The organism is Cupriavidus sp. FW306-01-F10A (genome assembly GCF_058782785.1).
Map to the genome: position 1 here is coordinate 1 of NZ_JBYSYA010000011.1, position 55,366 is coordinate 55,366.

Genomic DNA, 55,366 nt, shown 5'->3' on the forward strand with positions numbered 1-55,366 from the left:
CAGCGCGCCCGCACCGGCACCGGCCCCCGCAGCCGCCGCCCCGGCACCGGCCGCAGCACCTGCTGCCGCGCCGGCCGCCGCTGGCGTAACCGGCAAGGCCGCCCACGCCAGCCCCTCGGTGCGCAAGTTCGCACGCGAGCTGGGCGTGGACGTGTCGCGCGTGCCGGGCACCGGCCCCAAGGGCCGTATCACCCAGGAAGACGTGCAGGGCTACGTCAAGGGCGTGATGAGCGGCCAGGCCGCCGCGCCCGCACAGGCCGCCGCGGCTGGCGCCGGTGGTGGCGAGCTCGGCCTGCTGCCGTGGCCGAAGGTCGATTTCACCCGCTTCGGCGAGGTCGAAAGCAAGGCCCTGTCGCGCATCAAGAAGATCTCGGGTGCCAACCTGCACCGCAACTGGGTCATGATCCCGCACGTCACCAACCATGACGAAGCGGACATCACCGAGCTGGAAGCCTTCCGCCTGCAGCTGAACAAGGAAAACGAGAAGTCCGGCATCAAGGTGACGATGCTGGCGTTCATGATCAAGGCCACGGTGGCGGCGCTGAAGAAGTTCCCGAACTTCAACGCGTCGCTCGATGGTGACAACCTGGTGCTGAAGAAGTACTTCAACATCGGTTTTGCCGCCGACACCCCGAACGGCCTGGTCGTGCCGGTGATCAAGGACGCCGACAAGAAGGGCGTGCTGGAGATCAGCCAGGAAATGAGCGAGCTCGCCAAGCTGGCCCGCGACGGCAAGCTCAAGCCGGACCAGATGCAGGGCGGCTGCTTCTCGATCTCTTCGCTGGGCGGCCTCGGCGGCACATATTTCACGCCGATCATCAACGCGCCGGAAGTGGCCATCATGGGCGTGTGCAAGTCGTACCAGAAGCCGGTGTGGGACGGCAAGCAGTTCGCGCCGCGCCTGACGCTGCCGCTGTCGCTGTCGTGGGACCACCGCGTCATCGACGGTGCCGAAGCGGCGCGCTTCAACACGTACTTCGGGCAACTGCTGGCGGATTTCCGCCGGATCCTGCTGTAAGCGGGGTTGCGCCGGGCAGGCCAGGCCGTCGGCCTGCCCGCCCCGGCGCACCACGCGCAACCGGGAGCGAGCCATGACTACCTGCGTGGTCGTGAGGAAGGGCGCCGAGGTGGCCATCGCGGCAGACGCGCTGGTGACCTTTGGCGACACGCGCCTGTCGCGCGCCTATGAGCGCAACCAGAAGGTGTTCCCGGTGGGCGATGGCTTTATCGCGCTGGCCGGGACCACCGCGCACTTCCCGGTCATGCGCACGCTGCTGGCGGGGCTTGGCGAAGAGTGCCGGCTGGGCTCGCGCGATGACGTGTTCCGCACCTTCCTGAAGGTGCATGAGAAGCTGAAGTCGGACTATTACGTCAACACCAAGGAAGACGAGGACGATCCCTACGAGTCGTCGCAGATCGTATGCCTGATCGCCAATCCGGCGGGCATCTTCGGCGTCTACTCGTACCGCGAGGTGTTTTCGTTCGACCGCTTCTGGGGTATCGGCTCGGGCCGCAACTACGCGCTGGGCGCGATGCATGCGGTCTATGACCGGCCGGACCTGGATGCGGGCGAGATCGCGCGCATCGGCGTCGATGCAGGCGTGGAGTTCGACAAGAGTTCGGCGGGGCCGATCGAGGTGCACACCGTGCGGCTGCACGAGGGTGACGCCGCACCGGCGCCGGCGCCTGGCGGTGCCTCGGGCGGCAATCCGGCAACCGGCAGTACGGCACCCGACAGCGTGGCAACCAACAACGACGGCGCGCCCTGAAGCCGAGAGGCGGGCGCGCATAGAGGAGCAAACATGAGTGTGATCGAAGTCAAGGTGCCGGATATCGGCGATTTCGACGCGGTGGAAGTGATCGAGGTGCTGGTCAAGGCCGGCGACACGGTCGAGGTGGAACAGTCCCTGATCGTGCTGGAATCCGACAAGGCCAGCATGGACGTGCCGTCGTCGGCCGCCGGCAAGGTGGTCGAGGTCAAGGTCAAGGTCGGCGACAAGGTCGGCCAGGGCGCGGTGATCTGCACCATCGAGGCCCAGCAGGCCGCGGCCGCCCCGGCGCCCGCGCAAGCTCCGGCACCGGCGCAGGCTCCCGCACCCGCGGCGGCGGCCCCGGCTCCTGCTGCCGCCAGCCACAGCGGTGGCGCCGATATCCAGTGCGAGATGCTGGTGCTGGGCGCCGGCCCCGGCGGCTACTCGGCCGCCTTCCGCGCCGCAGACCTGGGCATGAATACCGTGCTGGTGGAGCGCTACAGCACGCTTGGCGGCGTCTGCCTGAACGTGGGCTGCATCCCGTCCAAGGCGCTGCTGCACAATGCCGCGGTGATCGACGAAGCCAAGGCGCTGGCCGCCCACGGCATCCTCTTCGGCGAAGCCAAGATCGACCTGGACGGCCTGCGCCACTACAAGAACCAGGTGGTCGGCAAGCTCACCGGCGGCCTGGCCGGCATGGCCAAGGCGCGCAAGGTGCAGGTGGTGCGCGGCATCGGCAACTTCCTCGACCCGCATCACATGGAGGTCGAGCTGACCGAAGGCGAGGGCAAGCGCAGCACCGGCAAGAAGACCGTGATCCGCTTCGAGAAGGCCATCATCGCTGCCGGCAGCCAGGCGGTGAAACTGCCGTTCATTCCGGAAGATCCGCGCATCGTCGACTCGACCGGCGCGCTGGAGCTGCCCGAAGTGCCTAACAAGATGCTGGTCATCGGCGGCGGCATCATCGGCCTGGAAATGGCCACGGTGTACAGCACGCTGGGTGCCGACATCGACGTCGTGGAAATGCTCGACGGCCTGATGAACGGCGCTGACCGCGACCTGGTCAAGGTCTGGGAAAAGAAGAACAAGGACCGCTTCGGCAAGGTCATGCTGAAGACCAAGACCGTCGGCGTGGAAGCCAAACCGGACGGCATCTACGTCAAGTTCGAAGGCGAGGCCGCGCCGGCCGAGCCGCAGCGCTACGACCTGGTGCTGGTGTCGGTGGGCCGCTCGCCCAACGGCAAGCGCATCAGCGCAGAGAAGGCCGGCGTGGCCGTGAGCGAGCGCGGCTTTCTCAACGTCGACAAGCAGATGCGCACCAATGTGCCGCATATCTTTGCGATCGGCGATATCGTCGGCCAGCCGATGCTGGCGCACAAGGCGGTGCATGAAGCCCACGTTGCCGCTGAGGCCGCGCATGGCGAGAAGGCTTACTTCGATGCCAAGCAGATCCCGTCGGTGGCCTTCACCGATCCGGAAGTGGCCTGGGCCGGCCTGACCGAAGACGAGTGCAAGGAGAAGGGGATCAAGTACAGCAAGGGCGTGTTCCCCTGGGCGGCTTCGGGCCGCGCCATCGCCAACGGCCGCGACGAAGGCTTCACCAAGCTGATCTTCGACGAGGAAACCCATCGCGTGATCGGCGGCGGCATCGTCGGCACGCATGCGGGCGACCTGATCAGCGAGGTCTGCCTGGCGATCGAGATGGGCGCCGATGCGGTGGATATCGGCAAGACCATCCATCCGCACCCGACGCTGGGTGAATCGATCGGCATGGCGGCGGAGATCTATGAAGGTACGTGTACTGACGTGCCGCCGCCGCGCAAGCGCTGAGCGCCGTTCGCTGCAAGCGAGAAAGCCCGCCTGGCCAGGCGGGCTTTCTCATCGCCAATTATGCAATTAACCGCCAGCATTTGCCGGCGTCCGCGAGGTCTGCCTGCCAGCACCGCTCGCGTCGGCGGCCAAGGTGCAGATTGCGACAGGAGATGCAAGACCTTCGCTGCCTATACTGAATTCAGCCGCCATGCACCCCAAGGCGACCGAGGCCGGCGCTGCATATTCGGGCGCGGCCGATCGCTGCCGGATGCCTGCTGGCGGGATCCGGTGGCCCCCGGTGGCTACCGTTCAGCTGACAAGGAGGCACGACGTGTTCAGGCATCTTCTTGTTGCGGTAGACGGCTCCGCTCTGGCCGAAGCGGCCTTTCGCAAGGCACTGGCGTTCGCGCAGGAGACGCAGGCCAGCATTACGGCGCTGCGCGCCTGCCCGGATTTTCACATCACGACTTACCACACCGAAATGCTCACCGACACGCGAGAGCAGTTCGAAGAGGCTGTCCTCGAGGACGCATCGAAATACCTCGACGGCATCGCGCGAGAGGCCGCCGCGGCAGGCGTGCCCTGCGACACCAGCAGCGTGGTCGACGATCATCCCTACGATGCCATCATCAAGGCTGCAGAAGAAAACGATTGTGACCTGATTGTCATGGCGTCTCATGGGCGCCGGGGTGTGAAGGGGCTGTTGATTGGCAGCGAAACCCTGAAGGTACTGACCCACAGCAAGATTCCGGTGCTGGTCTATCGCTAGATGTCGCGTGAATGGGCCGCCGGCATTGATGACGCCGGATACGTTCGTGATGCCACCATGGTTGCCTGTCATGGGCGCCATAAAGGATCTGCCATGAGCACTCGCCGCTATGTCGTGATGATCGACCAGCCCAGGGACGTTGCCGACGAGCAGATGGCAGAGTACATCAAGCATGCCATCGCCGGATGGGGTGCCGGATTGCCCCCGCCTCCGGCGGACAGCCCGTTCTTCGACCTGGATGTCTTGTCGGTAACCGTGATCAGCAAGCCGCACAAGGACCATTTATGAAGGATGTGCCCGGTTCAGGGAGCTATGCCGGCCGCTACTGGCATTTCCTGGATGACGGCCGCATGCAATGCGACCTGTGCCCGCGCCACTGCCGCCTGCATGGCGAGCAGCGCGGCGCTTGCTTCGTGCGCCAGCGGGTCGGCGATCGGATGGTGCTGACCGCCTATGGCCGCTCGTCGGGCTTCTGCATCGACCCCATCGAAAAGAAGCCGCTCAACCACTTCTACCCGGGCTCCGCCGTCCTGTCGTTCGGCACGGCCGGCTGCAACATGGCCTGCAAGTTCTGCCAGAACTGGGATATCAGTAAATCGCGCGAGATGGAGACCCTGGCCGATGCGGCCATGCCCGAAGCGATCGCCGCATCGGCGGCGGCGCACGGTTGCAAGAGCGTGGCCTTCACCTACAACGACCCGGTGATCTTCGCCGAGTACGCCATGGACATAGCCGATGCCTGCCACGAACTGGGCATCAAGGCGGTGGCGGTGACCGCAGGATATATGGGCGCCGAGGCGCGGCGTGATTTCTACGCCAGGATGGATGCGGCAAACGTCGACCTGAAAGGCTTCAGCGACGCGTTCTATGTTGCCTTCACCGGGGCGCACCTGCAGCCGGTACTGGAGACGCTCCAGTACCTGAAGCACGAAACCGATGTCTGGCTCGAGATCACGACGCTGCTCATTCCCGGCAAGAACGACAGCGATGACGAGATTCGCGCCGAGGCCCGGTGGATTGCCAGGGAGCTTGGTCCCGACGTGCCGCTGCACTTCACCGCATTCCATCCGGACTACAAGATGCGCGACGTGCCGCCGACACCATGTTCCACCCTTGCGCGCGCCCGCAAGCACGCGCTGGCGGAGGGACTGCATTACGTCTACACCGGCAACGTCCACGACACCGCCGGTGCCACCACCCATTGCCCCGCTTGCCGCGCGCAGCTCATCGTGCGCGACTGGCACGCGATCGAAAGCTATCGCCTGACTCCCACGGGAACTTGCCCGGACTGCCTTGCGCAGATTGCGGGACGTTTCGGGAATTTTGAGCGTCAGTTCGGGCGGCGGCGGATTCCTGTGCGCATCGGGGAATAGGGCGCAAGCTGGTGGAAAGGTGAAGAACAAAAAAAAGCCCGACCTGTAGAGGTCGGGTTTAACGATACCTTTGGACAAGGAGACCGCGGTACCGAGGAGACATCGGCAGACAAGGCAGCGCCGATGCAGCTCAGTCAGGGCACTACCTTCATCGTTGGCAAAGCACACCGCAAACGCCAGGCGTCGATATGCTTTGCCAACGGACCGGCCGCAGCCGGTCCATCTTCAACGCAGGCAGCTATCAGGCAGCCGTCGTCTTCTTCGCCGTGGCCGTACGGGCCGTGGCGCTGGCTTGCTGGGCAGCCTTGGTGGCAGCCGTTGCCGCAGCCTGGAAGTTGGTTTCAGCGATTTCGACCGCTTGCTTGGTCGCCTTCTGCACCGACTCGTAGGCGTTGTTGGCAGCGGAGATCGCCGACTTCACGATGGCCACGGTCGATTCCGAACCGGCCGGGGCGTTCTTGGCGAGGTTCTCGACCAGCGCTTGCACGTTCTTCGAGCCTTCGGCCAGCTGGGCCTCGGCTACCTTGGTGAACTCGCTCTGGGTTTCCGAAGCGATTTCATACAGGTGGCGGGTGTAGGCCAGGGTCTTTTCGGCAACCGGCTGCACGGCTGCGGCCTGGATGGCCAGCAGTTCCTGCGCGTCCTTGGCCGACAGCGCCTTCTTGGCGTTGTCAACGCCTTCTGCGAACGAAGTCTTGACGACCTGCAGGTTCAGCTCGACGAGCTTTTCGACGCCTTCAAACGCCTTGGTGGTCAGGCCGAACAGCGTTTCGAGGTTGGCCTTTTGCGCTGCTGCAACTTGTTCCGGGGTGAGGATCATTGCTGGTCTCCAGTGGTGAACTTCAAGGTCTAGCAAATTAAGCCGCCTAGATGTCAGGGCCGTGACGGTGTTGTGCCCGATTCGGCCAGCCCAGGCGTGTGGGTGGGTCAAGGCGCATTTTTTATTTGGTGCGCCGCAACAATTCCTATTTTAGAGCTGCGCGATTCAATGTCAAGCGGATTTTGTGCAATGCACAAACAACGTTGCTGGCGATACACGGGTGCGGCTGTGACGCCACTCCGGGGGGGCTCCGGCGATGGCCGGGCAGGGGTGCTAACATCGCAGATTGCCCGCGCCCGCACGGCTGGCCGCGCCGGGAACCAACAAAGACGTGAACAGAACCGCCCAGGCCACTTCCATGCTCGCTTTCTACGCCGACCATTTTGTGCTGCCACTGCCACCCGGGCACCGTTTCCCGATGCGCAAGTACAGCATGCTGCGCGATGCCGTCGCGGCGCAGGTGCCGGGGCTGCGCCTGGTGGAGGCGCCGCGCGCGGGCGACGATGCCTTGTTGCTGGCGCACACGCCCGGGTACGTGCAGGCCGCGTCAGCCGGCACGCTCGACGCGGCGCGCCAGCGCGAGATCGGCTTCCCGTGGTCCGAGGCCATGGTGGAACGCTCGCGGCGCTCCGCAGGCGCCACCATCGAGGCCTGCCGGACGGCGCTGCGCGAAGGCATTGCCGTGAACCTGGCGGGCGGCACCCACCATGCGTATGCCGACAAGGGCGGCGGCTTCTGCGTGTTCAACGATGCCGCGATTGCGGCGCGCGTGCTGCAGCGCGATGGCGCCGTGCGCCGCGTGGCCGTGGTCGACCTGGACGTGCACCAGGGCAACGGCACCGCGTCGATCCTGCAAGGCGATCCGTCCGTGTTCACGCTGTCGCTGCATGGCGAGAAGAACTATCCGTTCCGCAAGGAGGCCAGCGACCTGGACGTCGGCCTGCCGGACGGCTGCGACGACGACACCTATGCGCAGGCGCTGCAGGCGGCGCTGGACACGCTGTTCAGCCGCTTCGATCCCGAGCTGATCATCTACCTGGCCGGCGCCGATCCGCATGAGGGCGATCGCCTCGGGCGGCTCAGGCTGACCCTGGCGGGCCTGGCACGGCGCGACCGGCTGGTGTTCGATGCCGCGCATGCACGCCAGTTGCCGGTGGCGGTGGCGATGGCGGGCGGCTACGGCAACCAGATCGAGGACACGGTTGCGGTCCACGCGCAGACCGTAAGCCTGGCCGCGCAATATCACGCGCGCCATGCACAGGCGCTGCTGGCCACATGAGCGGCGTGATGGAGCAAGGCGGCGCAGCAGCGTCAAGCGCCCGCACCACGCTGTGGGTGGCGTCGATGCCGTGGCTGTTCGTGCTGATCTGGAGCACCGGCTTTATCGTCGCCAAATACGGCATGCCGTATGCGGAGCCGATGACCTTCCTGTTCCTGCGCTTTGCCGGCGTGGTGGTGCTGATGGTGCCATTCGTGCTGCTGGCGCGCGTGCCGCTGCCGCGCCTGCCAGGCAAGGCGCAAACGGACTGGCGCGCGGTCGGGCATATCGCCGTAGCGGGGCTGCTGCTGCAGACGGGCTACCTCGGTGGCGTCTGGGCTGCGATCAAGCTTGGCATGCCTGCCGGCGTATCGGCGCTGATCGTCGGCATGCAGCCGATCCTGACCGCGCTGATCGCCACGCGCATGGGTGAGCGCATCGGCGCGCGCCAGTGGCTGGGCCTGCTGCTCGGCATCGCCGGCGTGGCGCTGGTGGTGGCCAACAAGCTCGGTGCCAGCGGACTCACACCGGCAAGCCTGGCACTGGCGGGTGGCGCCTTGGTCAGCATCACCGTCGGCACGGTCTACCAGAAGCACTTCTGCCCGGTGTTCGACCTGCGCATGGGCTCGGTGATCCAGTTCGCCGCTGCGGCACTTGCGTGCGTGCCGTTCATGTTCCTCTTTGAAACCCGCGCGGTGCAGTGGCGTGCCGCGATGCTTGGTGCCATGGCGTGGTCGGTGGTGGCGCTGTCGATCGGCGCGATCTCGCTGCTGTTCCTGCTGATCCGGCGGGGCGCGGCCACCAAGGTGTCGAGCCTGATGTACCTGACGCCGCCCACTACCGCGGTGATGGCCTGGCTGCTCTTCGGTGAGCGCTTTCCGCCGCTGGCCGCTGCCGGGATGGTGCTCGCGGCGCTTGGTGTCGCACTTGTCATCCGCCGGTAGTGTCGCGTATGCGGCTACTTCAGTATTCCTATCCCATCCTGTCCCGTCCACGTCTCATGAAACCGCAAGCCGAGTCGCGCAGTGCCTATCCGTACTTCCAGCCGATCACCACGCGTTGGATGGATAACGATGTCTATGGCCACGTTAACAACGTTGTCTACTACAGTTACTTTGATACCGTGGTGAATACCTACCTGATCCGGCAGGGCGTGCTCGATGTCACGTCGGGCGACACGATCGGGCTGGTGATCGAGACGCAGTGCAACTACTTCTCGTCGCTGAGCTTTCCCGAGACCGTGGTGGCCGGCCTGCGCGTGGCAAGGCTGGGTACGTCGAGCGTGCGCTATGAGGTCGGGCTGTTCAGCGGCGACAACGAGACCGCCGCCGCGCAGGGGCATTTCATCCACGTCTATGTCGATCGCGCCACGCGCCGGCCGGTGCCGTTGCCGGAGCCGCTGCGCGAGGCGCTGCTGCCGTTGGTGATGACCGACGCGGTGACGGGCGGGCAAGGGGAAGAACGGGGCAACAGGAGATGAACAAGATGTCCCACGAGGTGCAATTCGGTTCGCAGGATGCCGTGGACTGCGTGGATCGCGCGATCCTGACGCGGCGTTCGGTGCGGGCCTTTCTCGATACGCAGGTGTCGCGCCGGACCGTCGAAGAAATCCTGGCCGTAGCCAGCCGTGCGCCGTCGGGCACCAATACGCAGCCGTGGCGCGTCTATGTGCTGTCGGCGAGGCCAAGGCCAAGCTGTGCGCCGATGTACTGGGCGCTTACGAAGACCCCGAGCGCGACAGCAAGTACCTGGAAGAGTATCCGTACTACCCACGCGAGTGGGCTGATCCCTACTTGTCGCGGCGGCGCAAGGTGGGCTGGGACCTGTACGGGCTGCTTGAGATCAGCCGCGAAGACAAGGCGCGCATGCATGAGCAGCACGCGCGCAATTTCCGTTTCTTCGATGCGCCGGTGGGGATGATCTTCACCATCGACCGCATCATGGAGCAGGGCAGCTGGCTGGACTACGGCATGTTCCTGCAAAGCATCATGGTCGCCGCCCGGGCGCGCGGACTTGATACCTGTCCGCAGGCGGCGTTCACGCAGTTCCACAAGATCATTGGCAGCCACCTGCGGCTGCCACCGGAGGAAATGGTGGTATGCGGCATGTCACTGGGTTTTGCCGACCCGGAAGCGATCGAGAACCAACTGATGACGGAACGTGAGCCGGTCAGCGGGTTCGCGCGTTTCCTCTCATAGCAAAGTTTGAGAAAAGTTTGTATCAATGTGTAACGATGAGTGCCGATATACAAGACGACGTCCGTGTATTGGCTGGGAGTGTTCCAAGGGGCAGCAAGGTGAACCCGGGTACGCCTGGGGCAAGCCAGAGGCGGTTCGCATGCAAACGTGACCTTTTGGTTGCTTTTTCCACAATGTGGAAATGTTTGCAAATCGAACTTTAAGGAGCGTCTGTAAGTCTTTAATCTTGCTAACAATTTCTTTCTTTCCTACACTAGCGCCATTCCTATGCGCTGAACGAATCATGTTCCGGTCTGATTCCATTTTTTCCAGATTCTTCGGCTCCGCACCCCTGTCCGCTGTTGCCACTGCGGTCCTGGTATCGGTGTCGATGGTCGCGGCACCTGTGGCCGAAGCGGCCACCAAGTCCGCAACTACCCAAAAAACGTCCAAAAAGCAGGCAAAATCGGTTAACGCCGAGAAAAAGAGTGCTTCGAAGGCTGTTGCCAAGAGCTCGCGTAGCGGCAAGGTTGCCAAGCGCGAAGCAAGCAGCACACGCAAAGTGGTGGTGCTGAAAAATGGCAAGCGCCATACCGTCGTGGCCCAGCGCGCCGCACCCGTGCGCGCCGCCTTCACCCCGGCCAAGCCGTCGCTGGGCGAAGCCATGGGCTTGCGCGACACCGACGACGCGCTGGCACTGCGTTCCAGCGTGGCACTGGTGATGGACCAGAACTCCAACGAGGTGCTGTTCCAGAAGAACGCCAGTGCGGTGCTGCCGATCGCTTCGATCACCAAGCTGATGACCGCGCTGGTGGTGATGGACGCCCGCCTGCCGATGGACGAAGTGCTGACCATCTCCGAGGAAGACCGCGACACCGAAAAGCACAGCGGCTCGCGCCTGCGCTTTGGTACGCAGCTGACGCGCCAGGAGCTGCTGCTGCTGGCGCTGATGTCGTCTGAGAACCGCGCTGCGTCGGCGCTGGGCCGCAACTACCCGGGCGGCCTGCCGGCCTTTGTCCAGGCGATGAACCGCAAGGCCCGCGAGCTGGGCATGAACGACAGCCACTTCGTCGATTCCAGCGGGCTGTCGAGCAGCAATGTGTCGAGCGCGACGGACCTGGTGCGCATGGTCAACGCGGCGTACCGCAACCCGACCATCCGCGAGTTCTCGACGCAGACCGAGCATGAGGTCAACGTGCTGGGCCGCACCCAGCACTACGTCAGCACCAACCGCCTGGTGCGCGGTGGCAACTGGGAGATCGGCCTGCAGAAGACCGGCTTTATCTCCGAAGCCGGCCAGTGCCTGGTGATGCAGGCCAAGGTCCAGGGCCGCAACGTGGTGATGGTGTTCCTGGACTCGGCCGGCAAGCTGTCGCGCTTTGCCGATGCCAACCGCGTCAAGGACTGGCTGGAGCATGCGCCGTCGCCATCGTCGCCGCAGCGTGGTTTCCCGTCGTCGCCGAACCTGACACAGGCTCCGGGCGGCGCGCACGCGATCCTGGCTTCGCAGCAGTCGCGCGGCATCTGATACGGAATGCCTGACCGGAAAAAAACGCGCCGTGCCACGGCGCGTTTTTCTTTCTGGCGGCCGCGGCCGTCAGAGCAGCTTGCCTGGGTTCATGATCCCGGCCGGGTCGAACACGGCCTTGATCTCGCGCATCAGCCGCAGTTCCAGCGGGTCCTTCATGGCCAGGAAGGCATGGCGCTTGAGCTGGCCGATGCCATGCTCGGCGCTGATGCTGCCGCCGTAGCGCATCACTTCGTCCAGCACCGCGTCGGTCACCGCATCGCCTTGCGTGGCCGCCCAGTCCTTGGGCGCGCCGGCCGGGCGCGACAGGTTGTAGTGCAGGTTGCCGTCGCCGAAGTGCCCGAAGATAAAGGGCCGGATGGCGGGATCGAGCCCACGCAGCCGCGTTTCCATCGAGGTCATGAAGGCCGGGATCTGCTCGATCGGCAGCGAGATGTCGTGCTTCAGGTGCGGGCCGTCGGCGCGCTGCGCCTCGGAGATTTCCTCGCGCAGTTTCCACAGCGCCTGCAATTGTGCGAGTGAGGCAGACACGGCTGCATCGAGGCACAGCTCGCGCTCCAGCGCTTCGCCGATAACGCGTTCGAGCAACGCGTTCAGCGCATCTTCGTCCGTGGTGTCGGCCAGTTCCACCAGTACGTAGGCGGGGTAGCGTTGCGCGAACGGCTCCTGCACGCCCTCTGCGTGCGTGAGCACCAGGTCCAGGCAATCGCCGGTAAAGAATTCGAACGCCTGCAGGCGCGCGCCGCATTGCTCAAACAGCAGTTCATAGAGTGCCAGCGACTGCGCCGGCGAGGCCACCGCCGCCAGCACCACACTGCGCGTGTCGGTGCGCGGGAACAGCCGCAGCGCGGCCGCGGTGATTACGCCAAGCGTACCTTCGGAGCCGACCAGCAGCTGCTTCAGGTCATAGCCGGTATTGTCCTTGCGCAGCGTGCGCAGGCCATGGAAGACCTCGCCGTTGGGCAGCACCGCTTCCACGCCCAGCACCAGTTCGCGCGCCATGCCATAGCGCACCACGTTCACGCCGCCGGCATTGGTCGCAAGGTTGCCGCCGATCTGGCACGAGTCTTCGGCGGCCAGCGACAGCGGCAGCAGCCGGTTGGCGTCTTGCGCCGCGCGGCGCAGGTTGCCGAGGATGCAGCCGGCCTCGGCAACCATGGTGTTGGCGATGGTGTCGAGCGAGCGCACCGCGTTCATGCGGTCCAGGCTCAGCACCACGTTCCGCGCTTGTGCATCGGGCGTGGCGCCGCCGCACAGGCCGGTATTGCCGCCGCGCGGCACCACCGGCACCGCGGCCTGCTGGCACAGCGCCAGCGCGCGCGAGACTTCGTCCACGGTGCGCGGCCGCAGCACGGCCTGGGCCTGGCCGCGATAGATGCCGCGCCAGTCGGACAGCCACGGGGCGATGTCGTCGGGGTTGGTCAGGACGGTGTCGGCGCCGAGGGCCTCGGTGAGCCGCTGGGCGAATTGGCCGGTTTGCATGATGGCGGTGTCGTCTCAGGAAGGGGAAGGGGAGCTGGCTGCGTGCGCTGGCGACGCTTCATCGGCGCGCGCGCGCAGCGCCAGGCCAAGCCGGCGCGCCGCGCATTGCAGGTGCATCACCGCGGCCGCGCGGGCGGCCGCGGCATCGCCACGGCGGATGGCATCGACGATCGCTTCATGCTCGGCATGCACGGTCTCGGCCAGGCCTGCCTGGCGCAGCGTATTGGCGCGCGCGGTGGCCACGGCCTGATGCAGCTGCAGGTTCAGGTACTGCAGCAGCTGGCGGTAGTAGGGGTTGTGCGTGGCGGCGGCAATGCCGATATGGAAGGCGGCGTCGATATCGGCCGCCGGCTGCGGGTCATAGAGATGAGCGCGCAGCCGCTGCAGCAGTGCACTCAGTGCGGCCACGTCCACATCGGTGCGGCGCACGGCGGCCAGCGCCGCGGCGGCGCCTTCCAGGTCGATGCGCAGGTCGTACAGGTCGGCCAGCCCGCTGGCGTCGATATCGGGTTCGCGTGGCAGCTGGAATCCCGCCGCGCCGGTACGCGAGCGCACCGTGCAGCCGACGCCCTGGCGTGACTCGACGAAGCCCTGCGAACGCAGGTGCTCGGTGACTTCGCGGATCACCGCGGCGCTGACGCCGTACTGCTCGGCCAGCTGCCTGCCGGTCGGCAACCGGCTGCCGACCGGGTAAGCGCCGCTTTCGATATCGGCGCGCAGCTGGCGGGTGACCTGTTCGGTGAGGGTGACGGCACGGGTTCGCATGGGAGCCGATTATAAGGTTTGCTGGTTATCTGAAAACTAAGGGTAAACCATTGAATTGAGATGGCCGCAGCCCCAAAGCAAAACGCGCGGACTGCCATGATGGCAGCCCGCGCGTTGGCGGTGGCCGGCGATTCGGTCTTCAGGCGGCGGCTTCGGTCACGTAGCCCATGCCGCGCGAGATTTGCAGCGCCGTGTCCTTCAGGTTTTGCAGCCAGCTGTCCTGCAGCCGGTCGGCCGGCGCCGACAGCGACAGCCCGGCAACCAGCCGGCGCGAGTCGTCATAGATGCCGGCGGCAATGCAGCGCACGCCCAGTTCCAGCTCTTCGTTGTCGCGCGCATAGCCGTTGGAGCGCACCCAGCTGAGCTCCCGCTCGAGCTTGGTCAGGTCGGTGATCGAGGTGCGCGTATGCCCGGCCAGCCCGGTGCGGGTGGCGTAGTTGCGCACGCGCGCGGCTTCGTCCGCGGCCAGGAACAGCTTGCCGACTGAGGTCAGGTGCAGCGGCGCGCGGCCGCCGATGGCGCGCACCACCTGCATGCCCGAGCGCTCGCTGTAGGCGCGCTCGATGTAGACGATTTCATCGCCCTGGCGCACCGACAGGTTCACGGTCTGGCCGGTGACGCGGTGCAGCGCGCGCATCGGCGCCAGCGCCGCGTCGCGCACCGACAGGCGTGCCTTGACCAGGTTGCCCAGTTCCAGCAGCCGCATGCCGAGCCGGTAGCTGCCGGGATCGGAACGGTCGACAAAGCGGCAGGCCACCATGTCGTTGAGGATGCGGTGGGCGGTGGAGGGATGCAGCCCCGTGGCCAGGGACAGCTCTTTCAGGCTGACCGGGTCGGCGTGCTGCGCGAGCGCGTCCAGCAGGGTCATCATGCGCTCGATGACCTGGATGGACGTCTTGCCGGGTGACTTGTCTGCGTCGGACATAGATGGAAAAAAGAGAAATGTTGCCTTGCGGCATTTTTAAGCGTCTGCCTGATTCTATCTCGCATTGTGAAAATTTCAATAGGTGAAATGACATTACCGTAAGAATCGCCCGGTGATGTTGATCCCGGAAGTGATGTGCATTGCACCGGATTCACGCCCTTGCTGAACGGTTTGTGCGCCACGTGCGACGCAAACGCGCATAATTGCGGGGTTTCGGGGTCTGGAGAAGTCGACAATGCGAGTTGGTCTGTTCGCCACCTGCCTGGTGGACCTGATGCGTCCGGAAATCGGGTTTTCGGTGCTCAAGCTGCTGGAAGCCGCCGGCTACGAGGTCATGGTGCCCGAGGCGCAGACCTGCTGCGGCCAGCCGGCCTACAACTCGGGCGAGCGCGCGGTGTCGCGCGACCTCGCGGAGAAATTCCTGCGCGAGTTCGAGATGTTCGACTACATCGTGGTGCCGTCAGGCAGCTGCGGCGGCATGATCCGGCAGCATTACGGCGACCTGCTGCACAACGATCCCGAACTCAACGGCCGCTACGAGCGCCTGCGCGGACGCGTGTTCGAGCTGACGGATTTCCTGGTCAACGTGGCCAGGGTGCAGACGCTGCCGTCGTCGTTCTCGGGCCATGTCACCTACCACGATTCCTGTTCCGGCCTGCGCGAGCTGGGCGTCAAGCAGCAGCCGCGCGAGCTGCTGTCGCGGCTGCCGGGCGTGCAGCTGACCGAAATGAAGGATTGCGAAGCCTGCTGCGGTTTTGGCGGCACCTTCTCGGTCAAGTACGGCAATATCTCGACTGCGATCGTCGACGAGAAGTGCGCCAACATCAAGGCCAGCGGCGCCGATACGGTGGTGCTGGGCGACCTGGGCTGCATCCTCAATATCGAAGGCCGCCTGCGCCGCACCGGCGACAGCAGCACGCGCGTGCTGCATATCGCCCAGGTGCTGGCGGGCGACGCCTGACATCCGCTGAAATCCGGGGAATCGCCACGATGCAAGTCCACAGCATGGAATTCAAGGCGCGCGCCGGCCAGAAGCTGGCCGACCAGCGCCTGCAGCAGAACCTGAAGAAGCTTTCGACCAAGTTCGTCACGGCCCGCGCCGACGCGATCCTCGACATCGACTTCGACGCCACGCGCGAGGCACTGAAAGAGCGCCGCAACCGCGCGCTGGAAAACCTCGACGTCTGGCTCGCCACCTTCGAAGAGAACGCGACCAGGCGAGGCGCCACGGTGCTGTTTGCCGAGACCACCGCCGATGCCGCGCGCCTGGTGGCCGAGATCGCGCAGAAGCACGGCGTGAAGAAGGTCATCAAGAGCAAGTCCATGGTGACCGAGGAAATGCGCCTGAACCAGGTGCTGGGCGAGATGGGCGTGCAGAGCATCGAGACCGACCTGGGCGAATACATCCTGCAGATCAACGACTCGGAACCGCCGTCGCACATCATTGCGCCGGTGGTGCACAAGGACAAGGACGAGATCGCCGACCTGTTCGCCAGGGTCCACCACAAGCCGCGGCTGACCGAGATCCCGGAGATGACGCGCGAGGCGCGCGAAGTGCTGCGGCCCGAGTTCCTGAGCGCCGACATGGGCGTCACCGGCGGCAACTTCATCATTGCCGAGACCGGCTCGGTGGCGGTGGTCACCAACGAGGGCAACGAAGGCATGTGCACGGTGCTGCCGCGCGTGCACGTGGCCGTGACCGGCATCGAAAAGGTGCTGCCGACGCTGGAAGACCTGGCCACGGTGATGCGCCTGCTGCCGCGCTCGGCCACCGGCCAGGCCATCTCGAACTACTTCTCGCTGCTGACCGGCCCGCGCGCCGAGGGCGAGCGCGACGGCCCCGAGCATATGTATTTCGTGCTGGTCGATGGCGGCCGCACCGGGCTGATCGGCGGCGACTTCCAGGAGATGCTGCGCTGTATCCGCTGCGGCGCCTGCATGAATCATTGCCCGGTGTACCAGAAGATCGGCGGCCATGCCTATGGCTGGGTCTACCCGGGCCCGATGGGCAGCGTGCTGACGCCGAGCTATGTCGGCCTCGCCAATGCGATCGACCTGCCGCAGGCGGCGACCATGTGCGGCGAGTGCAACCGCGTGTGTCCGGCCTCGATCCCGCTGTCCGACTTGCTGCGCAAGCTGCGCGAGAAGCAGATGGAGCGCGGGCTGCGCCCGTGGCAGGAACGCTTCGCGCTGCAGGTGTGGGGCTACGTCGCCAAGCGCCCGGAGCTGTACGCCTTTGCCACTCGCATCGGCGCCTGGCTGCTGGGCCGCATGGGCGGCAGCAACAAGCTGATTGCCAGCCTGCCGATGGCGGGCAAGGGCTGGACCGAAACCCGCGACATGCCGGCCCCGTCGGGCCGCACGTTCCGCGAACTGTACAAGGAAAGGAGGGCACGTTCATGAGCGCAACCAACCGCGAAGCCCTGGCGCGCATGCGTGCCGCACTGGACCAGCACCTGGCGGGATCGATGCCCGCCGCCGACCTGGTGCGCGCCTGGCGCGAAGCCGGCAGCGGGCTGGCGCTGCCGCCGGTCTACGGGCAGGCGATGGAGGAGCTGCTGCGCCGGATGGAGATGTCCGCGGTGTTTGCGCAGGACAGCTGCTCGTTCTCCAGCACGGCGGTGACGGAGCAGATGGGGCGCTGGCTGGACAAGGCCGCGACGGTCTGACGCCAGCCACTCAGCGCGTCAGCGCTTCATCATCGCCGTCAGCGTATCGACGAATTCCAGCGACAGCCGCGACAGCGGCTCGGTCTGCATATGGAAAATCTGCACTGAGGCATTGACCTTGGTGCGCACCGGCACCGCGAAAATATTGGGCCAGGCCGCGCCAAACACGGTCATGGCGTCGACCAGCGCGATGCCGGCGCCGGCCTGCGCCAGCGCGCGCGCCACATGCGCCTGTTCAACCTGGACGCGCATATCGGGCTGGTCGCCCTCGTTGCCGAACATCTCATGCACCAGCAGGCCGAACGGGACGTCCGGCCCGTAGCCGATCAGGTCTTCGCCGATCAGGTCGGCCGGGCGCACCCACTTGCGCGCGGCCAGCGGGTGCCCTGCCGGCACCAAGGCCACGATCGGGTTCTTCACCAGCAGTCGTGCTTCCAGGTTGGGATGCACCAGCGGCATGTTCGACACCGCCAGATCCACCTGCCCCGACAGTACCGCGCGCAGCATATTGCCCGGAATCTGCGTACGCACCACCACCCGCACCGCCGGGTGCGCCGCGCGGAAGCCGGCGATTGCACGCGGCAACACGGTCTGGCCCAGGTTGGGGCTGCATGAGATGCGCAGGCTGCCGGTGCGGTTGGCGGCAAGGTCTTCGGCGATCTCGTTGACGCGCTCGATGCCTTCGTAGACCGCATTCACTTCCCCCAGCAAGCGCCGCGCCTCCGGCGTGGGGTAAAGCCGTCCCTTGGTGCGGCGGAACAATTCCAGTCCAAGGCGTTGCTCGGTGTGCGACATCAGCCGGCTGATTGCCGGCTGCGACACATACAGCAGCTTGGACGCACCGCTGATCGAGCCGGTCAGCATGACCGCGCGGAACACCTCGATCTGGCGCAGGTTCATTTTCATGGCATTAACCTGATGTTAAGGCTGGCGGACATATAAGCATATGACAGTCAATGGCGCCATACCTACACTGAATTCCATCGAAACACGCCGAGCCTTTGCAACGCAGGCACGGCACCACATGGAAGCGCGGCGGCCGCGATGCGGTGCAAGAGGCACCGGCAGTGTGCCGGCATAACCCTGGAGGAAAGGACTGTATGAGCGACATCCATCTCACCTATCTCAACGGCAAGGACATCGCACGCCTGGAAATGGCCGACGCCGAGATCCTGGACGCGGTCGAGCAAGCACTGGTGGCGCAAGGCAACGGGCAGACCGTGATCGAGCCGCGCGTGCACCTGATTCCCGACCCCGCCTTCAACGGCCACTTCAATGTGCTGCGCGGCTACGTGGCGCCGCTGGGGCTGGCCGGCGTCAAGATCGTGGGTGACTTCGTCGACAACTACAAGCTTGGCCTGCCATCGGAAATGGCGATGCTCAACCTGTTCGATCCGCGTACCGGTGCTCCGGTGGCGATGATCGATGCCACCTTCATCACCGATGCGCGCACCGGCGCGCTTACCGCGCTCGGGGCAAAGCACCTGGCGCGCCGCAACAGCAAGGTGCTGGGCCATATCGGGGCGCGCGGCACTTCTTACTGGAACGTGCGCCTGCTCGACAGCCTGTTCGACTTCGACGAGATCCGCGTGCACTCGCGCCGCCCGGAAAGCCGCAATGCCTTCGCCGCGCGGCTGGAGCGCGATCTCGGCAAGAAGATCGTGGTGACCGAAGACTGGGAGTCATGCGTGCGCGATGCCGACATTGTGGTCGAGGCTTCGCGCCTGGAGCGCCCGACGCCGATGCTCAAGACCGAATGGATCAAGCGCGGTGCCTTTGTCGTGCCCTACGGCACCATGAGCGCGGTCGAGCTGTCGCTGACCGACATCATGGCCAAGCTGGTGGTGGACGACTGGGGGCAGTGCAAGGGGGGCATGTTTGGCTCGCTGCGCGCGCATGTGGAAGCCGGCAAGCTGTCGGAGCAGACGCTTTATGCCGAACTGGGCGAAATCGCCGCAGGGCGCAAGCCGGGCCGCCAGAGCGATGACGAGACCAACCTGTTCTGGCACCGCGGGCTGTCCCTGAGCGATATTGCGCTGGGCCACGCCATCCTGAAGAAGGCCGAAAGCCGCGGGCTGGGCCAGAGGCTGGTCTACGCATGATCGCCAACGCTCGCATGTACTCGGTGAGCACGCCGGCCGGGCAGGCATGGCGTGCGCTGCTGGCGCACGTGGCCGAGTGCGCCGGCGTGGACCTGCCGTATGTCGAGCACGCAGCACCCGCCCCGGTCAGCGCGCTATGGGCGCGGCCGGATTGTGGCTGCGTGTTCATGTGCGGCTATCCCTATGCCAGCGCGCCGGCCTCGCCGCAACTGCTGGCGGCGCCGGTGCCGTCGCTGCCGCGCTACGGCGGGCGCCCGGTGTATTTCACCGAGTTCATCGTGCGCGCCGATGCATCGGCGCAGACGCTGGCGCTGACCTTCGGCGGACGGCTGGCATGCATGCTGCCTGAGTCAAACTCGGGCTACAACGCACCACGCCACCACCTGATGCGGCTGGCGCCGGCGGGCACGCGCGCGCTGTACCGGGCGACCGAGGTGACCACGCCGACGCCGCGCGAAGTCATCGAAGCGCTGATCGCCGGGCGTGCCGACGTGGGTGTGGTCGACAGCTACGTGCTGGACCTGCTGCGCCGCTTCGAGCCCGCGCTCGTGGCGCAGCTGAGAACGCTGGAGGTCACCAAAGCCGCGCCGATCCCGCCGCTCGTGGCCGCGGCGCAGATCGATCCGTGGCAGAGCGCGCGCGTGCGTACTGCGCTGCTGACGCTGCATGAAGACGCAGCGGGGACGGATCTGCTGGCCATGTTGGGGCTGGCACGCTTTGCCGCGGTGCGGCCCTCCGACTACGCAGTGTTGCCCGCCATGGCGCGCGAAGCCGACCAGGCGGGATTTGCATTGACCGATGCCGGCATGCAGCCGTCTTGAACCGGTGCACGATAACCAGACTGCCGGCGCGGTGGGGGAGCCAAGCCTGATAACTGCCGAATAGGGGAACTGTAATGATTTCCACTGTGAAACCCGCTGTAGAACATGCTGTAAAGCCCGCCGTACGAGCAGATCTGCGGCGTATGGCCATGCGTTGCGTGCTCGCCTGCGTGGCGGCCTGCGCGCCGTGGCTCGCGGCCCCGCCCGCGCTTGCCCAGCCGCAGGGCTATCCCGCCAAGCCGGTGCGGATCGTGGTGCCGTTTGCTGCCGGCGGCCCGGCCGATGTGCTCGGCCGGGCGGTTGGCGAGGGCATCGCCAAGGCCACTGGCCAGAGCGTGCTGGTCGACAACAAGGCCGGCGCGGCGGGCACCATCGGCGTCGACATGGTGGCCAAGGCCGCGCCTGACGGCTATACCCTGGCCGTCGTACCGGTGGGCAATATTGCGGTGAACCCCACGCTGATGCCTAATCTCCCGTACAAGCCGGCAGACCTGGCGCCGGTGGCAATGCTGGCCACCGCCGAAAACGTGCTGGTGGTCAATGCGGCAACGCCGGCCCGGTCGCTGGCGGACCTGCGCAAGCTGGCCACGCAGAAACCGGGCGAGCTGAGCTTCGCGTCGCCCGGCGCGGGCAGCCAGGCCCACCTGGCGGGCGAGTTGCTGCAGCTCGATGCCCATATCAAGCTGAACCACGTCCCGTACAAGGGCATCAGTCCGGCGATGACCGATGTGGTCGGCGGCCAGGTGACGATGATGTTCGCGCCGCTTTCCGTGGCGTTGCCGTATATCCGGGCCGGCAAGCTGCACGCGCTGGGGGTTGCCAGCGCCAGACGTTCGGCGATCCTGCCCGAGGTGCCGACCATTGCCGAACAGGGATTCCCGAAGTTCGAGGCGGTTTCCTGGTACGCGTTGATGGCGCCGGCCGGTACGCCCGCGGAAATCGTGCGCAAGCTCAGCCAGCATGTCGATGCCGTGCTGGCCGACGCCGCGCTCAAGGAAAGACTGGCCACGCTGGGCATGGCGGCGGCCGGCGGCACGCCGCAGCAGCTTGCCGCTGCCATCCAGAAGGAAAGCACGCGCTGGGCCGGCGTGATTCGCCAGCGGAACATCACGATCGATTGAGGGTTGAAGGCGAGGTAGCGCTACTAGCCGGCGCACATATCAAAACAAAACGGGGAGCCGAAGCTCCCCGTTTTTTAATCGCTACAGGTCTTCTTCAACCCAGCAGCAGCGCGTCGTCGTCCAGCTGCTCGTGGCGGGTCTGCTCGAACATCTTCAGCAGGTCCGGCACATCCAGCCCCTTGCGCTTGTCGCCGGACACGTCCAGCACCACCTGGCCCTGGTGCAGCATCACCGTGCGCTGGCCGTAGTCCAGTGCCTGGCGCATGCTGTGCGTCACCATCATCGTGGTCAGCTTGCTTTCCTCGACGATGCGCGCGGTCAGCTCCAGCACGAAGGCGGCGGTCTTCGGGTCCAGCGCGGCGGTGTGCTCGTCCAGCAGCAGGATGCGCGACGGCTGCAGCGAAGCCATCAGCAGGCTCACCGCCTGGCGCTGGCCGCCGGAGAGCAGGCCGATGCGGTCGGTCAGGCGGTTTTCCAGGCCCAGGTTGAGCAGGCGCAGCTTCTCGCGGAACAGCTCGCGCGAGGTGCGGTTCAGCGCCGGGCGGAAGCCGCGGCGGCTGCCGCGGGCCATGGCCAGGGCCATGTTCTCCTCGATCGTCAGCGCCTCGCAGGTGCCGGCCATCGGGTCCTGGAACACGCGGGCCACCAGGTGGGCGCGGTCCCATGCGGGCTGGCGCGTGACGTCGGTGTCATCGATGGTGATGCGGCCCGAGTCGACCATCTGGTCGCCGCTGATCGCATTCAGGAAGGTCGACTTGCCGGCGCCGTTGGAGCCGATCACGGCCACGAACTGGCCGCTCGGGATCTCCAGGCTGAGGCCGCGCAGGGCGCGGGTCTCGATCGGGGTGCCCGGGTTGAAGGTGAGTTTCAGGTCTTGTGCGCGCAGCATCTCAGGCGCCTCCGTTCTTGCGGGCGAACAGCTTCTTGCGGGTTGCCGGCAGCACCAGCGCGATCGTCACCAGCGCTGCGGTCACCAGGTTCAGGTCCTGCGCCTTGAGGCCGATGAAGTCGCTGTTCAGTGCCAGTGCGATGAAGAAGCGGTACAGGATGGCGCCCAGCACCACGGCCAGCGTGGTCCAGATCAGGCGGCGTGCCGGCAGGATGGTTTCGCCGATGATCACCGCGGCCAGGCCGATCACGATGGTGCCGATGCCCATGGAGATATCGGAGCCGCCCTGGGTCTGCGCGAACAGCGCGCCGGCCAGTGCCACCAGCGCATTGGACAGCGCCATGCCGGCCAGCGTGGCGCGGCCGGTAGGGATGCCCTGCGAGCGGGCCATGCGCGGGTTGGCGCCGGTGGCGCGCATCGCCAGGCCCAGCTGCGAGCTGAAGAACCAGTCCAGGCCGACCTTGGCCACCACCACCACCACGAGCAGCACCAGCGGGCGCAGCACGTAGTCAGGCAGCCATTCGGGCTGCAGGATGGTGAACAGCGTGGGCTCGGTGATCAGCGGCACATTGGGGCGGCCCATGATGCGCAGGTTGATCGAGTACAGCGCGATCATCATCAGGATACTGGCGAGCAGATCCATGATCTTCAGGCGCACATTGAGCCAGCCGGTGATGAAGCCTGCCAGCGCGCCGGCAGCGATCGCCACGGCAGTGGCCATGAACGGGTCCTGGCCGGCGGCGATCAGCGTCGCGGCGACGGCGCCGCCGAGCGGAAAGCTGCCATCAACGGTCAGGTCGGGAAAGTTGAGGATGCGGAAGGAGATCAGCACCCCGAGCGCCACCAGGCTGAAGATCAGGCCGATCTCCAGGGCGCCCAGAAGGGAAAAGAGGGACATGGGGGAATCCTGTTGCAGGGGCTGGCGGCTGCCTTGGCGCCACCTTCGGGGCGGGTGGGCCGGCACGCCCGTGTGGGGCTGCCGGCCGCCTCGCCCTGTTCTGTCCCGTCGGGCCGGATAGGCCCGACGGGCACCCGCCGTCTTGCGGCGGCAGGGGGCAGTGCTTGGCTGTTGCTTACTTGATGACCGTCTTGGCTTCCTTGACCAGCTCCGGCGACAGCGTGACGCCTTGCTTGGCGGCGGCGCCCGTGTTGACGAACAGTTCCAGGTTGTCGCTGGTCTGCGAGGCGATCGCGCCCGGCTTCTCGCCCTTCAGGATGCGCACCACGACCTTGCCGGTCTGGTGGCCCAGGTCGCCGTAGTTGATGCCCAGCGCGGCCACGGCGCCACGCTTGACGCTGTCGGTATCGGCGGCAACCAGCGGGATCTTGGATTCGTTGGCGACCTTGACCAGGGACTCATACGCCGACACCACGTTGTTGTCGGTGTTGGTGTAGATCACGTCGACCTTGCCGATCAGGCTCTTGGCGGCCGGGCCGATGTCAACGGTACGCGGCGCGGCGGCTTCCTTGAGCGTCAGGCCGTCCTTGGCCAGCAGCTCCTTCAGTTCCTTGACCACGACCACCGAGTTGGCTTCGCCCGGGTTGTAGACCATGCCCACGGTCTTGGCCTTGGGCACCACGCGCTTGATCAGCGCGACCTGCTTGTCCAGCGGCAGCTTGTCCGACACGCCGGTAACGTTGGTGCCCGAGGCCGACCAGCTCTTGACCAGCTGCGCGGCGACCGGATCGGTCACGCCCGAGTACACCACCGGCACGCTCTTGGTGGCGGCAACCACGGCCTGGGCCGACGGGGTGGCGATGGCAACGATGGCGTTCGGGTTGTCGCCGACGAACTTGCGGGCGATCTGCGCTGCGGTGCCGGTGTTGCCCTGGGCGCTCTGGTATTCCCACTTCAGGCTCTTGTCGGCGTCATAGCCGGCGGCCTTCAGTTCGGCGCGCACGCCGTCGCGGATGGCGTCCAGCGCGGGGTGGTCGACGATCGACAGCACCTTGACGGTCTGGGCCTGCACGGCGCCGCCATACAGCAAGGCCAGCGCCACGGCGCCGCCCAGGATCGACTTGGTTGCTGCGAGACCCTTGATGGATTTCATTATCTGTTCTCCCCCGAAACTCGGTTCTGGATTGGATACGGCCGCGGATGGTTCGGTCCGCTGTCCTGGCCCGTGCGCATGCTGGCGCACAGTGCCGGTCCGGGCGGGCGCGGCGGCTTCCTGCGGCTGGAGGGAGCGTGCGCGGGCGCGTCGGATGCGACAGCGATAAGCCTGCGAGGATACCACTTCCCGCGCACGAAATGGACAGTAATCATGCGGAAGTGGGGCATCGGATGCTGCCAGACGCCCGCTATCCGCCATCGAGGCGCATTTTATTGCGCGGGATTCATATTTTGCCTGTGGATTACCCTGATTGCGGCGGCGACATCTTCATGCAATTGCGCGATCCGGGTGTCGAGGCTCTCCTCGAAGTCCCGACTGTCGCCGGCATGAGGAAAGCGATGCGGCACGCGCCACATATTGGCGCTCGAAGCGGGGATCTTGAATTCACGTTTCGAAAAGATTCATGTCTTCCGATCGATATCCGGAATTTCAGATCAGCTAGCATTCATCCACCGCGGCAGCGCCGGGACGACACAGCGCTGGATGCGCGAGCGATGGTATGCATTGTCCTCCGTGATGGCATCAAAACCTGTGAGGTTCGCTATGTATCGTGTCTTGAGTATTGCCGTGCTGGGGGTCTCGCTTGCGGCGTGCAGCAGCCTGGCGCCGACGGCTTCGGCTCCGGTCACCCAGTCCGCGTCCGTCCAGCCCGCGGCTTCAGCTGAACCGGCGGCTGCCAGCAAGCCGGCAGCCAATGCCGTGGACCCGGCGGTGATCCAGGCCCTGAACAAGATGGGCACCTACCTGTCGACGCTGAAGCGTTTCAGCGTCGATATCGACCTGGACGGCGAGCGTGTCCTGGCCGATGGCCAGAAGCTGCAGCATACGGCGACCGCCAGGATCGACATCGACCGGCCCAACAAGATGCGGGCGCAGATGCGAAGCGCGCGCGCGCAACGTGACCTGATCTACGACGGCAAGACCGTTACGCTTTACCAGCCGGCGCAAAAGTACTACGCCTCAGCCGGCGTAACGGAAAACCTTGGTGATCTGATCGTTCATCTGCGCCAGCGCTTCGGGATCGAGGTGCCGATCGGCGATCTGTTCCTGTGGGGAACGCCCGCGGCACCGGTGGGCAACATCACCTCGGCCATGTATGCGGGCAGCGACTACATCGATGGCACGCTCTGCGATCACTATGCCTTGCGCCAGGGGGCGGTCGACTGGCAGATCTGGATCGCAAGCGGCAACCGTCCGGTGCCGCGCAAGGTGGTGATGACCAACCGGGCTGACGAGGCACGTCCGCAGTCGGTGACCTGGCTGGACTGGAAGCTGAAGCCGGCTTTCAAGGATTCCGTCTTTCACTTCACGCCGCCACAGGGCGCCCGTGAGGCCAAGTTTGTTCCGCTCAAGACCCAGTGAAGGAGAGACACATGAAACGAGTCGAAAAGTCCCTCCTCGCGGTCCTGGGGGCAGTCGTGCTTGCCACCTATGCCTGGGTACCGCAGGCTGAAGCGCGTGGCGGCGGCCACGCCGTGGGGCGCGGCGGTGGCGGCGCACCGGTCGGCAACGTGCGGGCCGACGCGCGCACCAACAATGTCCGCAGCGCCAGCGTGAACAGTGTCAATGCCAACCGGAACGTCAACATCAATACGAACCGGAACGTCAACGTCAATGTCGACACGCATGGCGGATGCTGCGGCGGCTGGGACAACGATTACCATCCGGTCGCCACCGCTGCCGCCGTTACCGCAACGGTGGCTGTGACCGCGGCTGTAGTGGGTTCGGTCGTGCGCTCGGTCCCGCCAAGCTGCGTCCCGGTCAGCTATGGCGGCATGGTGTACCAGCAGTGCGGCAGCACCTGGTATCAGCCGCAGGGAACCCAGTACGTTGTGGTGAACGCTCCGTACTGACGCGGCCGGCTGCTATGGGTTGAGCCGCGCCAGTCCTGCCTGACGATGCCGGCTCAGCCGCGCAGCGCTGCGGCGCACTCGCGCACCAGCGCCGGGCCGCGGTAGATCAGGCCGCTGTAGACCTGCACCAGCTTCGCGCCGGCGTCGATCTTGGCGCGCGCATCGGCGCCGCCGAAGATGCCGCCCACGCCGATGATCGGTACCGCGTCGCCGACCACGCCGTGCAGCGCGCGCACCACCCGGGTCGAGGCCTCGAACACCGGGCGGCCGGATAGGCCTCCGGCTTCCTCTGCATGCGGCAGGCCCTTGACCGCCTCGCGCGAGATGGTGGTGTTGGTGGCGATCACGCCGTCGATCTTGTGCCGCACCAGCGCGTCGCCGATATTGCCGATCTGGTCGGCATCCAGGTCCGGCGCGATCTTCAGCGCCAGCGGCACGTAGCGCTTGTGCTGGTCGGCCAGGCGCTGCTGCGCGTCCTTCAGCGTCGACAGCAGGCTGTCCAGCTCGCTCGCGCCTTGCAGCTGGCGCAGGTTCTTGGTGTTGGGCGACGAGATATTGACCGTCACGTAGCTGGCGTGCGGGTAGACGCGTTCCAGGCAGTAGAGGTAGTCATCGTTGGCGCGCTCGATCGGCGTATCGGCGTTCTTGCCGATGTTCAGCCCCAGCACGCCGCCCTCGGCCTTCCAGCGCGAGGCCCGCACATTGGCGACAAAGGCATCGACGCCGCCGTTGTTGAAGCCCATGCGGTTGATCAGCGCATCCGCTTGCGGCAGCCGGAACATGCGCGGGCGCGGGTTGCCCGCTTGCGCGCGCGGCGTGACCGTGCCCACCTCGATAAAGCCGAAGCCGAACGCGGCCAGCCCGTCGATATAGGCGCCGTCCTTGTCCAGCCCCGCGGCCAGGCCGACCGGGTTGGGGAAACGCACCCCCATGACCGTGCGCGGGTCGTCGGCAATCCTGTTGCCGATGCAGCCCGCCAGGCCCATGCGATGGGCGCGCAGCAGGTTGTTCAGCGTGAAATGGTGGGCGTCCTCGGCATCCATCGAGAACAGGGCGGGGCGAAACAGGGGGTAGAGCGCGTTGAGCACGGGGGGGCAGGGCAGAGTGAATACCAGGCCCGCATTGTAGCGGCTGGGCCGCATACCCGGTCAGTGCGCGGCCGGATGCCGCGACCCGGCTATTCCCGGGTGGATGCAGGCGCGGGGCTGCCCGCATCCCCGGCTTCGTCCTCGAACGCATGCCAGTGGTTGCCGGTCAGCACCTGCAGCGGCCGGAAGCGTGCCTTGTAGGCCATCTTGCGGCTGTCGGCGATCCAGTAGCCCAGGTAGAGGTGCGGCAGGCCCAGCTCGCGCGTCTGGCGGATCTGCCACAGGATGTTGTAGGTGCCATAGCTGGCGTTGCGTTCGAGCGGATCGTAGAAGGTGTAGACCGACGACAGCCCGTCGTCGAGCACGTCGATCATGCTGACCATGCGCAGGCGCCCGGCCTCGGGCGAGCCCGGCGGTTCGCGGAATTCCACCAGGCGCGAGTTGACGCGGCTCTGCAGCAGGAACTGTTCGTACTGGTCGCGGCTGTCCTGGTCCATGCCGCCGCCGGCGTGGCGCATCGACTGGTACAGCAGGTACAGCGAATAATGCTCTTCGACATAGGTTAGCGGCGCCACCAGTGCCTGCAGGTGCTGGTGGCGGCTCCAGGCGCGGCGCTGCGAGCGGTCCGGCACGAACTGGTCCACCACCACGCGGCATGGCGTGCAGGCGTGGCATTCGTCGCAATACGGTCGGTAGGTGAAGATGCCGCTGCGGCGAAAACCGGCGCGCACCAGGCGTGAATAGACGTCGGCATTGATCAGGTGCGCCGGGGTGGCGACCTGGGAGCGTGCCATGCGGCCGTCGAGATAGCTGCAAGCGTAGGGCGCCGTGGCATAGAACTGCAGCGCGGAGAGCGGAAGTTCCTTCAGCTTGCTCATGACTCAGGGGGCTCCGGGCGGGACGATGCGGCCGGACGCGCAGTCAGCGGGGCGTCCCGTGCCAGGTTTCAGCCGGCCGGCGCGGCTGGCGTCCCGGCCCAGCGCTCCAGCACCGATTTGTCGAACCGCCACGGACTGATCGCCGGCAGCGCCGTCGCCGCCCGCACATGGGCCACGAACTCTGCGCGGGGGATCGGGCGCGCACCCAGCGAGGCCAAGTGGTCGGTTTCCTGCTGGCAGTCTATCATCGCCACGCCGTGATTGCCGAGGAACGCGCACAGCGCCGCCAGCGCGATCTTTGAGGCATCGGTGCGGTGCGCGAACATCGATTCGCCGAAGAACATCCGGCCCAGCGCCACCCCATACAGGCCGCCCACGCGTTCGCCGCGGTACCAGCTTTCCACCGAATGGGCCATGCCGTTGCGGTGCAGCGTACCGTACGCGGCAATGATGTCGTCGGTGATCCAGGTGCCGTCCTGGCCGTCGCGCGGGGTGGTCGCGCAGGCGCGCATCACCGCCAGGAAGTCGTCGTCGACGCGGATCTCCCAGTCAGCGTCGCGCAGCACGCGGCGCAGGGTCTTGCGCAGGTTGAGCGAGACGCGCAGCGCCGGCGGGGGCAGCACCATGCGCGGATCGGTGCTCCACCACAGCACCGGCTGGCCGCTCGAATACCACGGGAAGATGCCCTGGCGGTACGCCAGCAGCAGCCGCTGGGGCGACAGGTCGCGGCTGGCCGCCAGCAGGCCGGGGGCTTCGGAATCGGGCCCGAGCGCCTCGTCAACCGGCGGAAACGGGTCTTGCGGGTCCAGCCAGGCAATCATGCGGGCTGCGCCGTAGGGCGATGCGCGGCGGCTGCGCCGCTCAGGGCGTGACCGTGGCCCGGCTGGTCAGCGGGCGCATGGGCTTGTCGATATCCAGGCTGTGCAGCCGGAAGCTGCCGTCCTGCAGCCGGCCGGCGGCGCGGTCGGCAAAGAAGCAGCGCAGGGTGTGGATCACGGTGGGGAACGCCAGTTCATCCCAGGGCACATCGGCCTCTTCGACCAGCTTGACCTCCAGGCTTTCCTCGCCGGGGGCGATATCCAGGTCGTCCAGCGTGGCCAGGTAGAAAAGATGCACCTGGTGCACATGCGGCACGTTCAGGATCGAGAACAGTTCTCCGACCTGCACGCGCGCGCCGGCTTCTTCCAGCGTCTCGCGCGAAGCAGCCTGCGCGGTGGTTTCGCCAATCTCCATGAAGCCCGCAGGCAGGGTCCAGAAACCGTAGCGTGGCTCGATGGCGCGCTTGCACAGCAGTATCTTGTCCTCCCACACCGGGATCGTGCCGACGACGTTGCGGGGATTGACGTAGTGGATGGTGCCGCAGTTGTCGCAAACACTGCGCGGGCGGTTGTCGCCGTCAGGCACGCGCAACACGACCGCATGACCACAGTTCGAGCAGAATTTCATGAGGGGCGTCCGGGAGGAATGGCGAAAGTGTATCACCCTCGGGGATGGGGCCGGCAGGGGTCAGGGTCTCTGGGTCGCTCGACTGTGGACACTCATGCATTTCGTTGCAGATCCCCAGGACCCTTGTTATGAAGATTCCATATGTGATTTAAGGCAACCCGTAAGGACAGCACTTGCATCGCGCGATAAAAATGTGTGATTTGCGTTCCACTGGAAAGGAGCGGCATTGTCACGGCAGACCAAGAACCGCCGACCTTGCGGGTACGTCCTCCACACAGCACCAGATATCCATGAGCGGGAGGAGGCGTAATGCCGGATATTCGCTATGCACTCCGGAATGGGGACAAGACGAGCCCCAACGGCGTGCTTATCGGGACCGGGCAGAGCTTCTTTCATCATGGCGTGACAGTAGGCGTCGAGGGGGATTATGCGACTTGCCCTGCCTGTAAAGCTGGGGGGCGGTGATGAACGATTGCTATCCCGCCTTCGATATTCACGGTAAGCAATTGCTTGTGAGCGGAGTCCGAGTCTATTGCAAATGTGAGACGAAGCCTTTCGTCTTGCCGTCGCAAATGGATTTCAGAATTGAAGTTGCACGGACGAGTATGGCATCCGTTTCGCCGGCACAACATATGTTGCTGCGCAAGCGAATGTAGATTCACCTGAGATTGTTGAGCAATACTTTGAAATTACCGATGAAGACGGGCAGCCAGTCGAAGGTTATCGCTACGATCTGTTTGTTGATGAACAACAGGTGGCTCGAAACCGGAATATATTAAACGGACGTACCATCGCTGTCGCGGGAAAGCACGATCTTCGGCTCGTTATGTGGCTGGACAAGACTGGGCAGGAGTGTGCATGCCAGAAAAGCTTGATGCCGAAACCCGCTTGCTGGCGGCCATTGCATATGGTGAGTCTTCAACGGCGGATGTATTCGAGGAGATGGCGGCTATCGCAAACGTAATGGTTCGTCAAAGCAAAGCTCGAGGGTACAGTACTATTTCTGGCTTTACTGCCAAGGAAAAGTCTTTTTCGTTTGTGGTGACGGATGGCAATAAGCGATACAAGAAGCTGTATACAGCTAAGGAGGGGGGAATCGAAAAATCGCCGCCGATGTCCGATGCTGTGAAGGCCGCAAGGAATGCGTTGTCAGGTGGGGTGGATTATTCAAATGGCGCATATTTTTGGGATGGTGCGGATATAAAGTCGAATTACAAGAATCATTTCAAGGTTGGGCGAGGGATAAAGTTCACTGACTCGTCGCATAATATTTATGGAATTAAGGAGTCGCGGAAAGTGGTGAAGAAGGAGAAAACAACAAAAACGAAGGTAAATGGAAGGATCGAGGTCAAGAAGGAGGAGATCTGGCGCTACGATCATATCTACGAGTCGACGGCAGCGTATGGCGGAACGATATTCTGGAGGCAAGCTCCGGACTACTTGAAATATACCCACTCAAAGGAGTATCTATGAAGAGGACGCTGGTATTTTTTGCTGGCGTGGTGTTGTCATCAGTTGCGGCGGCGCAAGTGCCGGAGTCAGTTGTGAATAGTTGCGTTCTGCTGCAGGGCGTAGATGCATCGACGACGTACCAGGAGCTCGGGGGCGACGGGATACTTATCGAGGATGACATGCCGGGTTATGTGATGCTCGTCTATCGACGCAACGGCGTTGATTTTGGATATGCATCGAGCAAGAAGAATTCGGGGGACCTTTTGATAGTCGGACGGCAAAGAGCGTCCATCCTCGGTGCAAAGCGCGCAGGCACAGAGCGGCCGGAGAGATTCGAGCCCGCTCAAGCACTTTACGGGTTCGTTCAGCGGAAGGCTCGGGAGTATTTTTGCGTGGCGTCCACCTTTGAGGGGGTGGGGCGCAGCGGTTCATTTCAAAATGTGCGGGCCGCGTATATCGCAGAGTTGACCGGCTCGCATGCTGCGCCCAGGATCAGGGCGCTCTACTATGCCGTGCGGGATATTCGGAAGATCAAAGCTGATGGCAGGGCCGTGCCCACAATGCCGTAGACACCGCACACCAGGGCCGCCCGCTTCTGGGAGGAGAAGGCGCCGGAACGCGAAGCCTCGCTTCCTGCATGTGACAGAAAACAAAAAAACCCGCCGGAGGCGGGTTTTATCTGCTTGGACGGTACCGCTGATACGCATCATGCGGTTGGTTGCGGGGGCAGGACTTGAACCTGCGACCTTCGGGTTATGAGCCCGACGAGCTGCCAACTGCTCCACCCCGCGTCCGTCGAAGAAAAGATTATATGGCATCTGGTTGCGCAATGCAACACCTGTTTAAAAATACCTTCCAGCGGTGCGCATTGCCGCCTGCCATAACGATTAGATCGCCGGCACGGGGCAGAGGTTCAGCCCTTGCCAGTGCTATCGGTTGTGCGCTGCCACAGCGCGGCCTCGAACTCGAAGCTGTCGCGTTGCTGCAGGTCGTCGCGCTGCCAGATCACGCGGTCGCGGCGCACCGTCAGCATCCAGGTGGTGGTGGCCAGCGGCGCCGGGTGTGAGAACGCGCGCGGGGTCAGCACCGCGCCGCAGGGGCCATGCCGGGGATCGCGCACGGAGGTGTAGCGGATCATGCCAAGGCCGGCCTCGCGCGCGATGCGGCCGAAGGCCTGGCAGGGCTCGTGGTGGTCGGGGTCGGTCCAGGTGGCGTGGTCCTGGTCGAACGGCGGTGTGTCCAGTGCCACGCCCCAGGTGTCGACGCGCACTTCGAACAGCGTCTGCGCGCGGGCGTCGATGCGCGGCAGCGCGGGGCTGTCGTTGAGGAAGCGCCAGCGCCAGTAGCCGAGTTCGGCGCAGGCGGTGCGGATCTCGTTGGCGCCGTAGAACACGCCCGGATCCTGGCTGGCGCGAAAGCGCGAGCCCCAGGGCGAGGGCGGATAGCGGAACGGGGTGAACAGCAGGTAGTGCAGGTGGCGTGCCTCGGCGGGCACTGCTGGTTTGCCGGCGTCGAGCACGGCTTCCAGCACAGCCTGTTCTTCCAGGCTGTCGACCAGCGGCATGGTGGATACGACGTGCTGGGCCTCCACCGCCCGCCACAGCGTGAGCGCGAACTGCCTGCGCTCAGATGCGACCGCGGGTGGCGTCCAGGTAGTGAACGACACGGACCAGACCTTCCGTTGTGCGGATCATTTCAAGGGGCTTGCCGCCCAGCGCCAGGTTTTCATTGGTCAGCCACAGCCGGGCCTGGTCGCCGTGGCCCAGGATGGCATCGAGCGATCGGAACAGGCGCACGAACAGAACACCGAATTCCCACTCCTTGCGGTGCGCATCGAGCACATAGCCGCCAGATGCCATGCGCGATACCGATGCCGTGCTGATGCCCAGCACGCTTGCCACCACCGCCTGGCTGATGCCGAGGAAGCCGGCGGCGCGCATCACCGCCTTGGTCAGCGTGGTGCCGGGGTCGGGGCCGCCGGCGGGATCGGTTTCCGGAATCCGCCTGGATTGCATCGCCATCACTCCTGTTTCTTCAGAAATATTATAGGCGATGCATTTCAGAAGGGAAGCGATTGCTGAAAAGCCAGCAAACTACGGCGGCGTCAGTAGGTCTCGATATGGAGCCGGCCCTCCGCTTTCATTGCGGCCTCGATCTCCGGCCACGCGTGCCCGGCGCCGGCGCACACCACTTCGAATGCCTCGAGCACGCCTGCCTCCATGCCCTTCAGTCCGCAGATATAGACATGGCCGTTGGGATCGGCCAGCAGCGCGGCGGCGCTGTCCGCGGCATCGCGGATCGCGTCCTGCACGTAGCGGCGCGGCGCGGCGGGATCGCGCGAGAAGGCGAAATGGATGTCGAGGAAGTCCTTGGGCAGCTTCAGCAGCGGGCCGAAGTAGGGCAGTTCGTTGGCGTTGCGCGCACCGAAGAACAGCTGCCGGCGCCCGCCGAAGTGCGCCATGTTGCGGCGCATGCGCTCGGTCATGGCGCGCATCGGGGCTGAGCCCGTGCCGGTGCAGATCATCATGATGCTGGCCTCGGCATGGTTGGGCATCAGGAAGGTCGATCCGAACGGCCCCACCACCTGTACGCTGTCGCCCTTGGCCAGGTCGCACAGGTAGTTGGACGCGACGCCCCGCACCGGCTTGCCGTCGTGGTCCTGGTCGACCCGTTTGACGGTCAGCGCCAGGTTGTTGTAGCCCGGGCGCTCGCCGTCGCGTGGGCTGGCCACCGAGTACAAGCGGATGTAGTGCGGCTTGCCCGACGCATCCGTGCCGGGCGGCACGATGCCGATCGACTGGCCTTCCAGGATCGGGAAGAAGTGCGTGCCGAAATCCAGCACGATATGGTGGATGTCGCTGGATGCGTCCTCGGCGGTCAGCCGGTAGTTGCCGGCCACGGTCGCCGTGACCGGCGCGCGCGCGCCATGCAGGTTCACATAGGGATGGGCCGCCGACCACGGCGCACGCGGCGAGGTGTGGCGGCTGGTTTCCACGGACTGGATGGCGGCGTCGGGCGCGGCGCCGGTTGCGGTGCCGCCGCTGAGGGTTGCCTGCGGCGCGTCACCCAGGTCGGCCAGTTCCGGCAGCGGCACTTCGGCCGGCAACTCGTCCCACAGCAGTTGCGCCTCGATCGGGTAGGCCTGGCCGCGCAGCATGGTGCGCCAGTTGTCGATGGCGCCGGTCGGGCAGGGCGACAGGCAGGCGTTGCAGCCGTTGCACACGTCCGCCCTGACCACGTAGTTGCGGTCGTCGTGGGTGATGGCATCGATCGGGCAGGTGTCCTCGCAGGTATTGCAGCGGATGCAGATTTCCGGATCGATCAGGTGCTGCTTGATGATGTCGGGGGCGCCCATGGCGTGTCTCCGGTGGCTCCTGGCCTGTCCTTGTGGTTCTGGTTCAGTTGAAACGGACGTACTCGAAATCCATTGGCTGGCGGTTGATGCCCACCGCAGGCGGCGCGATCCAGTTGGCGTACTTGCCCGGCTCCACCACGCGGCCCATCAGCGAGGCAACAAAGGCGCGGTCTTCATCGGTGGCCAGCCACTTGCGTTCGTTGGCCTTCCATTCGGCTTCGGAAATCAGCTGGCCCTCGGGCGAGACGTGCACATTGGCCAGCGTGCCGATCTTGCGGTTGAAGGCCTTGTGCGGCACGGTCAGGCGGAACGCGATGCCGGCCTTTTCGATGACCTTGTTCCAGCGCGCCACGCCGCCCATGCTGTCCTTGATGTAGTCGTCGCGCAGCACTTCATTAAGCGCATTGAGCATCGGCACCTCGCGCTCGCCCAGGTGGCCGTCGCGCACTTCCAGCACGCGGTAGACATCGCTCTTGAGCAGGTGGTCGTCGGCGCGCTTGCCTTCCTCGAAGCGGCCCTTCAGGCCGGCGCTGTAGAAGGTGGCGGCGTTGGACGACTGGTCGGCGCCGAACAGGTCGATGGTGACGCTGTAGTGGAAGTTCAGGTAGCGCTGGATGGTCTCCAGGTCGATCACCCCCGCGGCGCGCACTTCGGCTGGGTCTTCGATGCCGCGTTCGCGCATCACCTCGCAGGTGCGCTGGAGCACGCGCGACACGCCGGATTCACCCACGAACATATGGTGCGCTTCCTCGGTCAGCATGAAGCGCGTGGTGCGCGCCAGCGGATCGAAGCCGGACTCGGCCAGCGCGCACAGCTGGAACTTGCCGTCGCGGTCGGTGAAGTAGGTGAACATGAAGAACGCCAGCCAGTCCGGCGTGCGCTCGTTGAAGGCGCCGAGGATGCGCGGGTTGTCCTGGTCGCCGGAGCGGCGCTCCAGCAGCGCCTCGGCTTCCTCGCGGCCGTCGCGGCCGAAATAGCGGTGCAGCAGGTACACCATCGCCCACAGGTGGCGGCCTTCCTCCACATTGACCTGGAACAGGTTGCGCAGGTCGTACAGGCTCGGCGCGGTCAGGCCCAGGTGGCGCTGCTGCTCGACCGAAGCAGGCTCGGTGTCGCCCTGCGTCACGATGATGCGGCGCAGGTTGGCGCGGTGCTCGCCCGGCACGTCTTGCCAGGCGGCTTCGCCCTTGTGCTCGCCAAAGTGGATCCTGCGCTCGGGGTCGGCCGGCTGCAGGAAGATGCCCCAGCGGTAGTCCGGCATCTTGACGTGGTCGAAGTGCGCCCAGCCCGATGGATCGACCGACACCGCGGTGCGCAGGTAGACATCGAAGTTGTGCGAGCCGTCCGGCCCCATGTCGCGCCACCAGTCGAGGAACGCCGGTTGCCAGTGTTCCAGCGCGCGCTGCAGCGCGCGGTCGTCGGACAGGTTGACGTTGTTGGGGATCTTCTGGCTGTAGTCGATGCTCACGTGCTGTCTCCTTGTTGTCTGGCGGGGGGCGGGCGCTATACCCGGTCCCAGTCGAAGCGTGCCTTGTTGCCGCTGCCGAAGACCTTCAGCGCGCCGTTCTCGCCGACGGCGTTGGGGCGCTGGAAGATCCAGTTCTGCCATGCGGTCAGGCGGCCGAAGATGCGCGTTTCCATGGTCTCGGCGCCGCCGAAGCGCAGGTTGGCTTCCATCCCGGTCAGTGCATCCGGCGACAGGCTGGCGCGTTCTTCCAGGGCGATGCGGATTTCGTCCTCCCAGTCGATATCGTCGGGCGCGGCGGTGATCAGCCCGAGCGAGTCGGCGCTGAGCGCATCCAGCGGCGCGCCGATGTGCTCGCGCACCGCGGTGAGCGCGGCCTCGTCGCCATAGAAGCGCGCCGCCAGCCGGGTTTGCCCATTGGGCATGGGGTAGTGGCCGAAGTTGAGCGCGGAGGCGAACACGCGCGGCGCGTCGTCTGGGGCGTCGGGCAGGTGCAGCATGTAGCTGCGGTCGGCGGCCAGCGCCAGTTCCAGCAGCGTGCCGGCAAAGCAGGAATCGGCTTCGATCAGCGCGATCAGGCTGCGCGACGACACATCCAGCCGCGCCAGCGTGCGGCGCAGCATGCCGATGGTCTCGCGCACGAACCAGTGGCCGGCATGCGCCTGCAGCAGCGCATCGGCGGCCAGCACCGCGGCCGCGTCGCCATCGGTCTTGAGCACCCAGATGCCGATATCCAGATGGTTGGCGCGCAGCGTCAGGATGGCGTCGTCGAGCTCGCGCGCCATCTTCAGCGGCCACCATTGCGCGCCGGCCGCGACCACCCCGGCGAGATCCGCGGGCTGGTGCTTGTCGGGCCCGAATACGGTCAGCGTGGCCTTGCGCGCCGCGGCATCGACATGCACGCGCACGGTCTCGTAGCGGTAGCCGTCGGGCTCGATGGTGCGCGACAGTGGTGTCAGCGTGATGCCGTGGTGGCCCTGTGGCCGGTCGCTGGTGGCCGCCAGCGCCGCCGCGCGCTCGGCGATATGCTCGGCAAAGCGCGCCGGCTTGACCACTTCGTCAACCAGCTTCCAGTCCTTGGCACGCTGGCCGCGCACGCCTTCCGTGGTGGTGCAGAAGATGTCCGCGTGGTCGCGGCGCACGTGGCGCTTGTCGGTCACGCGGGTCAGGCCGCCGGTGCCGGGCAGCACGCCCAGCAGCGGCACCTCGGGCAGGCTTACCGCGGACGAGCGGTCGTCGACCAGCACGATCTCGTCGCACGCCAGCGCCAGTTCATAGCCGCCGCCGGCGGTGGTGCCGTTGCAGGCGGCAATGAACTTCAGCCCCGAGTGCCGGCTGGCATCCTCGATGGCATTGCGGGTCTCGTTGGTGAACTTGCAGAAGTTGACCTTCCACGCATGCGACGACAGCCCCAGCATGAAGATATTGGCGCCCGAGCAGAAGATGCGGTCGCGCGCGCTGGTCAGCACCACGGTGCGCACTTCGGGATGCTCGAAGCGGATGCGCTGCAGCGCGTCGTGCAGTTCGATATCGACGCCGAGGTCGTAGGAATTGAGCTTCAGCGCGTAGCCGGGGCGCAACCCTCCTTCCTCGTCGACGTCCATCGCCAGGGTGGCGACGGGGCCGTCGAAACTCAGTTTCCAGTGGCGGTACTGGTCGGGATGACGCTCGAAGGTGATGGGTGCGTCTGACGGGGCTGACTGGTCAGGGCGCAGTGGGGCGGTTGCCGGCGCGGACATGGCTGTCTCCTGAATGCACTATAGTGCCTTGCGGCTTTTGATGAAATATAGTGCATGGAGGCGGCCGGCGCAATGTCTTTGTCACCCGCGCGGCCGGCGGCGTAGTCAGGCGCCGGCCGCCTGGAGCTGGGCGCGCAACTGCTGCAGCGAGGCGGCGGCGTCCTGGCCACTGGTGTCGATCGAGATATCGGCGCGGTCATAGAGCGGCGCGCGAGCCTGCAGGATGCGGCGCAGGTCGGCCATAGCCTCGCGGTTGCCTTCCATCGGCCGCATGTCGCCCTGGGCTACCACGCGCGCCATGTGCTCCTCCGGCGAGGTGCGCACCCAGATGGTATAGCACTGCGACAGCAGCAGGTTGAAGGTGGCCGGTTCAGAGACCAGGCTGCCCGGCGTGGCCAGCACCAGGCGGTCGTGCTCGCGCAGGGTGCGCTCCAGTGCGCGCATTTCGTAGCGGCGGTAGGCCGCCTGGCCGTAGAGCGAATGGATTTCCGACAGGCTGGCGCCGGCTTCCTGCTCGATCACGGTGTTCAGTTCGACAAAGGGCACGTCCCTGGCCGCTGCCAGCGCGCGGCCCAGGGTCGATTTGCCGGCGCCGCGCAGGCCGATCAGCGCGATGCGGCGGTGTCGCGCATCGCCGGACTCTGCCGGGGCCAGTGCATGGCGGCAGGCTTCACGCACGCGCGCCAGGTCGCCCGCGGGCAACTGCGCCAGCCATTGCACCATCTGCGCAAATTCGGTGGCCTGCTCGCCGTTCAGGCCGTCCACTTCGGCCAGCACCACCGGCAGCGGCACGTCGAGCGCGCGCGCCACCTGGCGCAGCAGCAGCACCGACGCATTGCCGGTGCCGGTTTCCAGGTTGGCCAGGTAGCGCTCGGACACGCCGGCGCCGCGCGCCAGGTCCTTGCGCGACATGCCGCGCGAGGCCCGCAGCGAACGGATGCGCTCGCCCAGCAGCGTCAGGTAGGGGTCGCGCTCGGCGTTGGCGGCTGCGGCGGGCGCATCCCCGGCGGGGCGCGTGTCGGCTTCGGTCTCGTTGGCGGGCAGCGGGGCGGGATCGCGGCGCATGGTGGTGGTTTCGGGTTGGCCGGCAGAAAAAGCAAGGGCGCATTATACGAGCAGCCTTGGTGCGCCAAGTGGCGCGGCAGGCAGTCGCTTCGATAAAGTCTGTCCTATAGTGCATCCCCTCGCTTGCATAATAGTTGATATGAAATAAAATGCATCAACAAGCGGATGCCGGCATGCACGTTGGCGGACATCGGCAAGCAGAACAGCGACTGGACTGACGCTGGCGCGGCGCCCATGGCCCGCGGCGCGACACCAAGGAGTGGAGACAATGACGCCCCCCAATACCGCCGCCGGCATGCCAGCGGCAGCATCGCCCGTGCCGCCGGCTGTTCCACCCGCTACCGATGCCGTGGCGGCACTGCCCACCTGCTACAACGCCGCCGAGGACCTGCTGTCGCGCAATCTCGAGGCCGGGCGCGGGGCCAGGACAGCCTACATCGACGACACCGCCTCGCTGACTTATGCCGAGCTCGATGCCCGTGCCCGCCGCTTTGCCGGCGCGCTGCGCGACGCGGGCTTGCGCCAGGAAGAGCGGCTGCTGCTGTGCGCGCTCGATACCATTGATTTCCCCACGGTATTTCTCGGCTGCCTGCTGGCGGGTGTGGTGCCGGTGGCGGTCAATACCCTGCTGACCGCGGACGATTACGCCTACATGCTTGGCCACAGCGGCGCGCGCGCCGTGGTGGTGTCGGAGCCGCTGCTGCCGGTGATGAAGGCCGCCATCGACAAGAGCGGGCTGGCGCCGATGGTGATCCAGGCGGCGCCGCATGCCGACGGCGCGCCGGCATGCAGCGTGGGCGCGATGCTGGCGCGCACGCGTTCTCCCGCGCAGGCCGTGCGCAGCGGCCCGGACGACATGGCGTTCTGGCTGTATTCGTCGGGCTCGACCGGACGGCCCAAGGGCACCGTGCACACACATGGCAACCTGTTCCATACGGCTGACCTGTATGCGCGCCAGGTGCTGGGCATCCGGGAGGACGACGTGGTGTTCTCGGCCGCCAAGCTGTTCTTTGCCTATGGGCTGGGCAATGCGCTGACTTTTCCGATGTCGGTCGGCGCCACTACCGTGCTGATGTCCGAGCGGCCCACGCCGGCAGCCGTGTTCAGGCGGCTGCGCGAGCAGCGGCCCACAGTGTTCTGCGGCGTGCCCACGCTGTTTGCGGGCATGCTGGCGGCGCCTGAGCTGCCGCCGCGCGCCGAGGTGGCGTTGCGTGTATGCACCTCCGCCGGCGAGGCCCTGCCGCGCGATATCGGCGAACGCTTCCTGGCGCATTTCGGCTGCGACATCCTGGATGGCATCGGCTCCACCGAGATGCTGCATATCTTCCTGTCGAACCGGCCGGGCGAGGTGCGCTACGGCACCACCGGCAAGCCGGTGCCTGGCTACGCGCTGAAGCTGCTGGACGAGCGCGGCGAGCCGTGCGCGCCCGGCGAGATCGGCGACCTCTATATCAAGGGCCCCAGTGCCGCGCTGATGTACTGGTGCAACCGCGACAAGAGCCGCGATACCTTCGTCGGGGAATGGACGCGCAGCGGCGACAAGTACCTGTGCGATGCCGATGGCTACTACACCTATGCCGGCCGCAGCGACGACATGCTCAAGGTCGGCGGCATCTACGTGTCGCCGTTCGAGGTCGAGGCCGCGCTGGCGCAGCACCCGGCCGTGCTGGAGGCGGCGGTGATCGGCGTCACCGATGCCGACGAACTGGTCAAGCCCAAGGCCTTTGTCGTGCTGCGGCCCGGCCAGCAATGGCATGACGGCATGGCGGCGGAACTGCAGGCCTTTATCAAGTCGCGCCTCGCGCCATACAAGTACCCGCGCCAGATCGAATGCGTGCCCGAACTGCCCAAGACCGCGACCGGCAAGATCCAGCGCTTCCGCCTGCGCCAGCGCGAGCAGGCTGCGCGGGAGGCGGCGCAATGAAGCGCCCGCAGCTTCTGGACATTCCTTCTGAACCGATGCAAGACAACAACGTGCCCATGCAAAGCAGCCTGGTGGAAATCCCCTTCGACAAGCGCCGTATCCGGATCGAGTACCAGTGGCTGCGGCCTGAACGCGCGCAGCGCCCGCTGGTGGTGTTCCTGCATGAGGGGCTGGGCTCGGTCAGCATGTGGCGCGATTTCCCGCGCGATTTTTGCGAGGCCGGCGACTATCGCGGCCTGGTGTTCTCGCGCTACGGCTACGGAGGTTCGACGCCGCGGCCGCACGACGAAAAATGGCGTCCCGACTTCATGCATCGCCAGGCACGCGAGGCGCTGCCCGCTTTGTTCGACGTACTCGACATCGGTCCCGGCCGCACGCACGGCATGCCCTGGCTGCTGGGCCACAGCGACGGCGGCTCGATCGCGCTGATCCACGCCGCCAGCTTTCCGCAGGCGGTTGCCGGCATCACCGTGCTGGCGCCGCATATCGTGGTGGAAGACCTGTCGGTGCGCAGCATCGCGGGCACGCGCCAGGCTTACCTGGAAACCGACCTGCGCCAGCGGCTGGCGCGCCATCATGACGACGTCGATTCGGCCTTCTGGGGCTGGAACGATATCTGGCTCGACCCCGGATTCCGCCAGTGGGACCTGCGTCCGCTCCTGTCCGGGCTGCGCTGCCCCGTGCTGGCGGTGCAGGGCGAGGACGACGAATACGGCACCATGGCGCAGATCGAGGGTATCCATCGATATGCCCCCCAGACCACCTTGCTTAAACTCGCGCGATGTGGACATTCGCCACATCGCGACCAAAAAGATCCGTTGACGCTGGCCGCGGTTCGGCATATAAACGCATATACTTCAAACCTAAAATAATTCGGCTTCCCGCCTGTTGCGAAGGGTCCTCACGGTGCATGCGCCGGCGCGGGACACGGCAAGGGCAGGGGTGACCGGCAACGGTCCAGCGAGCCACCGGCTTGACCACCAGGAGACACCATGCGTCGCTTCACCTCGCGCAGGCTTGCGCCTGCCTGCCTTGCCGTCGCCACCGTCTTTGCCATGGCCGGCGCGTCCGCGCAGCCGGCGGCCCCCGCACCCGCTGCGCCGGGGGGCAAGATCAAGGTCGGCTTCATGCTGCCGTACACCGGCACCTACGCGGCCCTGGGTACGGCCATCGAAAACGGCTTCCGCATGTACGTGCAGCAGCAGGGCGGCAAGCTCGGCGGACGCGACATCGAGTACTTCAAGGTCGACGATGAATCCGATCCGGCCAAGGCGCCGGAGAACGCCACCAAGCTGGTCAAGCGCGACCAGGTCGACGTGGTGGTCGGCACGGTGCATTCGGGCGTGCAGATGGGCATCGTCAAGGTGGCCAAGGAGAACAACACGCTGCTGATCATCCCCAATGCCGGCGTGGACGAGGCCACCGGTCCGCTGTGCGGCCCCAATATCTTCCGCACCTCGTTCTCGAACTGGCAGCCGGGCTACGCCATGGGCCAGGTGCTGGGCGAGCGCGGCCTGAAGAAGGTGGTGACGCTGACCTGGAAATACGCCGCCGGCGAACAGTCGGTGAAGGGCTTCAAGGAGGCGTTCGAGGCCAAGGGCGGCAAGGTGGTGAAGGAACTGAACCTGCCGTTCCCCAATGTCGAGTTCCAGGCGCTGATCACCGAAGTGGCGTCGCTCAAGCCTGACGCCGTGTTCGTGTTCTTTGCCGGCGGCGGCGCGGTCAAGTTCGTCAAGGACTGGGCTGCGGCGGGGCTCAAGGACAAGATCCCGCTGTACGGCTCGGGCTTCCTGACCGACGGCACGCTCGAAGCACAGGGCAACGCCGCGCAGGGGCTGGAAACCACGCTGCACTACGCCGATGGCCTGACCAACCCGCGCGACAAGAATTTCCGCCTGGACTACGCCAAGACCTACAAGCTGCAGCCCGACGTGTACGCAGTGCAGGGCTACGATGCCGCCCAGCTGCTGGCGGCCGGCGCCACGGCGGTGAAGGGCGACATGACGCGCAAGGCCGACCTGTACAAAGCCATGGGCGCGGCCAGGATCGACAGCCCGCGCGGCGCCTTCACGCTGTCCAAGGCGCATAACCCGGTGCAGGACTTCTACCTGCGCAAGGTCGACGGGCGCGAGAACAAGGTCAGCTCGGTGGCGGTGAAGGCGCTGGCTGATCCAGCGCGCGGTTGCCGGCTGTAAGGCCATCCCGGCCTGTCGGTTTGCGCCCCTCTCCCGCTTGCCGGAGAGGGGCGGGGGAGAGGGCAGAAGCCCCCACGAAGTGAAGGCCTTCGCATCCCGCAAGCGCCGGACCTCTCCCCAACCCCTCTCCCGCGCGCGGGAGAGGGGAGCCTGCCACCGGCATGTGTGGCGCTGTAGGTAATTTGGTGCATTACCCCGCATGGATATCGTTTCCTTCCTGATCCAGTGCCTGAACAGCGTGCAGTACGGCCTGCTGCTGTTCCTGGTGGCCAGCGGCCTGACGCTGATCTTCGGCATCATGGGCGTGATCAATCTCGCCCACGGCAGCTTCTACATGCTGGGCGCCTACCTGGCCTTCACGCTCGCCGGCCTGACCGGCAACCTGTTCATCGCCATCCCGCTCGGCATCGTGCTGGCGGTGGCATTCGGCTACGTGCTGGAATGGGCCTTCTTCAGCTACCTGTATGAGCGCGACCACCTGCAGCAGGTGCTGATGACCTACGGCCTGATCCTGGTGTTCGAGGAGTTGCGCAGCATCCTGGTCGGCGATGACGTGCACGGCGTGCAGGTGCCCGCGTTGCTGGATGGCGCGTTGGCGATCGGCAACGACATGACCTATCCGGTGTACCGCCTCTTTATCTCCGCGATATGTCTGGTGGTGGCCCTGGCGATGTACTACGTGATCCGGCGCACCCGGCTGGGCATGATGATCCGCGCCGGCGCCACCAACCGCGAGATGGTGCAGTCGCTGGGCATCAACATCACGGTGCTGTACCGCTTCGTGTTCGCGCTGGGCGTGGCGCTGGCGGTGCTGGCCGGCATGATCGCCGCGCCGGTGTCGTCGGTCTATCCGGGCATGGGCGCGCAGGTGCTGATCGTCTGCTTCGTGGTGGTGGTGATCGGCGGCATCGGCTCGGTCAAGGGCGCGCTGGTGGCGTCGCTGCTGCTGGGTTTCGTCGATACCTTCGGCAAGGTGTTCTGGCAGGAGGCGGCCGGCGTGCTGATCTACCTGCTGATGGCGGTGATCCTGCTGTGGAAGCCGCAGGGGCTGTTCAAGGCAGGATGACATGAATCCGACGACATTGCCGGCGCGCCGGCACTCCTCGCGCAACACCACGCTGGCCACCGGGCTGGGTTGGCTGGTGGCGTTCGCGGTGCTGGCGGCACTGCCGCTGCTGCTGACCGCGGACAGCAACAAGTTCTACATCGAGCTGCTCAGCAAGGTGATGATCATGGCGATCTTCGCGCTGTCGCTGCAGCTGCTGATCGGCTACACCGGGCTGGTCAGCCTGGGCCATGCCGCGTACTTCGCCATGGCGGCGTATGCCACCGCAGTACTGGCGCCGCAGGCCGGGCCGGGCAACGGCTGGCTGCTGCTGGCGGGGGCGCTGGCCGCATCCGCGTTGTTGGCGCTGGTGGTTGGGGCGCTGGTGCTGCGCACCCGCGGTGTGTATTTCATCATGGTGACGCTGGCGTTCGCGCAGATGGTGTATTTCGTCTTCCACGACACCAAGATCGCGGGCGGCAGCGATGGCACCTATATCTACTTCCGGCCGGAATTCCCGGTGCCCGGCGAGCACCTGCTGACGGTCAACGACCCCACGCATTTCTACTGGCTGGTCTGGCTCGGGCTGGTGCTGACGGTGGCGGTGCTGGCGCTGGTGCTGCGCTCGCGCTTCGGGCACGCGCTGGTCGGCATCCGCCACAACGAGCAGCGCATGCGCGCGGCGGGCTATGCCACTTACCGCTACCAGCTTGGCGCCTTTGTCGCGGGCGGGATGCTGGCGGGGCTGGCTGGGTTTCTGTATGCGATCCAGTTTGGCTTCGTCAATCCGGAGATCGCGTCGTGGCACCAGTCCGGCAACGCCATGCTGATGGTGATCCTGGGCGGCGTGGGCAGCCTGGCCGGCGCGGTGCTGGGCGCGTTCTCGTTCGTGCTGCTGGCCGAGTGGTTCAGTACGCTGACCAAGCACTGGCAGCTGCTGATGGGCGGCTTCATCATCGTCGCGGTGGCGCTGCTGCCGCGCGGGCTGGTCAGCCTGCCGTCGGTGTTGCGGCACGGCCGCCGCGGGCGCCGCAATGGCGATGCCGGCACCGGCACGGATGAGCCCGCGGGCACTGCGGACAGCCGCAGCGAAGGACGCCGCAATACGGAGGCCGCATGACATCGCAAGGAATCCCGATCCTGCAGGCGCAGCAACTGACCCGGCGCTTCGGCGGCCTGACCGCCGTGGCGGGCGTCGACCTGTCGCTGTCTCTGCATGAGATCCATGCCGTGATCGGCACCAACGGCGCGGGCAAGTCCACGCTGATCAATATGCTGTCCGGCGAACTGCCGCCGTCGTCCGGCCGCCTGCGCCTGAAGGGCGAGGACGTCACCGGCTGGTCGCAGCCGCGGCTGGCGCGCCATGGGGTGGGGCGCAGCTACCAGCGCAACAATATCTTCCTGCCGCTGACGGTGCGCGAAAACTGCCGGCTGGCCGCGCAATCGCGCGCGCAGCGTGCGTGGCGGCTGTGGGAAAGCGCCCAGGGCTGCCGCACCAGCGCCACGCTGGCCGACGAGGCGCTGGAGCGGGCCGGCTTGGCGCCGCTGGCGGACCGGCTTGCCAGCGACCTGGCCCATGGCCAGAAGCGGCAGCTGGAGGTGGCAATGTGCCTGGCCACGCAGCCGGTCGCACTGCTGCTGGACGAGCCGCTGGCCGGCATGGGCGCGGAAGAGTCGGCGCGGATGCTGGCGCTGCTGCGCGGCCTGCGCGAGGGCCACGCCATCCTGCTGGTCGAGCATGACATGGACGCGGTGTTCTCGGTTGCCGACCGCATCACCGTGATGGTCAACGGCGCCGTGATTGCCACGGGCAGCCCCGAGGCGATCCGGACCAACCACGAGGTCCAGGTCGCCTACCTGGGCGAGGAAGAGAGCGAGCCCGCATGAACGCACCGATCAATTCGCCGATGATCGAGGCCACCGGCATCAACGCCTGGTATGGCTCAAGCCACGTGCTGCGCGACGTCGACTTCACCGTGGGCGTGGGCGAAACGGTCGGGCTGCTGGGCCGCAACGGCATGGGCAAGAGCACGCTGCTGCGCACGCTGCTGGGCCATGTGCGCCAGCGCCAGGGGCAGATCCGCGTGGCCGGCCGCGACGTCTCGCGCGCGCAGCCGTTCGAGGTGGCGCGCCTGGGCGTGGCCTACGTGCCGGAGGGCCGCGGCATCTTCCCCAGCCTGTCGGTGCGCGAAAACCTGCTGATGGCCGCGCGCAAGGGCTGTAACGGCCGCAACGACTGGGACGAGGCGCGCGTGCTCGACCTGTTCCCGCGCCTGAAGGAACGCCTGTCCCATGGCGGCCAGCAGTTGTCCGGCGGCGAGCAGCAGATGCTGTCCATCGGCCGCGCGCTGATGACCAATCCCGACTGCCTGGTGCTGGACGAGGCCACCGAAGGGCTGGCCCCGCGCATCGTGCGCGAGATCTGGGAGGTCATCGCCACCGTGCGCGGCACCGGCATCGCCTCGGTCGTGGTCGACCGCAATTTCCGCTCGGTGCTGGCGCATGCCGACCGTGCCGTGGTGCTGGAGAAGGGCCGGGTGGTGATGGCCGGCCCCGCGTCGGACCTTGCCGGCAAGCCCGAAGCCCTGGACCGCTACCTGGGTGTTTGAGATGGAAAGCGCCGCATAAGGCGCTTATGTTGTCATGCCGCAACGCCGCTTGCAGGCGCAAGGACACGCTGTTTTGCTCTCCCAGGGCTTGACCATCCGCCGCTTCCCTCCCATCCTTGCGAAGTCACGAAAGCGGCATCCCTGTTTGCCGCAGTGGTCGATAGTCGACAGTTCATCTAGAATTGCGCGCGTTTGTGCAATGCAATAAGAACCGCAAGCAGAACCGGAAACGGGCGCAGCAAGCTGTTGCGCTGGATGGGACCGGGCCGCGGCAGAGCCAACAAACCTGCCGGCGACCTGGTCGAGCAGACCCAATTTCATGACCCAATCCACAACCAGCCATTATTTTGTCGAGAGCCCGAGCACGCGCGCCCTGGTGCTCGGCGCGGTAGGCGTCGTCTTCGGCGACATCGGCACCAGCCCGCTGTATGCCCTCAAGGAGTGCTTCAGCAAGGAGCACGGCATCATGTTCAGCCCGGAGGCCGTGCTGGGCATTATCTCGATGCTGTTCTGGGCCATGATCATCGTGGTCTCGATCAAGTACGTGGTCTTCGTGATGCGGGCCGACAACGACGGCGAAGGCGGCGTGCTGGCGCTGATGGCACTGGTGCTGCGCACCGTGGCACCACGCTCCGGCAAGGCCAGGATGCTGATGATGCTGGGCATCTTCGGCGCCTGCATGTTCTACGGTGACGCGGTCATCACGCCGGCGATCTCGGTACTGTCGGCGGTGGAAGGGCTGGAGATCGCCGCGCCGCAGCTGTCGCAGTTCGTGATACCGATCACACTGGTGATCCTGGCGGCGCTGTTTCTGATCCAGCGCCACGGCACCGCCACCATGGGCAAGCTGTTCGGGCCGATCATGACCGCCTGGTTCCTGGCGCTGGGTGCGCTGGGGATCTACCAGCTGGTGCAGGCGCCTGAAATCCTGAAGGCGGTCAACCCGTACTACGCGGTCACCTTCCTGGTGGAGCATGCGCTGCAGGCCTTTATCGTGCTGGGCTCCGTATTCCTGGTGCTGACCGGGGCGGAGGCGCTGTACGTCGATATGGGCCACTTCGGCGCGCGCCCGATCCGCATCGGCTGGTTCGCGCTGGTGATGCCCTGCCTGATGCTGAACTACTTTGGCCAGGGCGCGATGCTGCTGCACAACCCGGCCGGCGCCGAGAACCCGTTCTACCTGATGGTGCCTGAGCTGCTGCAGATCCCGATGGTGCTGCTGGCCACCTGCGCCACCGTGATCGCCTCGCAGGCGGTGATCTCCGGTGCATTCTCGCTGACCAGCCAGGCGATCCAGCTGGGCTTCCTGCCGCGCATGCGCGTGCGCTACACCTCGGCTGCCGAGATCGGCCAGATCTACCTGCCGGTGATCAACTGGCTGCTGCTGGTGCTGGTGATCGGCGTGGTGATCTCGTTCAAGAAGTCAGAGAACCTGGCCGCCGCCTACGGCATCGCCGTGACCACCACCATGGTCATCACCACCGTCCTGGCCGCGGTGTGCATGCGCAACGTCTGGAAGTGGAACCCCGCGCTGGTCGCGGTGGTCGGGCTGGGCTTCATCCTGGTGGACCTTGCGTTCTTTGCCGCCAACCTGCTCAAGGTTGCCGAAGGCGGCTGGTTCCCGCTGCTGCTGGGCAGCGCCACGTTCTTCCTGCTGATGACCTGGTACAGCGGCCGCAAGCTGCTGCGCGCGCGCAGCCTGGAAGACGGCATCCCGCTCGAACCCTTTATCGCCGGGCTGCTGGCGCACCCGCCGCACCGGGTCGAGGGCACCGCGGTGTTCCTGACCGGCAATACCGAGGCCGTGCCGGTATCGCTGCTGCACAACCTGAAGCACAACCGCGTGCTGCATGAGCGCGTGGTGTTCCTGACCTTCGTCACGCGCGACATCCCCTACGTTGACGACGACCAGCGCCTGAGCTGCAAGGACCTGGGCGGCGGCGTCTTTATCCTGAAGTCCGAATACGGCTTCAAGGAAACGCCCGATGTGCAGAGGGTGCTGGACCTGGCCGACCGCAAGCTTGGCATGCACTTCGAGCTGATGGAGACCTCATTCTTCATCGCGCGCGAATCGGTGATTCCGTCCAAGCTGCCGGGCATGCCGATGTGGCGCGAGAGCCTGTTCGCCTGGATGCACCAGAACGGCGCCAAGCCGTCGGACTTCTTCCAGATTCCGGCCAACCGGGTGGTGGAGCTGGGCACCAAGGTCGAGATCTGAACGCGCGGGCCCCGGCGCCCGCTTCCGTCGAGCCTCAGCAACCCCCGGACGCGCCGCCAGGCGATCCGGGGGTTTTGCTTTTTGCCCGGCTTGCGCCGCCTGCCTGCCATGCGCCACCCGTACCTGCCAGCGTCCGATTTTCCCGCTATCCGCCCCCCTTGAAATCCGCGCGGGACAGCACTAATTATGGATTGCCCAGTCGTCGCGGCAACGCGGCACTGCGTGTTTTCCGTTGGTTTGCAGCGGCCTGGCAGGAGACCAGGTGCACTACATCAGGGTCCTGCGCCTCCCCGCTGCATAGAAGGAGGATCTAACCATGAGTGACTTCTTTTTCGGGACCGACCCGTTCAGTGAATTCGACCGGATGCAACGGCAGATGGCGAATCTCTTCGGCGGGTTTCCAACCAGCCTGCGCTCCGGGCGTTTCGGGGGTTTCCCTCCGCTGAATATCGGCACGACCGATGACTCGATCGAGATCGTGGTGTTCGCACCCGGCATCAAGACGGACCAGCTCGAGGTATCGATCGACAAGGGCCTGCTGACCATCAGCGGCGAGCGAGCCCAGGTGCAGCCGGAAGGCGCAGCCGAGGTGCGGCCCTATGCGCAGGAGCGCTTCTTCGGCAGTTTCCGCCGCGTGATCGAATTGCCGCAGTCGGCCGATCCCGACAAGGTGCAGGCACGCTATGCCAACGGCTGCCTGTCGATCAGCGTAGGCAAGCGCGAAGCGTCGCGTCCGCGCGCGATCACCGTCAGCTAACGTGAGGAGGAAGCCATGAGCGATTCGAACCAGGTCGTCCAGCGCGACCAGAACGCAAGCGGCCAGGGTGACCAGGGCGCTGTCGCGCAACGTCGCGCGGAAACCCAGGCCATGACGCTGGTGCCCGCGGTCGATATCTACGAGACTCCCGCCGGGGTCACGCTGTGGGCGGATCTGCCCGGCGTGCCGCGCGAGAACCTCGAGGTCAACGTGCACGACAGCAGCCTGCGCATCGAAGGCGAAGCCGTCGTGCCGACGCCCGCGAGCCTGCGCGTGCAGCTTGCCGAGATTCGGCAGCCGCGCTATGCGCGCACGTTTACGCTCAGCCCGGATCTCGACGCTTCGCGCATCGAGGCCAACCTGCAGGACGGCGTGCTGAAGCTGACGATCCCGCGCAGGGAAGAGGCGAGGCCGCGGCGGATCGAGGTGTCGGCCGGCTGAGGCTGCGCGCGTGCCTGGTGCTTGGGCACGCTGCGTGAGTGCTCCCTCTCCCGCTTGCGGGAGAGGGAGCACTCACGGTCAGGCAAGTGCCTCGGGCTGCGCCACGTGTCGAAACTCATCCCTGGTTCACCAACGTCCTTGCCTCCGTCACGTGCGTGCGATACGCCTCGAAGATCCGCCGCAGCGACGCCTCCATGCTGATCCCGGGCTTCCAGCCCAGTTCTTCGATGGTGTTGCCGATCTTCGGCACGCGGTGCTGCACATCCTGGTAGCCCTTGCCGTAGAAGTCGCCCGAGGAGGTCTCGATGATCTGCGTCTTGCGCGCTTTCTCCGCGTATTCCGGGTAGTCGGCTGCCATCTTCAGCATCATCTCGGCCAGTTCGCGCACCGAGTGGATATTGCCCGGGTTGCCGATGTTGTAGATCTTGCCGCTGGCCACGCCGTTAGGATTCTCGATGATGCGCATCAGCGCGTCGATGCCGTCGGCGATATCGGCAAAGGCGCGCTGCTGGGCGCCGCCGTCGACCAGCTTGATCGGCTCGCCGCGCACGATATGGCCGAGGAACTGCGTCACCACGCGCGACGAGCCTTCCTTCGATTCGAAGATCGAATCCAGCCCCGCGCCGATCCAGTTGAACGGACGGAACAGGGTGTAGTTCAGGCCTTGCTCCATGCCGTAGGCGTGGATCACGCGGTCCATCAGCTGCTTGGAGCAGGCATAGATCCAGCGCGGCTTGTTGATCGGGCCGTAGACCAGCGGCGAGGCCTCGGGGTCGAACTCTTCATCGCTGCACATGCCGTAGACCTCGGAGGTCGACGGGAACACCAGGTGCTTGCCGTACTTGACCGCGGCGCGCACGATCGGCAGGTTGGCCTCGAAGTCCAGCTCGAACACGCGCAGCGGCTGGCGCACGTAGGTGGCCGGGGTGGCGATGGCCACCAGCGGCAGCACCACGTCGCACTTGCGGATGTTGTACTCGATCCACTCCTTGTTGATGGTGATGTCACCCTCGAAGAAGTGCATGCGCGGATGGTCGACGAGGTCGCCGAGGCGGTCGGACGACATGTCCATGCCGTAGACCTCCCACGGCGTGGTTTCCAGGATGCGGCGCGTCAGGTGATGGCCGATGAAGCCGTTGACGCCGAGGATCAGTACTTTCTTGCCTTGCATTGGATTTGACGAATGGCAGGGGAAATCGGGAGGCGCCGGCGTGGCTAGCGCGCGCCGGCGAGGGGGAAGTTGGCGACGGCCACGCGGCGCCAGTCGCGCGCAACGACATGCATCGGCACGCGCGCGCTCAGTTCAGAAAATGACTGCGGCGAGAGCAGCGCGATGGCACGCGGGCCATGCTGCCAGGCATCGACGAAGGCATCGAGGGTCGGCAGCCACTTCTGCGGCTCTTGTCCGGCGCCGAAAGCGAGCTCGTCGGCCTGCGCCACCATGGTGAGCGGATGGCGCAGGTAGAAGGGCAGGGTATGGTCGAGCATGCCGACGCCGTAGAGCGGCATGCCGGGGCGCAGCACGCGTTCGATCGGCGCCACCATGTCGATGCCCGAGGCGGAGCGGCCGATCGCTTCATGGCCCAGCAAGGCGGTGGAGAACGCCAGCAGCATGCCGAATGCATAGGCCGTGATGCTGGCCAGGCGTCCATGCCGCCGCAGCAGCCACAGCCCGATGGCGGCGCTGCCGAGCACCAGCGCGAATGCCAGCGCCACCCATGCGGCATACGCGCGGTACAGCGCGTTGGGGGTGTTGTTGGAATCCAGCGTGGCCACGACCGGGCTTGCCAGCAGGCCGATCGCTCCCACCGCCAGCATGGCGCACAGCTGCCTGCGCCAGGGTTGGTCGCCGGTCCGCGCCAGCGCTGCGCCCGCCAGGATCGCCAGTGCGGGAAACAGCGGCAGGATGTAGCCGGGCAGCTTCGAACCCGACAGGCTGAAGAACACGAAGATCGACACCGCCCACAGCCCTGCCATCAGCGCAGGCTGGAACGGCCTGGACCCACCCGCGCCAACCACGCCGGCGCGCTGCCCGACCGCGCGGACCATGCCGGGAACCAGCCCGAGCCACGGCAGGAAGCCGCCCACCAGCAGCGGCATGAAGTACCACAGCGCGCCCTTGCGCGCATGCACGGTCGAGGTGTAGCGCTGCCAGTGCTCGTGGATAAAGAAAAAGCGCAGGAATTCCGGATTGCGCCGCGCCACCAGCCAGTACCAAGGCATCGCCACCAGCAGCATCAGGGCGATGCCGGCCGGCGCATGCAGGCGGCGCCACAGCGCGAGGTCGCGCGTCACGCAGGTGTACGCCACCAGCACCAGTCCCGGCAGCGCCAGCCCGACCAGCCCCTTGGTCAGCACCGCCACGCCCATGGCCGCCCAGCACGCCAGCATCCAGCGGCGGCGCGCCGGCGCCGTGGCGTGCGGATGCTGGGCCAGCAGCATGCACGCGAGCACGCAGGCCATGCTGCCGGACAGCGTCATGTCCAGCGTATTGAAGTGCGCGGCGAGGTTCCACATGGGCGCGCTTGCCAGCACTAGTCCGGCCAGCAAGCCCGCACGCGCGCCGAACCAGCGCGCGGCGGCCAGCATCGATATTCCCAGCCCGGCGATGCCGGCCAGCGCCACGCACAGCCGCGCCTGCCAGTCGCCGATGCCGAACAGCGCGTACGACACCGCCGTGGCCCACATATGGAACGGCGGCTTCTCGAAGTACTTCAGCCCGTTGTAGCGGATCGTGACCCAGTCGCCCGTGCTCAGCATCTCGCGGGCGATCTCGGCATAGCGGCCCTCGTCGGGCCCGAGCAGGTGGCGCATGCCCAGCGTGCCGAACCAAAGCAGCGCGAACGCCAGCACCACCAGCCCGAGCGTCACCGCGGGCACGCCCGCCAGCCGCGTGGCATGCCACGGCGCGGCGGGCCGGGCGCTGATGAGCCCGGGCTCGGCGGCGAGGCGGTCGGAACGGTGCATGATGCGCAAACGGCTCGGCGTGAAGGGGGAGGGTGAGTGATGGTGCGCGTGGCGGCGTGCAGGCGCTTGCCGGCGAGGCCATGTCCACGCTGGCGGCCCGCGCCGCGTTGAACAGCGGGGCGCCTGCAAAGTGAGCGCAGGATAATTCGCGAACCTTAATGGCACATTAAGACGGGGCGCGCACAATACCGTGATACGTCCGGGCCACCCGAGAATATGAGAATCCTTATCGTTGAAGACGACCCGATGCTGGGCGACGGGCTGCGGCGCGGCCTGCAGCTGCTCTGCTATGCGGTCGACTGGTTCAGCACCGGTGCCGAAGCCGACCATGCGCTCGGCGTGGTCCGCTACGATGCCGTGGTGCTGGACCTGGGCCTGCCTGGGGAAGACGGCATGTCGCTGCTCGCGCGCTGGCGTGCGCGCGGCTGCCGCATCCCGGTGATCGTGCTGACCGCGCGCGATGCGATCGACAGCCGCATCGGCGGCCTTGACGCCGGTGCCGACGACTACCTGGTCAAGCCGGTCGCGCTCGATGAGCTGGCGGCCCGGCTGCGTGCCGTGACCCGCCGCGCCGCGGGCCTGTCGTCGCCAGTGTGGAAGCACGGTGCGCTGGAATTCCACCCGGCCGCGCGCCAGGCGTACTGGCAGGGCAAGCCCCTGGAGCTGACCAGCCGCGAAGCCATGCTGCTGGAGCTGCTGCTGGCGCACCCCAACCGGCTGCTGACGCGCGACTTCCTGCGCGACAAGCTTTATGACTGGCAGGGCGGCGTTGAAAGCAACGCGCTGGAAGTCCATATCCACCACCTGCGCCGCAAGATCCATCCCAAGATCGTGCGCACCTTCCGCGGCGCCGGCTACACGCTGGGCGCGGCCGAGGACTGCACATGACGTTGCAGCGCCGGCTCATCCTTGCGGTGTTGATCGCCGCGCCGGTGGTGTGGCTGCTGACCATCGGCATGACCTACGTGCGCGCCCGGCACGAGATCAATGAACTCTATGACACCGACATGGTGCGCATGGCGCTGCAGATGCATTCGGTGGTGCCGCTGGTGGACGTCGCCGCGGCGCCGTCGCGCACCCGGCTGCCAGGGCTGGTCGAGGGTGACCAGGGCGATGCCGGCCTGGGCGATCTTGCCATCGCCGCCTGGCTGCCGGACGGCAAGCCCTTGCATATCGATCCCGAGGGCGACCTGCTGCCGCGTGCGCCCGGTGTGAAGGGCTTTACCGACGTCACCATCGACAGGCAGCCCTGGCGGCTTTACTACCTCGATGATCCCGACACGGGCTGGCGCGTCTGCGTGGGCCAGCAACTGGCCGAGCGCGACGAGCTGATCCTGTCCTATATCGCCGCGCAGGTGCTGCCGTGGGCAGCGGGCCTGCCGGTGCTGATCGGCCTGCTGATCTGGTTCATGCGGCGCGCGCTGGCGCCGGTGCGCGCGTTGTCGACCGATATCGAAGGCCGTGCCCCCGAAGACCGCCGGCCGCTCAGCCTGCAGGCCGTGCCGGGCGAACTGGTGCCGCTGGTGCACGCGATGAACCGCCTGCTGGCGCGCGTGTCGGATTCGATCGAGCATGAACGGCGCCTCACCGCCGATGCGGCCCATGAGATGCGCACGCCGCTGGCCGCGCTGAAGGCGCAGTGGGAAATCGCCGAGCGCTCGGCCGATGACGCCGAGCGCGCGCAGGCACGCGCCAACGTGGCTACCGGCATCGACCGCATCAGCCGGCTGGTGTCGCAGCTGCTGACGCTGAGCCGGCTGGAAGATGCTGCCGGCCTGCCGTCGCGCCAGGCGGTCAACTGGGTTCCGGTAGCGCAGCAGGCGCTGTCCGACTGCCTGGCGCTGGCGCAGCAGAAGCAGGTCGACGTCGAGCTGGAGTGGCCCCCGGAAGGGCAGGCGCCATTGCCGGTGGCGGGGGACACCAACCTGCTGTCGCTGCTGCTGCGCAACCTGCTTGACAACGCCATCCGCTACAGCCCGCCGGGCGCGCTGGTGACCATCGATTTCCGGCCCGACAGCGTCACCGTGCGCGACCAGGGCCCGGGCGTCGCGCCTGACGTGCTGGCGCGGCTGGGCGACCGCTTCTTCCGGAGCGGATCGGGGCAGCGTGAGCAGGGCCACGGCCTCGGCATTTCGATCGCGCAGCGCGTGGCGCGGCTGCATGGGCTGGAGATTGTGTTCGCCAACCGTACCGATGGCGCCGGCAAGGGCCTGGCCGTGCGCATCGCGCACGGCGGCTGAAAACGACGACGCCCCGCACGGTGGCGCGAGCGGGGCGTCCTGCCAATCGGCTTGCGGCTTAACGCTTGAGCTTGGCGAAGGCCGCGGCCATGGCGCCGGCCGGTTCCGCCTCGCGGCGGCCGCCGTTGAAGCCCTTGCCGCCGCCGTTGCGTTGGCCGCCGCGGTCACCACGGTCGCCGCCGGCACGCGCCGCGGCCTGGCCGGGCTCGTCGTCCAGGCGCATCGACAGGCCGATGCGGTTGCGCTTGACGTC

Annotated in this window: 54 protein-coding genes, 1 tRNA gene and 1 pseudogene (1 of these 56 cut by a window edge); 34 read left to right on the top strand and 22 right to left on the bottom strand. The window is 66.1% G+C overall.

Annotated elements, in window-relative coordinates; translation table 11 throughout:
• From AC3WLF_RS17065 to amrS, 6 genes are all read left to right on the top strand, one after another.
• Positions 1-1,018 (top strand): dihydrolipoyllysine-residue acetyltransferase (locus tag AC3WLF_RS17065; RefSeq protein WP_492358550.1); only part of this gene is annotated, 1,018 nt, incomplete at its 5' end.
• A 73-nt stretch (positions 1,019-1,091) separates the two neighbouring features.
• Entirely contained in the window at positions 1,092-1,769 is a 678-nt protein-coding gene (locus AC3WLF_RS17070; RefSeq protein ID WP_492320510.1) for an MFS transporter, read from the top strand.
• A gap of 33 nt (positions 1,770-1,802) precedes the next feature.
• Positions 1,803-3,581: a dihydrolipoyl dehydrogenase gene (gene lpdA / locus AC3WLF_RS17075; protein ID WP_492320511.1), complete on the top strand. Its 1,779-nt coding sequence runs from the start codon at positions 1,803-1,805 to the stop codon at positions 3,579-3,581.
• Positions 3,582-3,894: 313 nt separating this feature from the next.
• Complete coding sequence (locus AC3WLF_RS17080; protein ID WP_492320512.1) at positions 3,895-4,332, top strand: universal stress protein; 438 nt, start codon at positions 3,895-3,897, stop codon at positions 4,330-4,332.
• A 93-nt stretch (positions 4,333-4,425) separates the two neighbouring features.
• Positions 4,426-4,620, top strand: coding sequence for a hypothetical protein (locus tag AC3WLF_RS17085; protein WP_492320513.1), 195 nt, complete (start codon positions 4,426-4,428; stop codon positions 4,618-4,620).
• Positions 4,617-5,705 (top strand): AmmeMemoRadiSam system radical SAM enzyme, encoded by a 1,089-nt coding sequence (amrS, locus tag AC3WLF_RS17090; RefSeq protein ID WP_492358551.1) that lies wholly within the window; start codon positions 4,617-4,619, stop codon positions 5,703-5,705. Before AC3WLF_RS17085 ends, amrS begins: the two co-directional genes overlap by 4 nt.
• A 241-nt stretch (positions 5,706-5,946) precedes the next feature.
• Here the strand turns inward: amrS and phaP1 are convergent, their stop codons facing one another.
• Positions 5,947-6,525, bottom strand: a complete 579-nt coding sequence (phaP1, locus tag AC3WLF_RS17095; RefSeq protein ID WP_011615034.1) for a TIGR01841 family phasin PhaP1 — start codon at positions 6,523-6,525, stop codon at positions 5,947-5,949.
• Positions 6,526-6,883: 358 nt separating this feature from the next.
• On the opposite strand from phaP1, the gene AC3WLF_RS17100 reads away from it, so the two are divergent.
• From AC3WLF_RS17100 to pbpG, 5 genes and pseudogenes are all read left to right on the top strand, one after another.
• Positions 6,884-7,804 carry a histone deacetylase family protein gene (locus tag AC3WLF_RS17100; protein ID WP_041687266.1) on the top strand — a complete coding sequence of 307 codons (921 nt, stop codon included), beginning with the start codon at positions 6,884-6,886 and terminating at the stop codon, positions 7,802-7,804.
• Complete coding sequence (locus AC3WLF_RS17105) at positions 7,801-8,727, top strand: DMT family transporter (protein ID WP_492358552.1); 927 nt, start codon at positions 7,801-7,803, stop codon at positions 8,725-8,727. The genes AC3WLF_RS17100 and AC3WLF_RS17105 overlap by 4 nt, the downstream gene beginning before the upstream one ends.
• Positions 8,728-8,783: 56 nt before the next feature.
• Positions 8,784-9,263 (top strand): acyl-CoA thioesterase, encoded by a 480-nt coding sequence (locus AC3WLF_RS17110; protein WP_492351653.1) that lies wholly within the window; start codon positions 8,784-8,786, stop codon positions 9,261-9,263.
• Positions 9,260-9,981, top strand: a pseudogene (locus AC3WLF_RS17115) (nitroreductase). The gene AC3WLF_RS17110 and the pseudogene AC3WLF_RS17115 overlap by 4 nt, the downstream one beginning before the upstream one ends.
• Before the next feature lie 283 nt (positions 9,982-10,264).
• On the top strand, positions 10,265-11,488 hold the full coding sequence (pbpG, locus tag AC3WLF_RS17120; RefSeq protein ID WP_492320519.1) for a D-alanyl-D-alanine endopeptidase: 1,224 nt from the start codon (positions 10,265-10,267) through the stop codon (positions 11,486-11,488).
• Between the two features lie 69 nt (positions 11,489-11,557).
• On the opposite strand, the gene AC3WLF_RS17125 is transcribed toward pbpG, so the two are convergent.
• From AC3WLF_RS17125 to AC3WLF_RS17135, 3 genes are all read right to left on the bottom strand, one after another.
• Positions 11,558-12,970, bottom strand: coding sequence for an FAD-binding oxidoreductase (locus AC3WLF_RS17125; protein WP_492320520.1), 1,413 nt, complete (start codon positions 12,968-12,970; stop codon positions 11,558-11,560).
• A 15-nt stretch (positions 12,971-12,985) separates the two neighbouring features.
• Positions 12,986-13,735, bottom strand: coding sequence for a FadR/GntR family transcriptional regulator (locus AC3WLF_RS17130; protein ID WP_492358553.1), 750 nt, complete (start codon positions 13,733-13,735; stop codon positions 12,986-12,988).
• 139 nt (positions 13,736-13,874) lie between these two features.
• Positions 13,875-14,660 (bottom strand): IclR family transcriptional regulator, encoded by a 786-nt coding sequence (locus AC3WLF_RS17135; protein WP_013956405.1) that lies wholly within the window; start codon positions 14,658-14,660, stop codon positions 13,875-13,877.
• A 235-nt stretch (positions 14,661-14,895) separates the two neighbouring features.
• Here AC3WLF_RS17135 and AC3WLF_RS17140 point away from each other — a divergent pair, with 235 nt between their 5' ends.
• From AC3WLF_RS17140 to AC3WLF_RS17150, 3 genes are read left to right on the top strand one after another with little or no spacing between them, the layout of a single operon-like run.
• Positions 14,896-15,621 carry a (Fe-S)-binding protein gene (locus tag AC3WLF_RS17140; RefSeq protein ID WP_492357009.1) on the top strand — a complete coding sequence of 242 codons (726 nt, stop codon included), beginning with the start codon at positions 14,896-14,898 and terminating at the stop codon, positions 15,619-15,621.
• A 29-nt stretch (positions 15,622-15,650) separates the two neighbouring features.
• Positions 15,651-17,063, top strand: a complete 1,413-nt coding sequence (locus tag AC3WLF_RS17145) for a LutB/LldF family L-lactate oxidation iron-sulfur protein (protein ID WP_492320523.1) — start codon at positions 15,651-15,653, stop codon at positions 17,061-17,063.
• Complete coding sequence (locus AC3WLF_RS17150) at positions 17,060-17,329, top strand: hypothetical protein (protein ID WP_492320524.1); 270 nt, start codon at positions 17,060-17,062, stop codon at positions 17,327-17,329. Before AC3WLF_RS17145 ends, AC3WLF_RS17150 begins: the two co-directional genes overlap by 4 nt.
• A gap of 18 nt (positions 17,330-17,347) precedes the next feature.
• Here the strand turns inward: AC3WLF_RS17150 and AC3WLF_RS17155 are convergent, their stop codons facing one another.
• Positions 17,348-18,235, bottom strand: coding sequence for a LysR family transcriptional regulator (locus tag AC3WLF_RS17155; protein ID WP_492320525.1), 888 nt, complete (start codon positions 18,233-18,235; stop codon positions 17,348-17,350).
• 194 nt (positions 18,236-18,429) lie between these two features.
• On the opposite strand from AC3WLF_RS17155, the gene AC3WLF_RS17160 reads away from it, so the two are divergent.
• The 3 genes from AC3WLF_RS17160 (at position 18,430) to AC3WLF_RS17170 (ending at position 21,373) form a co-directional block, all read left to right on the top strand.
• Positions 18,430-19,431, top strand: coding sequence for an ornithine cyclodeaminase family protein (locus AC3WLF_RS17160; protein WP_492320526.1), 1,002 nt, complete (start codon positions 18,430-18,432; stop codon positions 19,429-19,431).
• Positions 19,428-20,252, top strand: a complete 825-nt coding sequence (locus tag AC3WLF_RS17165) for a phosphate/phosphite/phosphonate ABC transporter substrate-binding protein (protein ID WP_492320527.1) — start codon at positions 19,428-19,430, stop codon at positions 20,250-20,252. The genes AC3WLF_RS17160 and AC3WLF_RS17165 overlap by 4 nt, the downstream gene beginning before the upstream one ends.
• A 143-nt stretch (positions 20,253-20,395) precedes the next feature.
• Positions 20,396-21,373, top strand: a complete 978-nt coding sequence (locus tag AC3WLF_RS17170; RefSeq protein ID WP_492320528.1) for a Bug family tripartite tricarboxylate transporter substrate binding protein — start codon at positions 20,396-20,398, stop codon at positions 21,371-21,373.
• Positions 21,374-21,467: 94 nt separating this feature from the next.
• On the opposite strand, the gene AC3WLF_RS17175 is transcribed toward AC3WLF_RS17170, so the two are convergent.
• From AC3WLF_RS17175 to AC3WLF_RS17185, 3 genes are all read right to left on the bottom strand, one after another.
• A complete protein-coding gene (locus tag AC3WLF_RS17175; RefSeq protein WP_011615050.1) occupies positions 21,468-22,262 on the bottom strand; it encodes an ABC transporter ATP-binding protein in 795 nt (264 codons plus the stop codon).
• Position 22,263: 1 nt separating this feature from the next.
• Positions 22,264-23,160, bottom strand: coding sequence for an ABC transporter permease (locus tag AC3WLF_RS17180; RefSeq protein ID WP_011615051.1), 897 nt, complete (start codon positions 23,158-23,160; stop codon positions 22,264-22,266).
• A gap of 175 nt (positions 23,161-23,335) precedes the next feature.
• A complete protein-coding gene (locus AC3WLF_RS17185; protein ID WP_035815710.1) occupies positions 23,336-24,313 on the bottom strand; it encodes an ABC transporter substrate-binding protein in 978 nt (325 codons plus the stop codon).
• 441 nt (positions 24,314-24,754) lie between these two features.
• Between AC3WLF_RS17185 and AC3WLF_RS17190 the strand changes: the two genes are divergently transcribed.
• The gene (locus AC3WLF_RS17190; RefSeq protein WP_492320530.1) at positions 24,755-25,738 is read left to right on the top strand and encodes a DUF2092 domain-containing protein; all 984 of its coding nucleotides are present in this window, start codon (positions 24,755-24,757) and stop codon (positions 25,736-25,738) included.
• A gap of 11 nt (positions 25,739-25,749) precedes the next feature.
• Positions 25,750-26,229 carry a hypothetical protein gene (locus tag AC3WLF_RS17195; protein WP_492320531.1) on the top strand — a complete coding sequence of 160 codons (480 nt, stop codon included), beginning with the start codon at positions 25,750-25,752 and terminating at the stop codon, positions 26,227-26,229.
• Between the two features lie 53 nt (positions 26,230-26,282).
• Here the strand turns inward: AC3WLF_RS17195 and AC3WLF_RS17200 are convergent, their stop codons facing one another.
• The 4 genes from AC3WLF_RS17200 to AC3WLF_RS17215 all read right to left on the bottom strand — a co-directional run bounded on the left by AC3WLF_RS17200 (position 26,283) and on the right by AC3WLF_RS17215 (position 29,641).
• The gene (locus AC3WLF_RS17200; protein WP_492357440.1) at positions 26,283-27,317 is read right to left on the bottom strand and encodes a quinone-dependent dihydroorotate dehydrogenase; all 1,035 of its coding nucleotides are present in this window, start codon (positions 27,315-27,317) and stop codon (positions 26,283-26,285) included.
• Positions 27,318-27,406: 89 nt separating this feature from the next.
• Positions 27,407-28,195: an arginyltransferase gene (locus AC3WLF_RS17205; RefSeq protein ID WP_492320533.1), complete on the bottom strand. Its 789-nt coding sequence runs from the start codon at positions 28,193-28,195 to the stop codon at positions 27,407-27,409.
• A gap of 68 nt (positions 28,196-28,263) precedes the next feature.
• Positions 28,264-29,016: a leucyl/phenylalanyl-tRNA--protein transferase gene (gene aat / locus AC3WLF_RS17210; RefSeq protein ID WP_492320534.1), complete on the bottom strand. Its 753-nt coding sequence runs from the start codon at positions 29,014-29,016 to the stop codon at positions 28,264-28,266.
• A 40-nt stretch (positions 29,017-29,056) separates the two neighbouring features.
• Positions 29,057-29,641 carry an NUDIX hydrolase gene (locus tag AC3WLF_RS17215; RefSeq protein ID WP_011615057.1) on the bottom strand — a complete coding sequence of 195 codons (585 nt, stop codon included), beginning with the start codon at positions 29,639-29,641 and terminating at the stop codon, positions 29,057-29,059.
• A gap of 309 nt (positions 29,642-29,950) precedes the next feature.
• Between AC3WLF_RS17215 and AC3WLF_RS17220 the strand changes: the two genes are divergently transcribed.
• From AC3WLF_RS17220 to AC3WLF_RS17230, 3 genes are all read left to right on the top strand, one after another.
• Complete coding sequence (locus tag AC3WLF_RS17220; protein WP_492320535.1) at positions 29,951-30,106, top strand: PAAR domain-containing protein; 156 nt, start codon at positions 29,951-29,953, stop codon at positions 30,104-30,106.
• Positions 30,107-30,499: 393 nt separating this feature from the next.
• Positions 30,500-31,114, top strand: a complete 615-nt coding sequence (locus AC3WLF_RS17225) for a hypothetical protein (protein WP_492358554.1) — start codon at positions 30,500-30,502, stop codon at positions 31,112-31,114.
• Complete coding sequence (locus AC3WLF_RS17230; protein ID WP_492358555.1) at positions 31,111-31,662, top strand: hypothetical protein; 552 nt, start codon at positions 31,111-31,113, stop codon at positions 31,660-31,662. The genes AC3WLF_RS17225 and AC3WLF_RS17230 overlap by 4 nt, the downstream gene beginning before the upstream one ends.
• 146 nt (positions 31,663-31,808) lie before the next feature.
• Here the strand turns inward: AC3WLF_RS17230 and AC3WLF_RS17235 are convergent.
• From AC3WLF_RS17235 to AC3WLF_RS17265, 7 genes are all read right to left on the bottom strand, one after another.
• Positions 31,809-31,884 (bottom strand) — tRNA-Met (locus tag AC3WLF_RS17235).
• Positions 31,885-32,006: 122 nt separating this feature from the next.
• Positions 32,007-32,759 carry an RES family NAD+ phosphorylase gene (locus AC3WLF_RS17240; protein WP_492320538.1) on the bottom strand — a complete coding sequence of 251 codons (753 nt, stop codon included), beginning with the start codon at positions 32,757-32,759 and terminating at the stop codon, positions 32,007-32,009.
• On the bottom strand, positions 32,719-33,108 hold the full coding sequence (locus AC3WLF_RS17245; RefSeq protein WP_035815700.1) for an MbcA/ParS/Xre antitoxin family protein: 390 nt from the start codon (positions 33,106-33,108) through the stop codon (positions 32,719-32,721). The genes AC3WLF_RS17240 and AC3WLF_RS17245 overlap by 41 nt, the downstream gene beginning before the upstream one ends.
• Before the next feature lie 89 nt (positions 33,109-33,197).
• Positions 33,198-34,448, bottom strand: a complete 1,251-nt coding sequence (gene boxA / locus AC3WLF_RS17250; protein WP_492353121.1) for a benzoyl-CoA 2,3-epoxidase subunit BoxA — start codon at positions 34,446-34,448, stop codon at positions 33,198-33,200.
• Between the two features lie 43 nt (positions 34,449-34,491).
• Positions 34,492-35,916 carry a benzoyl-CoA 2,3-epoxidase subunit BoxB gene (boxB, locus tag AC3WLF_RS17255; protein ID WP_492320541.1) on the bottom strand — a complete coding sequence of 475 codons (1,425 nt, stop codon included), beginning with the start codon at positions 35,914-35,916 and terminating at the stop codon, positions 34,492-34,494.
• A gap of 35 nt (positions 35,917-35,951) precedes the next feature.
• A complete protein-coding gene (gene boxC, locus AC3WLF_RS17260; protein WP_492320542.1) occupies positions 35,952-37,652 on the bottom strand; it encodes a 2,3-epoxybenzoyl-CoA dihydrolase in 1,701 nt (566 codons plus the stop codon).
• A 105-nt stretch (positions 37,653-37,757) separates the two neighbouring features.
• A complete protein-coding gene (locus AC3WLF_RS17265; RefSeq protein ID WP_492353120.1) occupies positions 37,758-38,717 on the bottom strand; it encodes a helix-turn-helix transcriptional regulator in 960 nt (319 codons plus the stop codon).
• A 268-nt stretch (positions 38,718-38,985) separates the two neighbouring features.
• Between AC3WLF_RS17265 and AC3WLF_RS17270 the strand changes: the two genes are divergently transcribed.
• The 10 genes from AC3WLF_RS17270 to AC3WLF_RS17315 all read left to right on the top strand — a co-directional run bounded on the left by AC3WLF_RS17270 (position 38,986) and on the right by AC3WLF_RS17315 (position 49,906).
• Positions 38,986-40,641 carry a benzoate-CoA ligase family protein gene (locus AC3WLF_RS17270; protein WP_492320544.1) on the top strand — a complete coding sequence of 552 codons (1,656 nt, stop codon included), beginning with the start codon at positions 38,986-38,988 and terminating at the stop codon, positions 40,639-40,641.
• A gap of 35 nt (positions 40,642-40,676) precedes the next feature.
• A complete protein-coding gene (locus AC3WLF_RS17275; protein ID WP_492320545.1) occupies positions 40,677-41,513 on the top strand; it encodes an alpha/beta fold hydrolase in 837 nt (278 codons plus the stop codon).
• A gap of 120 nt (positions 41,514-41,633) precedes the next feature.
• Entirely contained in the window at positions 41,634-42,836 is a 1,203-nt protein-coding gene (locus AC3WLF_RS17280) for an ABC transporter substrate-binding protein (RefSeq protein WP_013956428.1), read from the top strand.
• Between the two features lie 199 nt (positions 42,837-43,035).
• Positions 43,036-43,902: a branched-chain amino acid ABC transporter permease gene (locus AC3WLF_RS17285; RefSeq protein ID WP_018310382.1), complete on the top strand. Its 867-nt coding sequence runs from the start codon at positions 43,036-43,038 to the stop codon at positions 43,900-43,902.
• Position 43,903: 1 nt separating this feature from the next.
• Entirely contained in the window at positions 43,904-45,001 is a 1,098-nt protein-coding gene (locus AC3WLF_RS17290) for a branched-chain amino acid ABC transporter permease (protein ID WP_492320546.1), read from the top strand.
• Positions 44,998-45,768, top strand: a complete 771-nt coding sequence (locus AC3WLF_RS17295; RefSeq protein ID WP_492320547.1) for an ABC transporter ATP-binding protein — start codon at positions 44,998-45,000, stop codon at positions 45,766-45,768. Before AC3WLF_RS17290 ends, AC3WLF_RS17295 begins: the two co-directional genes overlap by 4 nt.
• Positions 45,765-46,490 carry an ABC transporter ATP-binding protein gene (locus AC3WLF_RS17300; protein ID WP_492320548.1) on the top strand — a complete coding sequence of 242 codons (726 nt, stop codon included), beginning with the start codon at positions 45,765-45,767 and terminating at the stop codon, positions 46,488-46,490. Before AC3WLF_RS17295 ends, AC3WLF_RS17300 begins: the two co-directional genes overlap by 4 nt.
• A 319-nt stretch (positions 46,491-46,809) precedes the next feature.
• Complete coding sequence (locus AC3WLF_RS17305; RefSeq protein WP_492320549.1) at positions 46,810-48,708, top strand: potassium transporter Kup; 1,899 nt, start codon at positions 46,810-46,812, stop codon at positions 48,706-48,708.
• Positions 48,709-49,024: 316 nt separating this feature from the next.
• Complete coding sequence (locus AC3WLF_RS17310) at positions 49,025-49,465, top strand: Hsp20/alpha crystallin family protein (RefSeq protein ID WP_492320550.1); 441 nt, start codon at positions 49,025-49,027, stop codon at positions 49,463-49,465.
• 15 nt (positions 49,466-49,480) lie between these two features.
• On the top strand, positions 49,481-49,906 hold the full coding sequence (locus tag AC3WLF_RS17315) for an Hsp20/alpha crystallin family protein (protein WP_492353116.1): 426 nt from the start codon (positions 49,481-49,483) through the stop codon (positions 49,904-49,906).
• A gap of 115 nt (positions 49,907-50,021) precedes the next feature.
• Here AC3WLF_RS17315 and AC3WLF_RS17320 read toward each other — a convergent pair whose 3' ends face one another.
• Positions 50,022-51,077, bottom strand: a complete 1,056-nt coding sequence (locus AC3WLF_RS17320) for a bifunctional UDP-4-keto-pentose/UDP-xylose synthase (protein ID WP_492358556.1) — start codon at positions 51,075-51,077, stop codon at positions 50,022-50,024.
• A 44-nt stretch (positions 51,078-51,121) separates the two neighbouring features.
• On the bottom strand, positions 51,122-52,873 hold the full coding sequence (locus tag AC3WLF_RS17325) for a glycosyltransferase family 39 protein (protein WP_492358557.1): 1,752 nt from the start codon (positions 52,871-52,873) through the stop codon (positions 51,122-51,124).
• Between the two features lie 216 nt (positions 52,874-53,089).
• On the opposite strand from AC3WLF_RS17325, the gene AC3WLF_RS17330 reads away from it, so the two are divergent.
• Positions 53,090-53,761, top strand: a complete 672-nt coding sequence (locus AC3WLF_RS17330; RefSeq protein WP_492358558.1) for a response regulator — start codon at positions 53,090-53,092, stop codon at positions 53,759-53,761.
• Complete coding sequence (locus tag AC3WLF_RS17335) at positions 53,758-55,113, top strand: ATP-binding protein (RefSeq protein WP_492321358.1); 1,356 nt, start codon at positions 53,758-53,760, stop codon at positions 55,111-55,113. Before AC3WLF_RS17330 ends, AC3WLF_RS17335 begins: the two co-directional genes overlap by 4 nt.
• Positions 55,114-55,171: 58 nt before the next feature.
• Here AC3WLF_RS17335 and AC3WLF_RS17340 read toward each other — a convergent pair whose 3' ends face one another.
• On the bottom strand, positions 55,172-55,366 hold the 3' end of the coding sequence (locus AC3WLF_RS17340) for a Tex family protein (RefSeq protein ID WP_492358559.1). 2,160 nt of this gene lie beyond the right edge of the window; only the last 195 of its 2,355 coding nucleotides appear in the window; the start codon falls outside the window, past its right edge; it ends in the stop codon at positions 55,172-55,174.

Excerpts from the sequence above, each read along its gene's own strand:
- AC3WLF_RS17155 (WP_492320525.1), bottom strand. The coding sequence starts at position 18,235 with ATGAAAATGAACCTGCGCCAGATCGAGGTGTTCCGCGCGGTCATGCTG.
- AC3WLF_RS17205 (WP_492320533.1), bottom strand. The coding sequence starts at position 28,195 with ATGAGCAAGCTGAAGGAACTTCCGCTCTCCGCGCTGCAGTTCTATGCC.
- AC3WLF_RS17220 (WP_492320535.1), top strand. The coding sequence starts at position 29,951 with ATGCCGGATATTCGCTATGCACTCCGGAATGGGGACAAGACGAGCCCC.
- AC3WLF_RS17295 (WP_492320547.1), top strand. The coding sequence starts at position 44,998 with ATGACATCGCAAGGAATCCCGATCCTGCAGGCGCAGCAACTGACCCGG.
- AC3WLF_RS17160 (WP_492320526.1), top strand. The coding sequence starts at position 18,430 with ATGAGCGACATCCATCTCACCTATCTCAACGGCAAGGACATCGCACGC.
- boxC (WP_492320542.1), bottom strand. The coding sequence starts at position 37,652 with ATGTCCGCGCCGGCAACCGCCCCACTGCGCCCTGACCAGTCAGCCCCG.
- AC3WLF_RS17175 (WP_011615050.1), bottom strand. The coding sequence starts at position 22,262 with ATGCTGCGCGCACAAGACCTGAAACTCACCTTCAACCCGGGCACCCCG.
- AC3WLF_RS17085 (WP_492320513.1), top strand. The coding sequence starts at position 4,426 with ATGAGCACTCGCCGCTATGTCGTGATGATCGACCAGCCCAGGGACGTT.
- AC3WLF_RS17300 (WP_492320548.1), top strand. The coding sequence starts at position 45,765 with ATGAACGCACCGATCAATTCGCCGATGATCGAGGCCACCGGCATCAAC.
- AC3WLF_RS17145 (WP_492320523.1), top strand. The coding sequence starts at position 15,651 with ATGCAAGTCCACAGCATGGAATTCAAGGCGCGCGCCGGCCAGAAGCTG.
- boxA (WP_492353121.1), bottom strand. The coding sequence starts at position 34,448 with ATGGGCGCCCCCGACATCATCAAGCAGCACCTGATCGATCCGGAAATC.
- AC3WLF_RS17130 (WP_492358553.1), bottom strand. The coding sequence starts at position 13,735 with ATGCGAACCCGTGCCGTCACCCTCACCGAACAGGTCACCCGCCAGCTG.
- AC3WLF_RS17165 (WP_492320527.1), top strand. The coding sequence starts at position 19,428 with ATGATCGCCAACGCTCGCATGTACTCGGTGAGCACGCCGGCCGGGCAG.
- AC3WLF_RS17335 (WP_492321358.1), top strand. The coding sequence starts at position 53,758 with ATGACGTTGCAGCGCCGGCTCATCCTTGCGGTGTTGATCGCCGCGCCG.
- AC3WLF_RS17280 (WP_013956428.1), top strand. The coding sequence starts at position 41,634 with ATGCGTCGCTTCACCTCGCGCAGGCTTGCGCCTGCCTGCCTTGCCGTC.
- AC3WLF_RS17310 (WP_492320550.1), top strand. The coding sequence starts at position 49,025 with ATGAGTGACTTCTTTTTCGGGACCGACCCGTTCAGTGAATTCGACCGG.
- AC3WLF_RS17290 (WP_492320546.1), top strand. The coding sequence starts at position 43,904 with ATGAATCCGACGACATTGCCGGCGCGCCGGCACTCCTCGCGCAACACC.
- AC3WLF_RS17285 (WP_018310382.1), top strand. The coding sequence starts at position 43,036 with ATGGATATCGTTTCCTTCCTGATCCAGTGCCTGAACAGCGTGCAGTAC.
- AC3WLF_RS17315 (WP_492353116.1), top strand. The coding sequence starts at position 49,481 with ATGAGCGATTCGAACCAGGTCGTCCAGCGCGACCAGAACGCAAGCGGC.
- lpdA (WP_492320511.1), top strand. The coding sequence starts at position 1,803 with ATGAGTGTGATCGAAGTCAAGGTGCCGGATATCGGCGATTTCGACGCG.
- AC3WLF_RS17305 (WP_492320549.1), top strand. The coding sequence starts at position 46,810 with ATGACCCAATCCACAACCAGCCATTATTTTGTCGAGAGCCCGAGCACG.
- AC3WLF_RS17105 (WP_492358552.1), top strand. The coding sequence starts at position 7,801 with ATGAGCGGCGTGATGGAGCAAGGCGGCGCAGCAGCGTCAAGCGCCCGC.
- pbpG (WP_492320519.1), top strand. The coding sequence starts at position 10,265 with ATGTTCCGGTCTGATTCCATTTTTTCCAGATTCTTCGGCTCCGCACCC.
- AC3WLF_RS17070 (WP_492320510.1), top strand. The coding sequence starts at position 1,092 with ATGACTACCTGCGTGGTCGTGAGGAAGGGCGCCGAGGTGGCCATCGCG.
- AC3WLF_RS17330 (WP_492358558.1), top strand. The coding sequence starts at position 53,090 with ATGAGAATCCTTATCGTTGAAGACGACCCGATGCTGGGCGACGGGCTG.
- AC3WLF_RS17325 (WP_492358557.1), bottom strand. The coding sequence starts at position 52,873 with ATGCACCGTTCCGACCGCCTCGCCGCCGAGCCCGGGCTCATCAGCGCC.
- AC3WLF_RS17185 (WP_035815710.1), bottom strand. The coding sequence starts at position 24,313 with ATGAAATCCATCAAGGGTCTCGCAGCAACCAAGTCGATCCTGGGCGGC.
- AC3WLF_RS17215 (WP_011615057.1), bottom strand. The coding sequence starts at position 29,641 with ATGAAATTCTGCTCGAACTGTGGTCATGCGGTCGTGTTGCGCGTGCCT.
- AC3WLF_RS17275 (WP_492320545.1), top strand. The coding sequence starts at position 40,677 with ATGCAAGACAACAACGTGCCCATGCAAAGCAGCCTGGTGGAAATCCCC.
- phaP1 (WP_011615034.1), bottom strand. The coding sequence starts at position 6,525 with ATGATCCTCACCCCGGAACAAGTTGCAGCAGCGCAAAAGGCCAACCTC.
- AC3WLF_RS17225 (WP_492358554.1), top strand. The coding sequence starts at position 30,500 with ATGCCAGAAAAGCTTGATGCCGAAACCCGCTTGCTGGCGGCCATTGCA.
- AC3WLF_RS17265 (WP_492353120.1), bottom strand. The coding sequence starts at position 38,717 with ATGCGCCGCGATCCCGCCCCGCTGCCCGCCAACGAGACCGAAGCCGAC.
- AC3WLF_RS17195 (WP_492320531.1), top strand. The coding sequence starts at position 25,750 with ATGAAACGAGTCGAAAAGTCCCTCCTCGCGGTCCTGGGGGCAGTCGTG.
- AC3WLF_RS17245 (WP_035815700.1), bottom strand. The coding sequence starts at position 33,108 with ATGCAATCCAGGCGGATTCCGGAAACCGATCCCGCCGGCGGCCCCGAC.
- AC3WLF_RS17110 (WP_492351653.1), top strand. The coding sequence starts at position 8,784 with ATGAAACCGCAAGCCGAGTCGCGCAGTGCCTATCCGTACTTCCAGCCG.
- AC3WLF_RS17125 (WP_492320520.1), bottom strand. The coding sequence starts at position 12,970 with ATGCAAACCGGCCAATTCGCCCAGCGGCTCACCGAGGCCCTCGGCGCC.
- AC3WLF_RS17100 (WP_041687266.1), top strand. The coding sequence starts at position 6,884 with ATGCTCGCTTTCTACGCCGACCATTTTGTGCTGCCACTGCCACCCGGG.
- AC3WLF_RS17140 (WP_492357009.1), top strand. The coding sequence starts at position 14,896 with ATGCGAGTTGGTCTGTTCGCCACCTGCCTGGTGGACCTGATGCGTCCG.
- aat (WP_492320534.1), bottom strand. The coding sequence starts at position 29,016 with ATGATTGCCTGGCTGGACCCGCAAGACCCGTTTCCGCCGGTTGACGAG.
- AC3WLF_RS17135 (WP_013956405.1), bottom strand. The coding sequence starts at position 14,660 with ATGTCCGACGCAGACAAGTCACCCGGCAAGACGTCCATCCAGGTCATC.
- AC3WLF_RS17180 (WP_011615051.1), bottom strand. The coding sequence starts at position 23,160 with ATGTCCCTCTTTTCCCTTCTGGGCGCCCTGGAGATCGGCCTGATCTTC.
- AC3WLF_RS17270 (WP_492320544.1), top strand. The coding sequence starts at position 38,986 with ATGACGCCCCCCAATACCGCCGCCGGCATGCCAGCGGCAGCATCGCCC.
- AC3WLF_RS17170 (WP_492320528.1), top strand. The coding sequence starts at position 20,396 with ATGGCCATGCGTTGCGTGCTCGCCTGCGTGGCGGCCTGCGCGCCGTGG.
- AC3WLF_RS17230 (WP_492358555.1), top strand. The coding sequence starts at position 31,111 with ATGAAGAGGACGCTGGTATTTTTTGCTGGCGTGGTGTTGTCATCAGTT.
- amrS (WP_492358551.1), top strand. The coding sequence starts at position 4,617 with ATGAAGGATGTGCCCGGTTCAGGGAGCTATGCCGGCCGCTACTGGCAT.
- AC3WLF_RS17150 (WP_492320524.1), top strand. The coding sequence starts at position 17,060 with ATGAGCGCAACCAACCGCGAAGCCCTGGCGCGCATGCGTGCCGCACTG.
- AC3WLF_RS17320 (WP_492358556.1), bottom strand. The coding sequence starts at position 51,077 with ATGCAAGGCAAGAAAGTACTGATCCTCGGCGTCAACGGCTTCATCGGC.